Origin of the sequence: Mycobacteroides sp. H001 (assembly GCF_001440005.1) — a bacterium.
Lineage (GTDB): Bacteria > Actinomycetota > Actinomycetes > Mycobacteriales > Mycobacteriaceae > Mycobacterium > Mycobacterium gwanakae.
This window is the reverse complement of the sequence record NZ_LJYH01000023.1, coordinates 57,672-115,342: the sequence shown is the minus strand read 5'-3', so window position 1 is coordinate 115,342 and position 57,671 is coordinate 57,672. Positions and strand designations below refer to the sequence as shown.

The 57,671-nt window shown below is 65.1% G+C and carries 52 protein-coding genes, 1 pseudogene and 1 riboswitch (2 of these 54 cut by a window edge); of the genes and pseudogenes, 35 read left to right on the top strand and 18 right to left on the bottom strand.

The window, feature by feature from the left end:
* Both AOT83_RS06435 and AOT83_RS06430 read left to right on the top strand, forming a co-directional pair.
* Positions 1 to 321: the 3' portion of a DUF3151 domain-containing protein gene (locus AOT83_RS06435; protein ID WP_030096232.1), read on the top strand. 108 nt of this gene lie to the left of the window's left edge; 321 of the gene's 429 nt are visible here — the last part of the coding sequence; its start codon lies off the left edge, out of view; its stop codon occupies positions 319 to 321.
* A 140-nt stretch (positions 322 to 461) separates the two neighbouring features.
* Complete coding sequence (locus AOT83_RS06430) at positions 462 to 1,373, top strand: cation diffusion facilitator family transporter (protein WP_046254976.1); 912 nt, start codon at positions 462 to 464, stop codon at positions 1,371 to 1,373.
* 13 nt (positions 1,374 to 1,386) lie between these two features.
* On the opposite strand, the gene AOT83_RS06425 is transcribed toward AOT83_RS06430, so the two are convergent.
* Together AOT83_RS06425 and AOT83_RS06420 are read right to left on the bottom strand one after the other, a co-directional pair.
* Positions 1,387 to 2,151: a site-2 protease family protein gene (locus tag AOT83_RS06425; RefSeq protein ID WP_046254975.1), complete on the bottom strand. Its 765-nt coding sequence runs from the start codon at positions 2,149 to 2,151 to the stop codon at positions 1,387 to 1,389.
* A gap of 10 nt (positions 2,152 to 2,161) precedes the next feature.
* Positions 2,162 to 2,833, bottom strand: coding sequence for a diacylglycerol kinase family protein (locus tag AOT83_RS06420; protein ID WP_057964137.1), 672 nt, complete (start codon positions 2,831 to 2,833; stop codon positions 2,162 to 2,164).
* 159 nt (positions 2,834 to 2,992) lie between these two features.
* Here AOT83_RS06420 and AOT83_RS06415 point away from each other — a divergent pair, with 159 nt between their 5' ends.
* Positions 2,993 to 4,288 carry an adenylosuccinate synthase gene (locus AOT83_RS06415; protein ID WP_030096236.1) on the top strand — a complete coding sequence of 432 codons (1,296 nt, stop codon included), beginning with the start codon at positions 2,993 to 2,995 and terminating at the stop codon, positions 4,286 to 4,288.
* Positions 4,285 to 4,947, top strand: a complete 663-nt coding sequence (locus AOT83_RS06410; protein ID WP_078284516.1) for a PaaI family thioesterase — start codon at positions 4,285 to 4,287, stop codon at positions 4,945 to 4,947. The genes AOT83_RS06415 and AOT83_RS06410 overlap by 4 nt, the downstream gene beginning before the upstream one ends.
* Before the next feature lie 4 nt (positions 4,948 to 4,951).
* On the opposite strand, the gene AOT83_RS06405 is transcribed toward AOT83_RS06410, so the two are convergent.
* The gene (locus AOT83_RS06405) at positions 4,952 to 6,532 is read right to left on the bottom strand and encodes a Na+/H+ antiporter (RefSeq protein ID WP_030096238.1); all 1,581 of its coding nucleotides are present in this window, start codon (positions 6,530 to 6,532) and stop codon (positions 4,952 to 4,954) included.
* 60 nt (positions 6,533 to 6,592) lie between these two features.
* On the opposite strand from AOT83_RS06405, the gene AOT83_RS26685 reads away from it, so the two are divergent.
* From AOT83_RS26685 to AOT83_RS06375, 7 genes are all read left to right on the top strand, one after another.
* Positions 6,593 to 6,910, top strand: a complete 318-nt coding sequence (locus AOT83_RS26685) for a UBP-type zinc finger domain-containing protein (RefSeq protein WP_078344817.1) — start codon at positions 6,593 to 6,595, stop codon at positions 6,908 to 6,910.
* 71 nt (positions 6,911 to 6,981) lie between these two features.
* Entirely contained in the window at positions 6,982 to 8,346 is a 1,365-nt protein-coding gene (gene purT, locus AOT83_RS06400; protein WP_057964138.1) for a formate-dependent phosphoribosylglycinamide formyltransferase, read from the top strand.
* Positions 8,343 to 8,792 carry a nuclear transport factor 2 family protein gene (locus AOT83_RS06395; protein ID WP_030096240.1) on the top strand — a complete coding sequence of 150 codons (450 nt, stop codon included), beginning with the start codon at positions 8,343 to 8,345 and terminating at the stop codon, positions 8,790 to 8,792. The genes purT and AOT83_RS06395 overlap by 4 nt, the downstream gene beginning before the upstream one ends.
* An 11-nt stretch (positions 8,793 to 8,803) precedes the next feature.
* Positions 8,804 to 9,229 carry a rhodanese-like domain-containing protein gene (locus tag AOT83_RS06390; RefSeq protein ID WP_030096241.1) on the top strand — a complete coding sequence of 142 codons (426 nt, stop codon included), beginning with the start codon at positions 8,804 to 8,806 and terminating at the stop codon, positions 9,227 to 9,229.
* Entirely contained in the window at positions 9,226 to 10,458 is a 1,233-nt protein-coding gene (locus AOT83_RS06385; protein WP_030096242.1) for an O-succinylhomoserine sulfhydrylase, read from the top strand. Before AOT83_RS06390 ends, AOT83_RS06385 begins: the two co-directional genes overlap by 4 nt.
* A gap of 62 nt (positions 10,459 to 10,520) precedes the next feature.
* Entirely contained in the window at positions 10,521 to 10,994 is a 474-nt protein-coding gene (locus AOT83_RS06380) for a hypothetical protein (RefSeq protein ID WP_057964139.1), read from the top strand.
* A gap of 10 nt (positions 10,995 to 11,004) precedes the next feature.
* On the top strand, positions 11,005 to 13,998 hold the full coding sequence (locus AOT83_RS06375) for an RND family transporter (RefSeq protein WP_057964140.1): 2,994 nt from the start codon (positions 11,005 to 11,007) through the stop codon (positions 13,996 to 13,998).
* A 13-nt stretch (positions 13,999 to 14,011) separates the two neighbouring features.
* Here AOT83_RS06375 and AOT83_RS06370 read toward each other — a convergent pair whose 3' ends face one another.
* On the bottom strand, positions 14,012 to 15,517 hold the full coding sequence (locus AOT83_RS06370) for a carotenoid oxygenase family protein (RefSeq protein WP_057964141.1): 1,506 nt from the start codon (positions 15,515 to 15,517) through the stop codon (positions 14,012 to 14,014).
* A 97-nt stretch (positions 15,518 to 15,614) separates the two neighbouring features.
* On the opposite strand from AOT83_RS06370, the gene AOT83_RS06365 reads away from it, so the two are divergent.
* On the top strand, positions 15,615 to 16,235 hold the full coding sequence (locus AOT83_RS06365) for a TetR family transcriptional regulator (protein WP_030096246.1): 621 nt from the start codon (positions 15,615 to 15,617) through the stop codon (positions 16,233 to 16,235).
* On the opposite strand, the gene AOT83_RS06360 is transcribed toward AOT83_RS06365, so the two are convergent.
* Positions 16,232 to 16,627, bottom strand: a complete 396-nt coding sequence (locus AOT83_RS06360; protein ID WP_030096247.1) for a PPOX class F420-dependent oxidoreductase — start codon at positions 16,625 to 16,627, stop codon at positions 16,232 to 16,234. The genes AOT83_RS06365 and AOT83_RS06360 overlap by 4 nt on opposite strands.
* A gap of 123 nt (positions 16,628 to 16,750) precedes the next feature.
* On the opposite strand from AOT83_RS06360, the gene AOT83_RS06355 reads away from it, so the two are divergent.
* The 7 genes from AOT83_RS06355 to AOT83_RS06325 all read left to right on the top strand — a co-directional run bounded on the left by AOT83_RS06355 (position 16,751) and on the right by AOT83_RS06325 (position 23,415).
* On the top strand, positions 16,751 to 17,632 hold the full coding sequence (locus AOT83_RS06355) for an amino acid ABC transporter permease (protein ID WP_057964142.1): 882 nt from the start codon (positions 16,751 to 16,753) through the stop codon (positions 17,630 to 17,632).
* The gene (locus AOT83_RS06350; RefSeq protein ID WP_057964143.1) at positions 17,629 to 18,390 is read left to right on the top strand and encodes an amino acid ABC transporter ATP-binding protein; all 762 of its coding nucleotides are present in this window, start codon (positions 17,629 to 17,631) and stop codon (positions 18,388 to 18,390) included. The genes AOT83_RS06355 and AOT83_RS06350 overlap by 4 nt, the downstream gene beginning before the upstream one ends.
* Positions 18,387 to 19,319, top strand: coding sequence for an ABC transporter substrate-binding protein (locus AOT83_RS06345; RefSeq protein WP_030096250.1), 933 nt, complete (start codon positions 18,387 to 18,389; stop codon positions 19,317 to 19,319). The genes AOT83_RS06350 and AOT83_RS06345 overlap by 4 nt, the downstream gene beginning before the upstream one ends.
* Position 19,320: 1 nt before the next feature.
* A complete protein-coding gene (locus AOT83_RS06340) occupies positions 19,321 to 19,809 on the top strand; it encodes a GNAT family N-acetyltransferase (RefSeq protein WP_057964144.1) in 489 nt (162 codons plus the stop codon).
* 92 nt (positions 19,810 to 19,901) lie between these two features.
* Positions 19,902 to 20,942 carry an LLM class flavin-dependent oxidoreductase gene (locus AOT83_RS06335; RefSeq protein ID WP_057964194.1) on the top strand — a complete coding sequence of 347 codons (1,041 nt, stop codon included), beginning with the start codon at positions 19,902 to 19,904 and terminating at the stop codon, positions 20,940 to 20,942.
* Entirely contained in the window at positions 20,939 to 22,051 is a 1,113-nt protein-coding gene (locus AOT83_RS06330; RefSeq protein ID WP_057964145.1) for an LLM class flavin-dependent oxidoreductase, read from the top strand. Before AOT83_RS06335 ends, AOT83_RS06330 begins: the two co-directional genes overlap by 4 nt.
* On the top strand, positions 22,051 to 23,415 hold the full coding sequence (locus AOT83_RS06325) for an NtaA/DmoA family FMN-dependent monooxygenase (protein ID WP_030096254.1): 1,365 nt from the start codon (positions 22,051 to 22,053) through the stop codon (positions 23,413 to 23,415). The genes AOT83_RS06330 and AOT83_RS06325 overlap by 1 nt, the downstream gene beginning before the upstream one ends.
* Positions 23,416 to 23,439: 24 nt before the next feature.
* Here the strand turns inward: AOT83_RS06325 and AOT83_RS06320 are convergent, their stop codons facing one another.
* Positions 23,440 to 24,171, bottom strand: coding sequence for an MBL fold metallo-hydrolase (locus tag AOT83_RS06320; protein WP_030096255.1), 732 nt, complete (start codon positions 24,169 to 24,171; stop codon positions 23,440 to 23,442).
* Positions 24,172 to 24,256: 85 nt separating this feature from the next.
* Here AOT83_RS06320 and fgd point away from each other — a divergent pair, with 85 nt between their 5' ends.
* Genes fgd through AOT83_RS06295 form a run of 5 tightly spaced genes read left to right on the top strand, consistent with a single transcriptional unit; the run spans position 24,257 to position 31,864 of the window.
* The gene (fgd, locus tag AOT83_RS06315; protein WP_030096256.1) at positions 24,257 to 25,270 is read left to right on the top strand and encodes a glucose-6-phosphate dehydrogenase (coenzyme-F420); all 1,014 of its coding nucleotides are present in this window, start codon (positions 24,257 to 24,259) and stop codon (positions 25,268 to 25,270) included.
* 28 nt (positions 25,271 to 25,298) lie between these two features.
* Complete coding sequence (locus AOT83_RS06310; RefSeq protein WP_030096257.1) at positions 25,299 to 25,649, top strand: nitroreductase/quinone reductase family protein; 351 nt, start codon at positions 25,299 to 25,301, stop codon at positions 25,647 to 25,649.
* A gap of 31 nt (positions 25,650 to 25,680) precedes the next feature.
* Positions 25,681 to 28,674: a glycoside hydrolase family 38 C-terminal domain-containing protein gene (locus AOT83_RS06305; protein WP_057964146.1), complete on the top strand. Its 2,994-nt coding sequence runs from the start codon at positions 25,681 to 25,683 to the stop codon at positions 28,672 to 28,674.
* The gene (gene pta / locus AOT83_RS06300) at positions 28,671 to 30,749 is read left to right on the top strand and encodes a phosphate acetyltransferase (RefSeq protein ID WP_057964147.1); all 2,079 of its coding nucleotides are present in this window, start codon (positions 28,671 to 28,673) and stop codon (positions 30,747 to 30,749) included. The genes AOT83_RS06305 and pta overlap by 4 nt, the downstream gene beginning before the upstream one ends.
* Positions 30,746 to 31,864, top strand: coding sequence for an acetate kinase (locus AOT83_RS06295; protein WP_057964148.1), 1,119 nt, complete (start codon positions 30,746 to 30,748; stop codon positions 31,862 to 31,864). Before pta ends, AOT83_RS06295 begins: the two co-directional genes overlap by 4 nt.
* Here AOT83_RS06295 and AOT83_RS06290 read toward each other — a convergent pair.
* Genes AOT83_RS06290 through AOT83_RS06280 form a run of 3 tightly spaced genes read right to left on the bottom strand, consistent with a single transcriptional unit; the run spans position 31,853 to position 36,443 of the window.
* On the bottom strand, positions 31,853 to 34,135 hold the full coding sequence (locus tag AOT83_RS06290) for a serine/threonine-protein kinase PknG (RefSeq protein ID WP_057964195.1): 2,283 nt from the start codon (positions 34,133 to 34,135) through the stop codon (positions 31,853 to 31,855). The two genes, AOT83_RS06295 and AOT83_RS06290, sit on opposite strands and share 12 nt — an antisense overlap.
* Positions 34,135 to 35,118 carry a glutamate ABC transporter substrate-binding protein gene (locus AOT83_RS06285; RefSeq protein ID WP_030096262.1) on the bottom strand — a complete coding sequence of 328 codons (984 nt, stop codon included), beginning with the start codon at positions 35,116 to 35,118 and terminating at the stop codon, positions 34,135 to 34,137. The genes AOT83_RS06290 and AOT83_RS06285 overlap by 1 nt, the downstream gene beginning before the upstream one ends.
* Positions 35,115 to 36,443, bottom strand: a complete 1,329-nt coding sequence (locus AOT83_RS06280; protein ID WP_030096263.1) for a hypothetical protein — start codon at positions 36,441 to 36,443, stop codon at positions 35,115 to 35,117. The genes AOT83_RS06285 and AOT83_RS06280 overlap by 4 nt, the downstream gene beginning before the upstream one ends.
* Positions 36,444 to 36,519: 76 nt before the next feature.
* On the opposite strand from AOT83_RS06280, the gene AOT83_RS06275 reads away from it, so the two are divergent.
* Complete coding sequence (locus AOT83_RS06275) at positions 36,520 to 37,068, top strand: NUDIX domain-containing protein (RefSeq protein ID WP_030096264.1); 549 nt, start codon at positions 36,520 to 36,522, stop codon at positions 37,066 to 37,068.
* A gap of 9 nt (positions 37,069 to 37,077) precedes the next feature.
* Positions 37,078 to 37,449 carry a hypothetical protein gene (locus tag AOT83_RS06270; RefSeq protein WP_030096265.1) on the top strand — a complete coding sequence of 124 codons (372 nt, stop codon included), beginning with the start codon at positions 37,078 to 37,080 and terminating at the stop codon, positions 37,447 to 37,449.
* A gap of 43 nt (positions 37,450 to 37,492) precedes the next feature.
* Here the strand turns inward: AOT83_RS06270 and thiE are convergent, their stop codons facing one another.
* Entirely contained in the window at positions 37,493 to 38,179 is a 687-nt protein-coding gene (thiE, locus tag AOT83_RS06265) for a thiamine phosphate synthase (protein WP_057964149.1), read from the bottom strand.
* 24 nt (positions 38,180 to 38,203) lie between these two features.
* Positions 38,204 to 38,319, top strand: a riboswitch (TPP riboswitch).
* Here thiE and thiO point away from each other — a divergent pair.
* The 8 genes from thiO to AOT83_RS06225 all read left to right on the top strand — a co-directional run bounded on the left by thiO (position 38,318) and on the right by AOT83_RS06225 (position 45,661).
* Complete coding sequence (gene thiO / locus AOT83_RS06260) at positions 38,318 to 39,379, top strand: glycine oxidase ThiO (RefSeq protein ID WP_030096267.1); 1,062 nt, start codon at positions 38,318 to 38,320, stop codon at positions 39,377 to 39,379. It overlaps the preceding riboswitch by 2 nt.
* A complete protein-coding gene (gene thiS, locus AOT83_RS06255) occupies positions 39,376 to 39,573 on the top strand; it encodes a sulfur carrier protein ThiS (protein WP_057964150.1) in 198 nt (65 codons plus the stop codon). The genes thiO and thiS overlap by 4 nt, the downstream gene beginning before the upstream one ends.
* A 26-nt stretch (positions 39,574 to 39,599) precedes the next feature.
* Positions 39,600 to 40,361, top strand: coding sequence for a thiazole synthase (locus tag AOT83_RS06250; RefSeq protein WP_199344395.1), 762 nt, complete (start codon positions 39,600 to 39,602; stop codon positions 40,359 to 40,361).
* Positions 40,362 to 40,378: 17 nt separating this feature from the next.
* Complete coding sequence (locus AOT83_RS06245) at positions 40,379 to 41,332, top strand: ABC transporter ATP-binding protein (RefSeq protein WP_057964151.1); 954 nt, start codon at positions 40,379 to 40,381, stop codon at positions 41,330 to 41,332.
* Positions 41,332 to 42,084: an ABC transporter permease gene (locus tag AOT83_RS06240; protein ID WP_057964152.1), complete on the top strand. Its 753-nt coding sequence runs from the start codon at positions 41,332 to 41,334 to the stop codon at positions 42,082 to 42,084. Before AOT83_RS06245 ends, AOT83_RS06240 begins: the two co-directional genes overlap by 1 nt.
* Positions 42,085 to 42,102: 18 nt before the next feature.
* On the top strand, positions 42,103 to 43,602 hold the full coding sequence (locus AOT83_RS06235) for a M28 family metallopeptidase (protein ID WP_057964153.1): 1,500 nt from the start codon (positions 42,103 to 42,105) through the stop codon (positions 43,600 to 43,602).
* A gap of 128 nt (positions 43,603 to 43,730) precedes the next feature.
* Positions 43,731 to 45,227: a M28 family metallopeptidase gene (locus AOT83_RS06230; RefSeq protein WP_030096273.1), complete on the top strand. Its 1,497-nt coding sequence runs from the start codon at positions 43,731 to 43,733 to the stop codon at positions 45,225 to 45,227.
* A 38-nt stretch (positions 45,228 to 45,265) separates the two neighbouring features.
* Positions 45,266 to 45,661, top strand: a complete 396-nt coding sequence (locus tag AOT83_RS06225) for a hypothetical protein (RefSeq protein WP_030096274.1) — start codon at positions 45,266 to 45,268, stop codon at positions 45,659 to 45,661.
* Between the two features lie 7 nt (positions 45,662 to 45,668).
* Here the strand turns inward: AOT83_RS06225 and AOT83_RS06220 are convergent, their stop codons facing one another.
* Positions 45,669 to 46,385 (bottom strand): CoA pyrophosphatase, encoded by a 717-nt coding sequence (locus AOT83_RS06220; protein WP_030096275.1) that lies wholly within the window; start codon positions 46,383 to 46,385, stop codon positions 45,669 to 45,671.
* Positions 46,386 to 46,480: 95 nt separating this feature from the next.
* Here AOT83_RS06220 and AOT83_RS06215 point away from each other — a divergent pair, with 95 nt between their 5' ends.
* Positions 46,481 to 47,431: a TauD/TfdA family dioxygenase gene (locus AOT83_RS06215; RefSeq protein ID WP_030096276.1), complete on the top strand. Its 951-nt coding sequence runs from the start codon at positions 46,481 to 46,483 to the stop codon at positions 47,429 to 47,431.
* Positions 47,432 to 47,435: 4 nt separating this feature from the next.
* On the opposite strand, the gene AOT83_RS06210 is transcribed toward AOT83_RS06215, so the two are convergent.
* From AOT83_RS06210 to AOT83_RS06180, 7 genes and pseudogenes are all read right to left on the bottom strand, one after another.
* Complete coding sequence (locus AOT83_RS06210) at positions 47,436 to 49,436, bottom strand: amidase (RefSeq protein ID WP_057964154.1); 2,001 nt, start codon at positions 49,434 to 49,436, stop codon at positions 47,436 to 47,438.
* Between the two features lie 3 nt (positions 49,437 to 49,439).
* The gene (locus AOT83_RS06205) at positions 49,440 to 50,465 is read right to left on the bottom strand and encodes an agmatine deiminase family protein (protein WP_030096278.1); all 1,026 of its coding nucleotides are present in this window, start codon (positions 50,463 to 50,465) and stop codon (positions 49,440 to 49,442) included.
* Between the two features lie 50 nt (positions 50,466 to 50,515).
* Positions 50,516 to 51,970 carry an NAD-dependent succinate-semialdehyde dehydrogenase gene (locus AOT83_RS06200; RefSeq protein WP_030096279.1) on the bottom strand — a complete coding sequence of 485 codons (1,455 nt, stop codon included), beginning with the start codon at positions 51,968 to 51,970 and terminating at the stop codon, positions 50,516 to 50,518.
* A gap of 15 nt (positions 51,971 to 51,985) precedes the next feature.
* Positions 51,986 to 53,323, bottom strand: a pseudogene (gene gabT, locus AOT83_RS06195) (4-aminobutyrate--2-oxoglutarate transaminase); the annotation flags it as partial.
* 136 nt (positions 53,324 to 53,459) lie between these two features.
* Positions 53,460 to 55,037, bottom strand: a complete 1,578-nt coding sequence (locus AOT83_RS06190; protein WP_165592872.1) for an APC family permease — start codon at positions 55,035 to 55,037, stop codon at positions 53,460 to 53,462.
* The gene (locus AOT83_RS06185; RefSeq protein ID WP_030096282.1) at positions 55,027 to 55,926 is read right to left on the bottom strand and encodes a universal stress protein; all 900 of its coding nucleotides are present in this window, start codon (positions 55,924 to 55,926) and stop codon (positions 55,027 to 55,029) included. The genes AOT83_RS06190 and AOT83_RS06185 overlap by 11 nt, the downstream gene beginning before the upstream one ends.
* Positions 55,927 to 55,928: 2 nt before the next feature.
* Positions 55,929 to 57,671, bottom strand: partial view of a primary-amine oxidase gene (locus AOT83_RS06180; protein WP_057964155.1) — the 3' portion only. It continues 201 nt past the right edge of the window; the window shows 1,743 of its 1,944 coding nt (coding positions 202-1,944); the start codon falls outside the window, past its right edge; it ends in the stop codon at positions 55,929 to 55,931.

Sequence of the window (57,671 nt, the reverse complement as noted above, 5' to 3'; positions counted from 1 at the left end):
GCGTACCCCTCCGCATCGATCGCCTGGGCCGAACTGGCGGAGAACGCGCTGGACGGTGACGGCTCGGTCGGCAGCATCATCACCGCCTACGCATTCGCGCGTACCGGGTATCACCGGGGCCTGGACCAGTTGCGACGGAACGGATGGAAGGGCTTTGGGCCGGTGCCCTACTCGCATGAGCCCAACCGTGGCTTCCTGCGTGCGGTGGCCGCCTTGGCGCGCGCCGCCCAGCTGATCGGCGAGAGCCACGAATTCGCGCGGTGCTGCGATCTGCTCGACGACTGCGATCCGGCCGCTCGCCCCGCGCTACTTACTTCCTGACGTCCACACGCCGTCTCGTGGCGGCAATGTGCGATACGAATCCGCCGCCGCGCGGCGTGTCGGCGAAGCGCGCGGGCGGAATGACCCATTGGCCTATGCGAACTTTTGCATATAAGTTCGAGAGGTTGAGAGGAGTCACAGTGGGAGCCGGTCACGATCACGGGCATGTAGGCAATCCGGCCGACGCCCGGGTGGGTCGAATGTGGGTCTCGCTGGGCATCGTCGGCTCCTTCTTCGTACTCGAGCTTGTCGTCGCCTTGCTGATCAACTCGCTGGCCCTGCTGGCCGATGCGGGCCACATGCTCACCGATCTGGTCGGGCTCATCATGGGGCTCAGCGCCATCCTGCTGGCGCGCCGCGGCAGTACCTCGGCGGCACGGACTTATGGATGGCACCGGGCAGAGGTGCTCACCGCGATCGTCAACGCGGCGCTCCTTACCGGCATCGCGGCGTTCGTGATGTACGAAGCGGTGGAGCGTCTCACCGGTGGCGCACCCCCGGAAGTGCCGGGTCTGCCGATGATGGTGGTCGCGCTGGCCGGTCTGGCCGCCAATGTCGTGGTGATCTGGCTGCTGCGTTCACACGCGGAAAGCAGTCTCGCGGTGCGCGGCGCCTACATGGAGGTGCTGGCCGATGCCGTCGGCAGCGTCGGGGTACTCGTGGCGGCGATCATTACCCTGACCACCGGCTGGCGATACGCCGACATTGTGGTCGGTGTCCTGATTTCGCTGTGGATCCTGCCGCGCGCGTTCTCGCTGGCGCGGGCCGCGCTGCGCATCCTGACGGAGACCTCGCCCAAGCACATCGACGTCGACGAGTTGCGTGCCGCGTTGCTGGCGGTGGATGGCGTGAGCAGCGTGCACGACCTGCATGTGTGGACCCTGGTGCCCGGAAAGGACATGGCCACCGCGCACCTGACCAGCACGGCCGACGCAGCGCAGGTGCTGGCGGCAGCACGGTCCGTACTGGCCGAGCGTGGTCTTCCTCATGCCACCATCCAGGTGGAACCCCCTGAGGCGCAGGAGCATTGCGAGGAACACGCCAACTGGTAGCGGTCGGTTCGGGCTAGAGCAGCTTGCCCCAGAAGCGGAACAGCCAGCCGCCGATACGGGAGAGATCGGGGTCGACGCCCAATGACGCGACGATCCAGTAGACCGCATCGAAGAATGCCCTGTTGATCGGCGGCGACATCAACAGCACGAACAGGATCAGGAATCCGAACGTCTTGGCATTGGCAAGCGTGCGTTGCGTTTTCGGGCTTAAATGCGGCTCGAGTGCGCCGTAGCCGTCCAAACCCGGCACGGGCAATAGGTTGAGCACCACAGCCGTCACCTGGAGGAAACCGAGGTAGGCCATCGCCGCCCAGAACACCACATGGTCGCGATCGGCAAAAAGTGCTGTCGTCCCCAGAATCAGCACCGCGAGTGCGGCATTGGCGCTCGGCCCGGCCAGGCTCACCTGGGTGCGCTGCCGGTTGGTCATCCCGGCGGTGTGCACGTACACCGCGCCGCCGGGAAGCCCGATACCGCCGAGTGCGATGAACACCAGCGGCAGCACCATCGAGAGCACGGGATCGGTGTACTGCAGCGGGTTCAACGTCAGGTATCCGCGTGCCTGGGTGTCGCCGAAACGCCAAGCCGTGTACGCGTGTCCGAATTCGTGCAGGCACAGGGACACCACCCAGCCGGTGAACACGAATACGAACACCCCGCCGCGGGCCAGCGGCTCGGTGGAATTGCCGCCGAGCCACGCCAGCACTGCCCCGGCAACGGTGAGTGCGACGAGCGCGAGAAAGACCGGGCTGGGACGGACGGACTGGGAGGTCTTCACCGGTGCGAAGCTACCGGACGAGCAACCAGCCCTGCTGGTGTCGATAGAACGTGGACCGGGTGACGGGACGAGCGCCCGCGACACCGTCACGGACCACGACGGCACCTTCGGTTCCCAGCTGAGCCGCCCGTCCGGTCACCCAGCGGCGGGGCAGGAGGCGTGCTCGGCCCCGGACGCCGGCTCGCAGGCCCGGCAGCGCTTCGATGGGTTCGATGTCGACGGCGGCGATGCCCTCGAACAGCAGGGTGTCATCGACTGTGGCCTCGCCGGTGACCGCTTCGCCGTCGGTGCCCTGCCATGAGGCGCGCCCGGCCAGGGCGGTGCCGGTGTCGTCCCGGATGAGTGGCACCCGGTGTGCGCGGCCCGTGCGGGCCCGGCGGGCGGCGCCGATCCCGATCCGATAGGTCCGGCGTGCGCGTGAACGGCGATCCGGCACGAAACCCAACTCCACGTCCAGTCTTTCGGCGCGCATCAGCCGGGTAAGCACCTGCCCCAGATCACCGTCTCCGCCGACCACGATGAGCCGGAGCGTGCCGTCCGGAAGCGCATCCAGGAGTGTGCGCACCGCGTCGGATCCCTCGACCCGGTCCACGGGGAGGTCACGCAGAATGCGGGGCAGTCGGCGGGTGCCGAACAGCAAAACCCGCGCCGCCGCCGTTTCGGTGACGCTCGGGGTACTCACCAGCGACCTCCTTCGTCGGTCCGAATACGTGCGGTGCCCTCGCAGTCCAGCGCTCTTGCGATACAGTGGCTCACCGGCTGAACAACATTTTGCACGCGCAGCGTTGCGCCGCGATGGCCCGCGGTGGGGGCTGCCAACAGGGAAGCGCAGAGAACGCACATGCCGGCAATAGTCCTGATCGGCGCCCAGTGGGGCGACGAGGGGAAAGGCAAGGCAACCGACCTGCTCGGTGGCTCGGTTCAATGGGTAGTCCGCTACCAGGGCGGTAACAACGCCGGACACACCGTGGTGTTACCCAACGGAGAGAACTTCGCCTTGCACCTCATCCCGTCGGGGATCCTCACCCCGGGGGTGACGAACGTCATCGGCAACGGGGTCGTCGTCGATCCGGGCGTGCTCTTGACCGAGCTCGCGGGTCTGGAGCAGCGGGGTATCGACACCTCGGGTCTCATCTTGTCCGCTGACGCGCATCTGCTGATGCCGTACCACGTCGCGATCGACAAGGTGACCGAAAGGTACCTGGGATCCAAGAAGATTGGCACCACCGGCCGCGGTATCGGCCCCTGCTATCAGGACAAGGTGGCGCGTATCGGGATCCGGGTCGCCGATGTTCTCGACGAGGAATCTCTGCGCCAAAAGGTTCATGCCGCACTGGAATTCAAGAACCAGGTGCTGGTCAAGATCTACAACCGCAAGGCGCTCGACCCGGATCAGGTTGTCGACGGTGTGCTGGAGCAGGCCGAGGGATTCAAGCATCGCATCGCCGACGCCCGTCTTGAGCTCAACCAGGCGCTGGAACGCGGTGAGACGGTGCTACTGGAGGGATCGCAGGGCACGCTGCTCGACGTCGATCACGGCACCTATCCCTTTGTGACGTCCTCGAATCCGACGGCCGGCGGCGCTTCGGTGGGGTCCGGTATCGGGCCCACCCGGATCACCACCGTGCTCGGGATTCTCAAGGCGTACACCACCCGCGTTGGTTCAGGTCCGTTCCCCACCGAGCTGTTCGACGAACACGGCGCCTACCTGGCCAAGACGGGCGGCGAGGTGGGCGTTACCACCGGGCGCGCCCGGCGCTGCGGGTGGTTCGACGCCGTCATCGCCCGGTACGCCACCCGGGTCAACGGCATCACCGACTACTTCCTGACCAAGCTGGACGTGCTGTCGAGTCTGCAGACCGTCCCGATCTGTGTCGGGTACGAGGTGGATGGCAAGCGCACCAACGAAATGCCGATGACCCAGAGCGAGATCTACCGCGCCACACCGGTTTACGAAGAGCTTCCGGGTTGGTGGGAGGACATTTCCACGGCTCGCGAGTTCAGCGACCTGCCCGCCAAGGCGCAGGACTACGTGTTGCGTCTCGAGGAGCTCGCCGGTGCGCCGATGTCATGCATCGGCGTTGGGCCGGGCCGCGATCAGACGATTGTGCGGCGGGACATACTCTCGAAGTCATGACTGCCGACGGGGACAGACTCGCCGCACTGCATGAAGAGATGAATCGGGCCATCCGTGAAATCCGTGGCGGGGGTTTTCCCCAGTACTCGCCGTCCTCGGTGGGGCCCGGATTCGGGCGGTTCCTGACGGCCATGCGGCGGCTGCAGGATCTCGCGGTGTCGGCCGATATGGACGATCCGCGCTGGGACGAGGCGGCCGATCTCACCGAGAAGCTCGTCGAGCTGATGGACCCGTACCAGGCGCCCGAGGGTGTCGGACCTGCCAATCGGGTCGCCGACGAGCCCGCCAACGGGCACCTGTTGCTGCCGCCGTGGTTCATCGACAGGGCCGGACCGGACGGTATCGAGGCGCATGGTGACTTCCCGCGGTTCTACCTCGGCGGTAATGGCGCCGTACACGGCGGCATCTTGCCGCTCTTGTTCGATCATCTCTTCGGGATGACGGTGATCATGGCGGGCCGCACCATCAGCCGTACCGCCTTCCTGCACGTCAACTACCGCCAGGTGGTGCCGGTCGGTGTGCCCCTGACGGCCAGCAGCCGCATCGACGAGGTGGATCGCCGCAAGGCGTTCGTCTCGGCGGAGCTCTATGACGCACAGGGGACGGTGCTGGCCGATGCCAACGGGCTGATGGTGCAGCTGCTGCCCGGCCAGCCGTGATGGGCTACCTGTCGGCCTGATTCATGGTGGCCTCTTCGAGGTCGAGCCCCCGCAACACGGTGCGCAGCACCTCGTCGTCGATATTGCCCGCATCGCGTTCGGCGATGAACACTTCACGCTCCTTCTCGAGCATCTCCAGGCGCAGGTTCCGGAACGCGGCCATCGGGCTCTCACCGGCATCCTCATCGCTGCGTCCGAGGCGCTCCCAGGCCGCGTTGCGGCGCCGGGTGTTCCAGTGCCTCAGGATCTCCGCGGCCCGGCTGCGCACGTTGGTGTCCTCGATGCCGTCGTTGTCATCCAGGAGCTCCTCGAGACGATCGGCCGCCGCGCGGGCAGCCTTGTCCTGGGCGGCGGCCTCGGCTAGGGCGTCCTTGCGTTCATCGTCGCTCTGCACGCCCAGCACACGGATCACCCACGGCAACGTAAGGCCATGCAGCAGAAGGGTTCCCACCACCACCACAAAGGTGAGGAACACGATGTGCGGATGCCCGGGCAGCGGCTCGCCGGTGACGGTGGACAGCGGCACCGCGAAGGCCATCGCCAGCGACACCACACCCCGCATCCCGGCCCATGCCACCACAAAGACCCCACGTGCCGACGGGCGTTGGCCGGGCGGGCGCATGTAAGCGAATGCGAAGACGAACACGATGCGCACCACGATGACGGTGGCCAGCACCGCGATCGACGACAGCAAGATGGTCTGGAACGACAGGCCGCGTAGTCCTTCGATGACCTTTGGCAGCTGCAACCCGATGAGCAGGAACGCGAAGGACTCGAGCAGCAGCTGCACGGCCTTCCACACCGCGTCGTCCTGTAGCCGGGTGGCGTATCCGGCATGGACCGAGCGGTGTCCCAGCATCAGGCCGGCGACCACCACCGCGATCACGCCGGAGCCGTGTATCTCCTCGGCGAGCAGGTAGGCGAAGAACGGCACCACCAGGCCGATGGCGCTCTCTGACAGTGGATCGTCGAGCTTGCAGCGGATGATGTTGACCAATTTTCCGATGACAACCCCGACGAGCACCCCACCGACGGCCGCGAGCGCAAAGATCTTGAGCCCGTCGGCCACGGTGGCGCCGAGCCCGATCGCCGCGGCGATCGCGACCCGATAGGCGGTGAGTGCGGTGGCGTCGTTGAGCAGACTCTCGCCGCCCAGCAGCGTCATGATGTTGCGCGGCAGGCCCAGGCGGCGGCCGATGGCGGTGGCCGATACCGCATCGGGCGGTGCCACGATGGCGCCGAGCACCATCGCGCCGGCCAGCGGCAGCTCGGGAACCGCATAGAACGCCACGAAGCCCACCGCGACCGTGGTGACCAGCGGAAGCACCACGGCCAGGCTGCTGACCGCCCGCACGTTCTTTCGCAGGTTCACGTAGGAGCTCTCCAGCGCCGTGGTGTAGAGCAGCGGCGGCAGAATCACGAACAGCACCAGGTCCGGGTCCATCTCGATGGACGGCAGGCCGGGGATGGCGGTGGCCGCCAAACCCGCCACGACCAGTACCAACGGGGTGGGAAGCCCGAATCGCCGGGAAATCGCTGCCAGGACGAGGGCGGCCGTGAGTACTGCCAGCAGTGAAACGTTCACCTTCGTATTCTGTGCGGAGAGTGGTCCTGGCACCTAAGCGGGCACGTTGAGAGGGCATGTATGAAGCGGCTGTTCCGGCGCGGATCTGCCGCGCCCGCGTCGACACCGGGGCAGGGCCCCTGTCCGGAGCTGGTGGCGGCCACCGGGCCCGATCCCGACCCCCGGACCCCCGGGCATTGCGAGGACTGCGCCGCGCTGGGCGAGCAGGTCTGGGCCCATTTGCGGATGTGCCTGGAATGCGGCCGGGTGAGCTGCTGTGATTCCAGTCCCCACCAGCACGCCACCGCACATTTTCACGCCTCGGGGCACCCGGTGATGCGTTCCCATGAGCCCGGTGAGGATTGGCGCTGGTGTTATATCCACAGCACTCTGGGTTGAGGATGTGTGGCAATCTGGCACGCTAGGCACGGTCCAACAGGGCAACAGACCGACCGGAAGGCGTAAAAGACATCGTGGTGACGCAGGAGGGTTCGCCCCCCAGCGAGCAAGGGGCGACGGCGTCAACTGACACCGTGGAGCCCGGGCCCGCCGAGACGGCGCCGGTGACCGAGGACGCCATTCGTGCCACCAACGGCGCCAAGGTGCCCAAAGCCGCCAAGGCGGTGAAGCCCGCCGTCGAGACGGCGGCGTCTGCCGGGGACGCACCGGAGCCTGGCGCCCCGAACCGCACCACGGTGATGCTGCTGGGTTCGGGTGAACTCGCCAGGGAGCTGGCCATCTCCTTCCAGCGCCTGGGTGCCGAGGTCGTCGTGGTGGACACCGGCACGCCCGGGCCCGCCCAGGACGCGGCGGACCGTTCGGTGCTCGCATCGATCGGTGAGTCGGAGACCTTGTTCGAGCTCATCGAGAAGGAACGGCCCCGTTTCGTGGTGCCGCTGGTGGAGACGGCCTCGGTCGACGCACTCGAGAAACTCGCCGACGGCAAGGTCACCCAGGTCATTCCGACCGCCAAGGCCGTGCGACTGGCGGGCGATCGCGAGGCGATGCGGCGGATGGCGGCCGAGGAACTCGGCTTGCCCACGCCCGCCTACTGGTTCGCGAACTCGGTCGAGGAACTGCACAAGGTTCTCGAGACCGCGGGTTTCCCGGTGGTGGTGCGCCCGGTCTCGGCCGCCTACGGGCAGGGCGAATCGGTGGTGCTGCGGGAGAGCGACGCGGAACCGGCGTGGGATCAAGCCGTCGCGGCGAACATCGGTGGCATCCAGCGAGTGCTGGTGGAGACCGTGGTGGAGATCGACTACGAGATCACGCTGCTGACGGTGCGCACGGCCGGAGTCGGCGGTGCGACCAGACTGTATTTCTGCGAGCCCATCGCACACCGCCAGAGTGGCACCGACGCGATGCAGATGTGGCAGCCGCAGCCGCTGAGTCAGGCGGCGCTCGAGCTGGCGCGGTCGATTGCCGCTCGCGCGGTCAATGCCCTTGGTGGGCACGGTGTTTACGGTGTCGAGCTGTTCGTCCGCGGCGACGAGGTCTACTTCTGCGACGTGAGTGCGCGGCCCTATGACTCCGGGCTGGTGACGGTGCGATCGCAGCGGTTGTCCGAGTTCGATATGCACGCGCGCGCGGTGCTGGGGGTTCCGATCGACACCATTTTGGTGTCGCCGGCGGCCGCCGAGCTGGTCTACGGCGACGGTCAGGGTCCGACGCCGCGGCAGCTCGATGAGGCGTTGCAGATACCTGAGAGCGATATTCGGGTGTTCGGGCATTCGGAGATCCATCGGCGCCGCCGTGTTGGGTTGGCACTCGCCACCGCACCCAATACCGCGCTGGCGATGAGCCGAGCGCATCAGGTCGCCAGGCATCTGCGGTGACGCCCGAGGAGCAGGTGGAATCCGAGGATCGGGGGAGTATCGGCCCCTTCATCGCCGGGGCGGTGATCTTTGGAATCGTGGTGATCGGTATTGCGGTGTCGACGTTCTTCCGGTCGGGTGACGGTCTCACCGAAGAGGGCAGGGTGGGGCAGTCGGTCATCGCGCAGAACGATGCGCTGCAGCGACATGCCTATGCCGACTATGTGGCCAGCAGCTGCCGAGCCATCATCGGCCCGGAACAGAATGTGATTGCCGCGCAGGACAAATCCGAGGCGGCGCGCGGAAACCGGTATGTGGACGACGTCAAGGACGTCAAGATCACCGGGGATGCCGCCACCGCCGCGGTGACCTATCACTACATGAAATCCGAGGACACCAAGCTCACCGCGGACGTCTCCTTCGTCAAGGAAGACGGCTCGTGGAGGGTCTGCAGCCAGTACCAATAGACTGGCTCTTCGTGGGCTACGCAGGAGATATCACCCCGGAGGCGGCGTGGGCGCTGCTGAAGGAAAACCCAGAGGCCGTTCTTGTCGATGTGCGCACGTCGGCGGAGTGGAAGTGGGTCGGGATTCCCGATCTCACCGAGCTCGGCCGCGATGTCGTGTACATCGAGTGGGTGCGCTCTAACGGCGAACGCAATGAGCAGTTCCTGGAGGAGCTGGCGGCCGCGGGCGTGACCGGGCCGTCCCAGGGGGACGACCGCCCGGTGATCTTCCTGTGCCGGTCCGGCAATCGGTCGATCGGTTCGGCGGAACTGGCCACCGAGGCGGGAATCGCCCCGTCCTACAACGTGCTTGACGGGTTCGAGGGCAACCTGGATGAGAACGGGCACCGTGGCGGCGTCGGATGGCGTGCCATCGGTCTGCCGTGGCGGCAGTCATGAACCAGACTCCTGACGGCATTCCCTCGGTGCGCATACCCAAGGCGCTGCCCGACGGCGTGAGCCAGGCGACCATCGGCGTGCGCGGTGGGCTGCTGCGCTCCGAGTTCGAGGAGACCGCCGAGGCGATGTACCTGACCTCCGGGTACGTCTACGAGAGCGCGGCCGCCGCGGAACGCGCCTTCACTGGCGAGGTCGATCGGTATGTGTACTCCCGCTACGGCAACCCCACGATCTCCATGTTCGAGGAGCGGTTACGGCTCATCGAGGGTGCCGAGGCGGCATTCGCGACGGCGACAGGCATGTCGGCCGTCTTCACTGCGCTGGGCGCGTTGCTCGGTGCCGGTGACAGGCTGGTCGCGGCTCGGAGCCTGTTCGGGTCCTGTTTCGTGGTCTGTAACGAGATTCTGCCGCGCTGGGGTGTGGAGACCGTGTTCGTGGACGGTGAAGACCTCTCCCAGTGGGAGGAAGCGCTGTCCGTTCCCACACAGGCAGTCTTCTTCGAAACCCCTTCCAACCCAATGCAATCACTCGTCGACATCGAAGCGGTGTGTCAGCTGGCACATGCTGCCGGTGCAAAGGTGGTGCTGGACAACGTTTTTGCTACCCCGCTTTTGCAGCAGGGTATTCCGCTGGGCGCCGACGTGGTGGTCTATTCCGGCACCAAGCACATCGACGGGCAGGGCCGGGTGCTCGGCGGCGCCATCCTGGGCGAGACCGAATACATCGAGGGACCCGTCAAGACGCTGATGCGGCACACCGGGCCGGCGCTGAGCCCCTTCAATGCCTGGACGCTGGTGAAAGGCCTTGAAACACTGGACCTTCGGGTGCGGCATGCCAACGAATCCGCCTCCAAGATTGCGCAGTTCCTGGAACAGCATCCCGCGGTGCGCTGGGTGCGGTACCCGTTCCTGCCGAGTCATCCTCAGTACGAACTGGCCAAGCGGCAGATGCGCGGCGGCGGCACCGTCGTCACCTTCGAGCTGGACGCCGACGGCGACGCGGGCAAGCAGCGAGCCTTCGAGGTGCTCGACGGGACCTCGCTCATCGACATCTCGAACAACCTGGGTGACTCCAAGTCGCTGATTACCCATCCCGCCACCACCACCCATCGGGCGATGGGTCCGGAGGGACGTGCGGCGATCGGGCTCTCCGATGGCGTGGTGCGTTTATCGGTCGGGCTGGAGTCCACCGAGGACCTCATCGCGGATCTGGAACGGGCGCTCGGCTAATTCGGGCTAGCTTTAGTTAGCAGGGGCTAGCACTTAGGGCGAAGCCTTTGTAGTATCCCGTCATGACGCAACGAAGCGTTCATTTCGCGGTATTGGTGTTTGCCGCCGTGATGATGTCGCAGGCCCTGAGCGCTTGCTCGATGTCCGATTTCGTGGGTGGCGCCGTAGAGCGCACCACATATCCGCCGGTCACGCCCATTCCGCCGCCCCCGCCTGGTGTAAACGTTCTGCCCCCAGACTTTCCGCGGGATATCCCGGTCATCAAAGGCACATATCGCCAGGATGCCGAGGGCAGTTCTCGGACCCTGTCGGTCAGCGGCGTGGACGCCTCAGCGGTCGCCGCGGCGGGCAAGCTCCTGACAGATGCGGGATTCGAACATCAAACCGTGGTGGGCCAGGACGCCTACCTCAATAGCCGATACACCGTGCTGGTGGTCGGCGACGACCTCGGTGGAACCTTTACCCTGCGCTACACCGTCATGCCGATGACCGGCGTGCCGGGCATGCCCAGTGTCACCTTTCCGCCGTTGATCTGAGGAGCCCAGGATGTCGCACCAATACAGTCCGGCGTTCGAACGGGCCGGGCGTTTCGTGGCCAAGCACGCAAAGCTGGTGATACTGGCGTGGATAGCAGTCGCTGTTCTGGTCAATGCCGCCTGGCCGCAGCTGGAGCGGGTCGCCAACGAACACTCGGTCAGTCCACTACCGACGGGCGAAGTGAGCCCGGCGTTGGCATCGATGAAGGAGATGGGAAAGGCGTTCGGCCGTCCCGGAATCGATAACGCCGTCATCATCGTTATGCACAGCGACAAGGGATTTGACGCCGAGTCGCAGGCTCGGTACTCGGCACTGATCGACCGGCTGGGCGCGAACAAGGAGTACGTCACCTTCGTGCAGGATCAGCTGGGCGATCCGCGGATGCGCAGTAACCCGGTGGCGCGCAAGCAGGTTCTCAGCGAGGACGGCACCACGTGGTACGCGATGGCGGGTTTGGCCGGGGACCTTGGTACTCCTTTGGCGCAGAGGGCATATCGATCGGTTGACGATTTGGTGAAACAGACCTTCGCCGGATCGGCCACCACGGCGAACATCACCGGCGCGGCGGGCACCATCACCGATATGGGCAACGCCGCGCTGGGCGATCTGCCCAAGATCGGCGCGGTGACGGTGGTCGTCATCGGCCTCATCTTGTTGTTGGTCTTCCGTTCGTGGTTCACCGCGATGCTGCCGCTGCTGGTGATGGGAATGAGTCTGCTCATCGCGCGTGGAGTCATCGCCGGACTTGCCGATCGGGGCCTGGTCCCGGTGTCCTCGGTGTCTGCCGGGCTGATGATGGCCGTGCTGATGGGGGCCAGCGTCAACTACACGGTGTTCCTGGTGAGCCGGTACCACGAGCGAATTCGCGCGGGGGAGGCGCCGCCGGATGCGCTGGCGCATGCCTGTGGCTCGATGACCAGGGTCATCCTGGCGACGGCTGCCACGGTGGCGATCGCCAATATCGCCCAGTTGACCGCCAAGCTGGCCTTCCTCGCGGCGGCCGGTCCGGCGGTGTCCATGGGGGTGATCGTTGCGTTCTTCGTGGTCACCACGCTGCTACCGGCGACGCTGAGCCTGGCCGCCAAGCGCGGGTTGGGCCTGCCCGGGCCCGATCGGGCAGGCGTGTACTGGCACCGGATGGGGGTGAACATCGTGCGGCACCCCTGGCCCGTCTTCGGTGCGGCGATCGTGATCCTCTTGGCGGCGGCGTCCTTCGTGCCCTTCATGCGGCCCAGTTTCGATATGTCGCGGGTGCTGCCGGATTCGGCCCAGTCGAACCAGGGTATGCACATCCTCAATGCCCACTTTCCCGCCAACTCGGTGATGCCGCAATATCTCCTGGTACAGGCGCCATCGGATCTGCGCAATCCGCGTGCGTTGGCCGATCTTGACCAGATGGCCGAGCGCATCTCCCAACTCCCGGGAGTTGGGAAGGTCGTCGGCATCACCCGTCCGGATGGCAACAAGCTCACTCAGGCGACGTTGGCATGGCAGATCGGATATATGGGAACGCAGATCGACAAGACAGGCGGGCAGGTCAACGCCGACCTGCGGCCGCAGCTCGAACGGATGTCAAAGCTCGCCGATGTCATGTCGGCCATGACCAACGAACTGGGCGACGGGGATCTGGTCCGGATGCAGCAGATGATGCCGCAGATGTTGTCGATGGCCAAAGAGGTTGAAGGGCAGTTGGACCGGTATCAGTCGCTGATATCGCAGATGGGCACGGTGGCGGGGATGGTGGATCAGCTCGCCAAGATGGGCCCCTCGGTCGAGGCGACCTTCTCGGCGCTCGATGCCGGGGCGTCGTTGACGCAGACGCTGGCCGAATCACCTTTCTGCCCGGTGCAGCCCGATTGTGTGAAGCTGCGCGATCAGCTCGTTGAGCTACGCGACAAGGGGCCACTCTCCTCTGCGGAAAACCTGCGTGAGTCGGTGCGGGCGGTCACCGGCGGAAAGACGATCACCCAGTTACTGGGCGATATGAACAATCAGTTCAAGCAGATTCGCGGACTACTCGCGAAATTGCCTGAGATGGAACGCAAGTTCGAACGTATCTCCGGCTACTTCCAGCAGCTTCAGGGACTGGGCGTGGACATGAATTCCGTCAAGACGATGGGCGTGCGAATCCGCGACCTGAACACCCAACTTGAGGACACCGTGCGGTCCATGGGCGAGGCGGCCGTAACCCTGCAGACCATTGGCAAGGATTCCAATTCCCCTGCCGCATCCGGGTTCTCCGTCCCGGGGGCGATGTTGCAGAATCCTGGATTCAAGGAGCTGAGTTCGGCGTTTCTGCAGGATGGCGGACGCACCGCCATGTATCTGGTTCAGTCACCGCTGAATCCCTATGGGCCCGAGGCGATGCAGCTGAGCCGCGATATGGAGCGTGTCGGCAGCGAGGCAACTCCCAACACGGCCCTGGCCGGTGCCACGGTGTCAGTAGGCGGTTTTCCCGCCATCAACGCCGACCTGAAGAAGGCCTACGACAGCGATCTTCGCGAGATCATCGTCGTCACTCTCCTCATCATCTTCCTGGTGATGTGCCTGTTGCTACGGGCGGTGGTCGCACCGTTGTACCTGTTGGGCACGGTGCTCCTCACCTATATCGCGTCGCTGGGCATCGGCGTGCTGGTGTTCCAGGTTCTCCTTGGGCAACAGCTGGATTGGGCGGTCCCGGCCATGACCTTCGTGCTGATTGTGGCCGTCGGTGCCGACTACAACATGTTGTTCATCTCACGCCTGCGGGAGGAGAGTGCCCGGGGCATGCGGCTTGGCATCATCCGGACCGTGCGTCAGACCGGTTCGGTGATCACCTCGGCCGGACTGGTGTTCGCCGCCAGCCTCTTGGGGATGATGGTTGGCTCGGTCAATCAGATGGTGCAGATGGGGTTCATCATCGGCGTAGGCATCCTGCTGGACACCTTTATTGTCAGGACGCTGATGGTGCCCACCTTGGCTCAGGCCTTCGGCAAGCTGAGCTGGTGGCCCTCCAAGGCGTAACAGTATCGGCGTGTTAGGCCACCAGGTTCGGATGCGGTAGCGGTGCGAACGGGTTGGCCACCCGCCGGCTGAAGGTGCCGTGGAACCCTATCGGCAGGTGGTGTGTCAGGTGGGCCACCGCCAGTGGGCCCTGCTCGACATCACGAGCGTCGAGAATGACCAACTGTGAACGGTTTTCGACCAGGTTGTGATTGACCGCGAGTAGCCAGCCGTCATCTTGTGCCGAGTCTTTGTGGCGTGGCACAAAGAGGGGTTCACACACCGAGGCCTTCCCGAAATCGCAGTGTGTCATGGTGCCGGTGCGATGGTCGAATTTGAAGATGCCGTTGTAGTGCCCCCGGCGTTCCAGCGTGCCTGCGGTGTAGGTGATCTGATGATTGCGGGTGGATTGCCGCCAGTCATATTGCGGGAATTCAATTTTCGCTGACTGTGACACCACTTCCTCGGTGATCTTGCCGCTGGGCGAGATGCGGAATCTGACCAGGTGGCTGTCCGGCCATTCGCGGACCACCAAGTGGTGGTGGGGATTTGGGTGATCCTTCGGCCCCATCGCGGCATGCAGCGATTGCCGCAGAAATTCGAGGCTCTCATATCTGACGAACTCGACCACCGCATCAGCGCCGTCCTGGAAGGCGTTGGTGACATGGATGTGGGTCTGTGGGGCGTGTTCGATGACAATCGGTTTGGATCCGTCGCGGGGCACCAGGATGAACTTGGTACTGCCATTGGTCAGCTGGTATTCGAGGCTCTCGTCGAAACGCTTGCCACGCAGTAGCTGGCCGATGTTGGGGCGGATCGGGTCGAGTACGAAGACCAGATACTTCTCGGTGAGTGCGAAATCGTGGTTCCAGCCCATATCCCACAGGGTCACCGAATTGATCTGTGAGAGTTGACCGCTGGGGCTCACTCGGTAGCAGCGCAGTCGTGGCGTGGGAAAGACATCCAGGCCGAAGTTGAACATCTCGCCGGTGACGGGGTCCCATTTCGGGTGTGCCGAGAAGGCGCCGACGTACCCGAGCTTGCCCTTGAAGTCGTTGGTGCCCAGCGTCTCCAGAGTGTCGGGGTCCAGCCGATGTGGTGGCCCGCCCTCCCAGAGCGCCAGCATCTCCCCGGCCAGTGACACGATGTTGGTATTGGCGGTGTTCGCGGGCAATTGGAGGTTGGCCAGTAGTTTTCCGGGCACCTGGGTGGTGATCCCGGGCCTGCGCATCGGGCCGCTCTGCAACCCGTCCCGGAACTGTTGGGTGCGCACATACCGGTTGGTGAAGCGGACTGAGGAACCGTCCAGGATGAATCGGGACACCATGCCGTCGGCGTCGAACATCGTCCGCAGCACGGTGGTGCCCACCTCGAACTTGCCGGGACCGATGCGAAACAGCGTGCCGGTCAGCGCGGGTGGCAAGGCGCCGTCGATATCGGTGACCTGGTAGTCGTATTCGCGCAGCTGGGACTCGAAGGGGCGGGAGATGAGCTCCTCAAAGTCCGTGTCGGAGGCGGAATGCTCGGGTGCAAGTGTCATGAAATCTCCTAGACCGCGTTGTCGGGCAGTTTCTGATGACGGGTGTCATCAACATTAGCGAGTAGGTTGCCTATGTCAAGACGAAGGGCGTTTCAGCGTGACGAACGGTCAGACTCACCGCACGTACGGTGGTAAGACGCGAGAGCAGCGCCAAGACGAGCGGCGCGTGGCGCTGGTGCGGGCGGGCCGCGAGCTATGGGCCGATGGTGGGCTGCCCGCGGTCACCGTGCGGGGTGTCTGTGCGCGGACGAGGCTGACCGATCGGTACTTCTACGAGCAGTTCTCGGCGATCGGCGATCTGGTTCTGCAGATCGTGGACGACGTGTTCACCGAACTATTCGCGGCCATGACAGCGGCGGGTCGAGTGGCCGGCGACCAGCCGCATGTGCAACTGACAGCCGGGCTTACCGCTTACCTCGAGCACTCCATCGCGGACCCGGCGGTGCTGCGCATTCTGACCTCCGACCTCGCGGGATTTCCCGGGCTGGCCGCCAAACGCCGAAGTCTTCAGAACCGCGTCGCGCGCGGGATACTCCTGACCATCGCACCCGAGGTTGCTCAGCCGGAGCCGGCGCTGTTGGAGGCGGCCGTGTTCGGCGTCGGCGGTGTGACCCTCCTCATGGAGGACTGGCTTGCCGATGAAAATAGGTGCAGTGCAGCAGAACTGGGGGCCAGGGCCACCGATATGTGCATGCGCCTGCTGGGGCCGTTGGCCTAGCCGTGGCTTAGGAACTTGGTGGGCCGCAGGTAGAGGATGACGCGGTCTGCCTCATCGCCAGTGCTCTTCCCGGCCCATGGTGCCTGGTAGAGGTGCGCCAACTCCTGGATGAACGACCCGGTTGGGTCATCGTCGATCTGATCGATGGTGCCCCGCACTTCCAGATATCGGTACGGGTTGGTGGGGTCCAGGATCGAGAAGGCGACCCGCGGTTCGGTCTGAATATTGCGGAACTTGGCCCGTTTGTTGGTGTGGGTGAACCGCACCCGCTCGCCGTCCCAGCTGAACCACATGGGACTGGACTGCGCGGAACCGTCGCCACCGACCGTGGCCAGGTGACCGTAGAGGCGTTGTTCCAGGAGATCTTCGAAGCCTGCGGGGATTTCTGGCATGGCTTATTTGAACACTCTGACGGCGCGGATTCTTCCCCGGCCGGACATGACGGATAGCGGCCGTTCGATTCGCCGGGAGCCAAAGACTGTTGTGCACTGGTCGGTGTTCCTAGGTTCGACCGCATGACATCGGCACCCGCTGCGCCGCCGCGCGCTCGGGCATCTGAGGAGTCTGGCCAGCCGGTACTGCGGGTACGGCGCCGGCCGCGTCCGGGCAACTGGATCCTCTCGGCCGTGGCGTTGCTGTTCGTGGCCATGTTCGTGCACGGTCTGGTGCGCAACCCGGGGTGGGACTGGCCGACATTTGCGCGGTACTTCACCGCCAAATCGGTACTGGCCGCGTTATGGCTGACGATCAGGTTGACGATTTACGGCACCGTGCTCGGGTTCGTGCTGGGTGTGGCGCTGGCCGCGGCACGCCTGTCCAAGAATCCGGTCTTGCAGGCCATCTCGTGGACGTACGTGTGGATCTTTCGGTCCATACCACTGATCGTGCAGCTGCTGTTCTGGTTCAACATCGCGTACCTGTACGACAGCATCAGTTTCGGGATTCCTTTCGGGCCGAGCCTGATCACCGTCGATACCAACGAGCTGCTGAGCGGGCTGACCGCCGCGGTGATCGGATTGACCTTGCACCAGGGGGCCTACTTCGCCGAGATCATCCGTGGCGGCATCCTGTCCGTCGACGAAGGCCAATTGGAAGCTGCTGCAGCCCTGGGCATTCCCCGGCGCCGCCAGTTCTTCCGGATCGTGCTGCCCCAGGCCATGCGGTCGGTCATGCCCAACGCTGCCAATGAGGTGATCAGCCTGGTGAAGGGCACGTCCATTGTGTCGACCATGGCCATCGCCGATCTCTTCTATCAGGTGCAGGTCATCTTTGGGCGCAACGGGCGGGTGGTGCCGCTGCTCATGGTGGCCACAGTCTGGTACATCGTGATCACGTCGGTACTGACCGTCGTGCAGTACTACATCGAACGGCATTACGCCCGGGGCGCACATCGATGAGCACCATCGAGGTGCGCGGTGTGCACAAGTCCTACGGCCAGGTGGCGGCGCTGCGTGATGTGAATCTGACTGTGCAACAAGGGGAGGTGACGGTCATCATCGGGCCGTCGGGCTCCGGAAAGTCGACGCTGCTGCGCACCCTGAACCACCTGGAGAAGGTGGATGGCGGGACAATCCGCATCGACGGCGAGCTCATCGGGTACCGGCAGCGCGGTTCGGTGCTCTACGAGCTCTCGGAACGAGCCATTCTGCGGCAGCGTTCGCAGGTCGGCTTTGTGTTCCAGAACTTCAATCTGTTCCCTCATTTGACGGTGCTGGAGAATGTGATCGAGGCGCCACTGGCGGTGCGGCGGGCGCCGCGCGCCGAGCTGGTGGCCGAGGCGACCCGGCTGCTGGAACGGGTCGGCGTCGCCGACAAGGTGGCCGAGTATCCGCGCCGGCTATCCGGTGGTCAACAACAGCGGGTGGCCATCGCGCGAGCTTTGGCGTTGCGACCCAAGGTTATTCTGTTCGACGAGCCCACCTCGGCACTGGATCCGGAGCTGGTTACCGAGGTGCTCGACGTGATCCGCCAGCTCGCCAGTGATGGCGCCACCCTGGTGATCGTGACGCACGAGATCGGCCTTGCCCGGGAGATCGCCGACACCGTGGTCTTCATGGATCGAGGCGCGATCGTCGAGCAGGGGCCGCCCGAACAGCTGCTGGACAACCCGTCGCATCCGCGCACCGTCGGCTTCCTGTCCAAGGTGTTGGCGTGAGACGTCTTATCGCGTTGTGCTGTGCCGCGTTGGTTGTCCTCACCGGTTGCGGCGCGGGCGCGGAGCCGGAGGTGTCGTCGGCCTTCAATCTGAGTCCGGACCAAGACCGGGTACGCGTGGCCACGGTGGATACGATCGCGGCCGAGGTGCCCGAGGCCATCCGCAGGCGCGGCACGCTGATTGTCACCGGGGACGCTAATTCCGCACCGCCACTGCGCTTTTACGCTGATGACGACAAAACGATGATCGGGATCGAAACGGATTTCGCCTACCTGGTGGCAGACATTCTGGGATTGCGTGTAGATCTGCGTTCGGCGGATTGGGCGCAGAACTTCGTCAAGGTGGATTCGGGCGAGGTCGATGCGTTCATCTCGAATGTGACGGTGACCGAGGAACGCAAGGACAAGTTCGACTTCGCGACATACCGTTTGGACAACGTCGCCTTCGAGGTGCGTCGATCGTTGGACTGGAAGGTCAAGGGGGCCAGGGATATCGCCGGCAAAACCATAGGAGTCGGGTCGGGCACCAACCAGGAGGCGCTGCTGGTGCAATGGAACGAACAGAACGTCGCGGCTGGTCTTCCTGCCGCCGATCTGAAGTACTTCCAGCAGACCACCGGCTACTATCTGGCATTGGCATCGGGTCGCATCGACGCGTATGTGGGCCCCAATCCGACAGCGGTGTTTCACTCCCAGGCGACCGGACAGACCAAGCTGGTCGGCACATTCTCCGGCGCGGGGGAGGCGCTGCAGGGGGAGATCGCGGTCCTGATCAAGAAGGACAATGGCCTGGTTCGGGCCGTCGCGGACGCCATCAATCACGCCATAGCCGACGGCACGTATCGTAAGGTGTTGCAGCGCTGGGGATTGGAGAACGAGGCTGTCGCCAAGTCGGAGATCAACCCCCGCGGACTACCCAGGCAAGGATGACATGACGGCGTGTGAGGATCTGCTGCAGTTTGTGACGGTGGAGCAGCAGGATCCGCTGGCCGCGCCGCTACTGGCAGAGCTGGCGGTGGAGTACAGCACCCGATACGGCGGGACCCTGGATGAGCACCACGAGTTCCTGGTCAACTACCCGGCCGCGCACTTCGCGGCTCCCGGCGGTGGTCTGCTGATCGGGGTACAGGGCGGTGCTGCCGTGACCGGTGGCGCCTTTCAGCGATATGACGCCGACACCGCTGAACTCAAACGCATCTGGACGTCCAGCGCCCACCGCCGCCAGGGTCTGGCGGGGCACACCCTGGCTGCACTGGAACAGGAGATTCGCAGCCGCGGGTATCGGCGCATCTACCTCACCACCGGTCCACGCCAGCCCGAGGCCAAGGCGCTGTATCTGTCTGCGGGGTATCGGCCGCTTTATGACCAGACGCTGTCCGCGGACGAGGTCGGTATCCATCCGTTCGAGAAGGACCTGTAGGCGGCCCTGGCTGGGCACAGAGAACCGAACGGCTTTTCCTTCAAGGTGAGATAAACGCCTTCGTCACGCGGTTCGTGGACGTTGAACATGCCGTGACCACACTGCTCGGATTGGCTCTGGACGGGTACGGATGGCATCCGAGCGCGGATCAGCACACCGGCAGCCCGTTGACCGGAAAGTACTGGACCGAGCAGGTCCAGCACGCCGAACACGGGCTGCTGGATTTCGTGACGTTCGAGGACTCATTCGCCCGCACGCCCGGCGGACGCCTGGACGCGATACTGACTGCCGCGCGCGTAGCCCCGGCGACCACAGGTATCGGGCTCATCCCCACCGCTCCGGCCACCCACAATGAGCCCTTCCACCTCTCCAAGTCGATAGCCACCCTCGACATCGTGTCCGGTGGCCGCGCCGGCTGGCAGGTGACCATCGCCGATACCGAGGATGAGGCCGACGTTTTCGGCCGCACGAAGGTGCTCGCGCTGCACGACTTGCTGGAGGAGGCCGCCGACTCCGTGGAGGTGGTACGGCGGTTGTGGGACAGCTGGGAGGACGACGCCGAGGTCCGAGATCTGACGACGGGGCGGTTCATCGACAGGGACAAGCTGCATTACACCGACTTCGAGGGCCGTTTCTTCTCGGTGAAGGGTCCGTCCATCACGCCCAGATCCCCGCAGGGGCAGTCGGTGGTCGCGGCACTCGCCCGCAGCCGTCCCGGACAGGCATTCGCCGCGAAGAACGCCGACCTCGTCTTCGTCACCCCGCATGACGGCGCCGCTGCCGCCGAGATACCCGCCCGCCTGCACAAGACGGCAGGTCACCGCACCATCAAGGTGCTCGCAGATTTAGTGGTCTCCTTCGGCCGGGAGGACGAGTTCCACTCGGATGCAGCCATATTCACCGGTCAGGCACCGGAATTGGCCGATCTCATCGCCCAATGGCACGAATGGGGTATCGACGGTGTGCGCCTGCGGCCCGCGATCAACGCGCTCGACATTCCCGTCATAGTTGACGAACTCGTGCCCCTTCTTCAGGCCCACCACGGGTTCCGCACCGAGTATGAAAACGGAACCCTGCGCGCACGGCTCGGCCTGCCTACCGCCACCAACCGCTACGCAAGGAAGTCGGCATGAACGTCCCACTCTCGGTTCTCGACCTGTCCCCGGTCAGCGAAGGATCGGATGCCGCGACGGCGCTGCGTAATTCGATCGACCTGGCCCAGCATGCCGAGCAATGGGGCTACCGGCGCTACTGGCTCGCCGAGCACCACTTCGTCGCGGTCGCGAGCACCGTTCCCGCACTGGTCATCGCGCATATCGCTGCCGCCACCCGTCGGATCCGGGTAGGTGCCGGTGCCGTCCAGGTTGCCTCGACCACGGCCGCCGCGGTGGTGGAGAGTTTCGGCATCCTCGATGCGCTCTACCCGGGGCGTATCGACCTGGGACTCGGGCGCACGGGCCATCGCATCAGGGACCGGCTTGCCGGAAATGAGCAGAAGCCCGAACCTGCCCCGGCCCATGAGGTGGATGGGTTGTTCATCCCGCAGGCGCCGAAGGAGTTCGGTATCAAGGACAATCCGAAGCTGCGGGCCACCGTCGCTACCCTGCAGCAGCCGGGCGCACAGATCGCCGATTTCGATCAGCAGGTGTCCGATATCCAGGCGTTTCTTGACGGTACGTATGTCAGTCCGGAAGGTGTTGCGCTACATATCCGTCCGGGCGAGGGTGCCGATCTGCCGCTGTGGCTGTTCGGTTCCAGCAAGGGTGAATCGGCTCAGGTGGCGGCGCGGCGCGGTCTGCCCTTCGTGGCGAACTACCACGTGACGCCCTGGTCCACCCTGGAGGCTATCGAGGCGTACCGCGAGGCGTTCCAGCCCTCCGCGGCGCTGGCCGAGCCCTACATCATCGTCTCGGCGGACGCCGTGGCCGCCGACGACGAGCAGACCGCGCGTCATCTCACCAGCACCTTTGGTCGTTGGGTGCACTCGATCCGATCGGGGCATGGCGCCATTGCGTATCCCGACCCCGATGGTGCACAACCACTTACCGATGAGGAGCGCCGTCAGTCGGAAGATCGGGTCGTTACCCAGTTCGTCGGAGACGCGGGCCAGGTCGCCGAGCGGCTCGACACCCTGGTCAGGGTCACCGGTGCCGACGAACTGGTGGTCACTTCCATCACTCACCGGCACGAAGACCGGCGCAGGTCCTATGAACTCATTGCCAAGGAATGGGGGCTGATCTGATGAGCGCCCCGTCGGATCCGATTCAGGTTCGGGAAGGCAAGGACCGCAAGCCCATTCACCTGGCTGCGCATTTTCCGGGCGTCAACAACACCACGGTGTGGTCCGATCCCGCCTCGGGGAGTCAGATCGATTTTTCCTCCTTCGTGCATCTGGCCCGCACTGCTGAGCGTGGACTTTTCGACTTCTTCTTCCTTGCCGAGGGGCTGCGACTGCGTGAGCACCGCGGCCGAATCCATGACCTCGACGTTGTGGGCCGACCCGATACATTCACAGTGCTGGCCGCCCTCGGCGCCGTCACCGAACGGCTTGGTCTGGTGGGCACCATCAACACCACCTTCAACGAACCCTTCAATGTGGCAAGGCAATTCGCTTCTCTGGACCATCTCTCTGACGGACGGGCCGGCTGGAACATGGTCACCTCGTCCGACGCCTTCACCGGTGAGAACTTCCGGCGCGGCGGCTTCCTGGACCACGCCGACCGGTACCACCGGGCCGAGGAGTTCATCACCGTGGCACGCAAGTTCTGGGACAGCTGGGACGAATCAGGTGAGCCGCGACTGGTCAACCATCGGGGCGCGCAGTTCACCGTCCGTGGTGTGCCCACCGCGCCGGCATCTCCGCAGCGGCATCCGGTGCTGCTGCAGGCCGGGGATTCGGCCGACGGGCGTGACTTCGGCGCCAAGCATGCCGACGCGCTGTTCACCATCCACTCCTCGATTCCCGCGGGGCAGAAGTACTACGCCGACGTCAAGGCCCGTGCGGTCGCCCACGGCCGAAACCCGGATCAGCTCAAGGTTTTTCCTGGAGTCACCTACGTCCTGGGCGACACCGAGCAAGAGGCCATCGAGAAGGCCGCCTACATCAGGGACCAGCAGGTGGGCCCGCAGACGGCCCTTGCCTATCTGGAACAGGTCTGGGGCCGTGACCTGTCCGGATACGACCCGGATGGTCCCTTGCCGGATGTCGAGCCCACCGGAGACGACTCGATCACCCGGGGGAAGGCGCGCCACGGCGACCCGCGGGAGATTGCCGCGAAGTACCGGGAGATCGCGGAGGCCAAGAACCTGTCGATCCGCGAGCTGATCAAGGAGGTCACCTCGCGCCAGCAGTTCATCGGTACCCCCGCTCAGGTCGCGGCGGAGGTCGACCGCTACATCCAGGCCGATGCCTGCGATGGATTCATCCTGGTCCCGCACCTGACCCCGGCCGGCCTCGATGATTTCGTGGACACCGTGGTGCCGCTGTTACAGGAACGCGGTGCCTTCCGCAGCGAGTACGAACACGAGACGCTGCGCGAACACCTGGGACTGGACCCCATCTCTGGTGCGAGTGTCGGCTTTCCGCGCGAAACCGCGAGTGCGTAGCGCGCGAGAATCCAGCATTCGGCGCTAGGTGCGCAGGGCGATCTCGACCGCGTCGCGCAGTGACCCCGTCCACGCCGGGCCATGCCCCGGAGCCAGCACATCGGCGTCCACCTCGGCCAGAGCCTGCGCACTGCGACGTGCCTGTTCCATGTCCTTGGTGAACGGAGTGGGCAGCAGCTGTGGTCCCGAACGGCTCGCGATCGGGTGCCCGGTGATGATGGCATCTCCGACCACCAGCACGTGACCGGCGACCAGGAACGAGCAGTGACCTCCGGAATGACCGGGGGTCGGGATGGGAACGGGTGCACCCGGTAGATCCGCGAGCTCGGGACCGAGCGGAGCCGCCGTCGGAATGCCGTCACGGACCCCGGCGCCCAGCCGCATCGCGTGGATGACCCACGGCAGCCATCCGGGCCGCCACAGGTTCAGCACCACCTTGAAGGGCTCGGCCTGATCCACGTAGTCGCGCCGCACATTGCCCAACTCTGCGTTGTGGGCATACACCGGGACACCGTGTTCGGCGGCCCACCAGATCGCCGTCCCCATGTGGTCGATGTGCCCGTGCGTGAGCACCACGGCGCGCACGTCCTGTGGCTTGTGTCCCAGCGCCGCAATGGATTTCAAGACGTCATCGCGATCGCCCGGGTAGCCGGAGTCGAACAGTGCGACTCCCGAATCATCCGATGCGATCACCCAGTTGACCGCCTCTCCGTTGACCACATGTACGGCGTCGCTGACCTGGGTGATCTCGACCATGAAATAGAGAGTAATGAGTCCTTGGTTAGGGTGGTTGGAGAACTTGCGATGAGCGGTAAGCACCCTTGAGGCGAGGAGCGCGCGGATGGCACGGGAACTGAAGCTGGGATACAAGGCATCGGCGGAGCAGTTCGCGCCGCGTGAGCTCGTCGAGTTGGCGGTCGCCACCGAGTCGCACGGTTTCGACAGTGCGACCGTGAGTGATCATTTCCAGCCGTGGCGATACAACGGTGGTCACGCGCCGTTCTCGCTGGCCTGGATGACGGCCGTCGGCGAGCGTACCCAGCGCCTGCAGCTCGGCACCTCGGTGCTGACCCCCACCTTCCGGTACAACCCGGCGGTCACCGCACAGGCCTTCGCCACCATGGGGTGTCTGTACCCGGGCCGCATCTTCCTGGGTGTCGGCACTGGTGAGGCGCTCAACGAGATCGCCACCGGGTTCATCGGTGAATGGCCGGAATTCAAGGAGCGCTTCGCACGGCTGCGCGAGTCGGTCCGGCTCATGCGCGAACTGTGGACCGGTGAGCGCGTTGATTTTGAGGGTGATTACTACCGCACCCAGGGTGCTGCCATCTACGACGTGCCCGAGGGCGGCATCCCCGTCTACATCGCCGCCGGTGGCGCCGTCGTTGCCAAGTACGCGGGGCGTGCCGGCGACGGATTCATCTGCACCTCGGGCAAGGGCGAGGAGCTGTACAAGGACAAGCTCATCCCCGCCGTCAAGGAGGGTGCCGCACTGGCCGAGCGCAACTTCGACGACATCGACCGGATGATCGAGATCAAGATCTCCTACGACCCCGATCCGGAGAAGGCGCTGGAGAACACCCGCTTCTGGGCGCCGCTGTCGCTGACTCCCGAGCAGAAGCACAGCATCCACGACCCCATCGAGATGGAGCGCGCCGCCGACGAGTTGCCCATCGAACAGGTGGCCAAGCGCTGGATCGTCGCCTCCGACCCGGACGAAGCGGTCGCCAAGGTCGCCGATTATGTGGGCTGGGGCCTGAACCACCTGGTGTTCCACGCACCCGGACACGACCAGAAGCGGTTCCTGGAGCTGTTCAAGAACGATCTTGAACCTCGTCTCCGTAAGCTGGGATGAGCGCTTACGCGAAGACCGTTAGGTACAGATGAGTTCCCTAGTTCGTCGCTTTATCGATGCGGTCAACACCGTGCCGGTGATGGCATTGAACGTGCCCGGACTGCGCAGCTTGGCGGGCCGCTACTTCACCGTCGTCACCTACACCGGCCGTCGATCGGGGCAGATCTTCAGCACGCCGGTGAACTACTGGCGTTCGGGAGATGACATCGTGATCTGGGTCGGCATCCCCGAAAGCAAGAAATGGTGGCGCAATTTCCTCGGAGAGGGCAGGCCGCTGCAGCTCCGGCTCAACGGAGTTGATGTGCCCGGTTACGGAATCGCACGCAAAGACGACAGCGGCCGCGTGACGGTCACTGTTCGTCTTGGCGAGAGCTCCTAGAGCGAAGTCGGCGAGCCGATAGGGTCAGGTCATGCATGACGACCGGCGAATTATCGAGGACCGCATTCGGCGTTTCGTCGATAAGCGGCTGAACTGCGCCATCTACGTCGATTCGGCGCCGCTGACACTGACGGCGTGGACCGCACCGGGGGAGCCGGTCCCGTTCGCCGAGGCGGCGTCCCAGGAATTCACCGAGATCACTCCCGGGACGCCCTGGGGACCACCCTGGTCGACGATGTGGCTGCACGTGACTGGAACCGTTCCGGAGCGGTGGCGCGGCCGGTCCGAGGGTGCCCCGGAGATTAGGGTCGAACTCGGCTTCACCGGCGGGCCGGGCTTCAACGCCGAGGGGTTGGTGTACCGGCCCGACGGCACCGTGGTGAAGGGCATCGCGCCGCGCAACGCGTTCGTGCCCATCGACGATCCGGACGCCCCGGTGGACTTCTACATCGAGGCTGCCGCCAACCCGGACATCGGCAAGCATTTCTGGTCGCCAATGCCATTGGGAGACAAGGCCACTTCCGGTGATGAGGCGCTGTACCGGCTGGGTGGTATCGACCTTGCGCTGCGCGACCTGAACCTGTGGGGGCTGCAGCAGGACATCGCAACCCTGGACGGGCTGATGCATACGCTCCCCGAGGACCTGCCGCGCCGCCACGAGATTCTGCGCGCGCTGGAACGCATGGTGGACACGGTGGATCCCGAGGATCTCGCGGGTACCGCGGCCGACGGACGTGCCGAACTCGCCGAGGTGCTGGCGCGCCCAGCGTATGCCAGTGCCCATCGGATCACCGCCGTCGGGCACGCTCATATCGACTCGGCGTGGCTGTGGCCGGTGCGTGAGACGGTCCGTAAGTGTGCACGGACCTTCTCGAACATGGTCGACCTGATGGACCGGCATCCAGACTTCCGATTCGCCTGCTCCTCGGCGCAGCAGTACGCGTGGATCAAGGACAAGTACCCCACCCTGTTCGCTCGCATCAAGGAGAAAGTTGCTGCGGGACAGTTCATTCCGGTGGGCGGAATGTGGGTTGAGGCCGATACGAACATGCCCGGCGCGGAGGCGATGGCCCGCCAGTTCGTGGCGGGCAAGCAGTTCTTCCTCGACGAGTTTGGGATCGACACCCCGGAGGTGTGGCTGCCCGACTCGTTCGGCTACTCCGCGGCGATGCCCCAGATCGTCACCGCTGCCGGTTCGGAATACTTTTTGACACAGAAGATTTCGTGGAACTCAGTCAACCGGATGCCGCATCACACCTTCATCTGGGAAGGGATCGACGGCACCGGGGTGTTCACGCATTTCCCGCCCGTCGACACCTACAACTCCGATCTGGGCGGCGGCGACCTCGCGCATGCGCAGCGCAACTACCGCGACTCCGGGGCGGGCACCATGTCGCTGGTGCCCTTCGGCTACGGAGACGGGGGCGGCGGCCCCACCCGCGAAATGCTTGCCTACGCCACGCGCAAGCGGTCGCTGGAAGGCTCACCCACGGTGGCCCTGGGTACCCCGGCGGAGTTTTTTGCCGCCGCCCAAGCCGAGTACGCCAACCCGCCGCGCTGGTCCGGTGAGCTCTACCTGGAGCTGCACCGCGGCACGTACACCTCGCAGGCGAACACCAAGCAGGGCAACCGACGCAGCGAGCACTTGCTGCGCGAGGCAGAGCTATGGGCGGCGACGGCAGCGGTGCACGCCGGACACGAGTACCCGTACGACGAGCTGGACGAGATCTGGAAGCTGGTGCTGCTGCAGCAGTTCCACGACATCCTGCCCGGCAGCTCCATCGCCTGGGTGCACCGGGACGCCGAACGGAACTACGCGGCGATCGCGACGAGGCTGGAAGCCATCATCGAATCCGCGACGCGGAGCCTGGCGGGCCAGGGTGACCACAGACTGGCCTTCAATGCTGCGCCGCACGATCGCGACGGGGTACCCGCGCTGGGCGCCGCTGTCGCCGATCAGCCCACCTCCGTCACTCCCGTGACGAGTGACGGAGGGTTCCTGCTGGACAACGGGATTCTGGCGGCCACCTTCGATGCCGACGGTCTGTTGGTCTCCCTCGTCGATGCTGCCAGCGGCCGGGAGGCCATGGCGGCGCCGGGGAATCTGCTGCAGTTGCATCGCGATACGCCGAACCAGTGGGACGCCTGGGATATCGACGGCTTCTACCGGAACACCGTCACCAATCTGACGCCGGCGAGCTCGGTTGCCGCCGCGGACGGTGCGCTGGTGATCAAGCGCGAATTCGGCAATTCACACCTTGTGCAACGCATCACGCTGCAGGATGGCGCGCCCGCACTGGACATCGAGATCGATATCGACTGGCACGAGTCCGAGAAGCTGCTCAAATTGGCGTTCCCGTTCGACGTGCAGGCCGACCGATCGGCGTCGGAAACCCAGTTCGGCCATGTGTATCGGCCCACGCACGCCAACACCTCGTGGGACGAAGCCAAGTTCGAGATCTGCGCGCACCGCTGGGTGCATGTGGGCGAATCCGGATACGGCGTGGCGGTGGCCAACGATTCGACCTACGGACATGACATCAGCAGACGTGGCACCACCACCGTGGTGCGGATGTCCCTTTTACGTGCCCCGCTTTTCCCGGATCCCGATTGCGATCAGGGACATCACCGATTGAGGTTCTCGGTGCGGCCCGGTGCGACGATCGGCGACGCCGTCGAGCAGGGGTACCGGCGCAACCTCGACACGCGAGTTGTCGACGGCGCCGCGGCGAGCATCGAACCTCTTGTCAGCCTGGATAACCCGGCCGTCATCGTGGAGTCGGTGAAGCTGGCCAACGACCGCAGCGGTGATCTGATCGTCCGGCTCTACGAGTCGCGCGGTGGACGGGCCGATGTGAGCATCCATGCGAATTTCAGCCACGACGGGGTGGCCGTGACCGATCTGCTGGAACGGCCGATCGAGTATCCGGATGCGATCAAACTCTGGGTCAACGATATTCAACTGACATTGCGTCCGTTCAAGATTCTGACGCTGCGATTCACTCGTGTAGGAAGGCGTGCATGACCGAGCCCAAGGCATCCAGTATCTACATTGCCTCACCCGAAGGTGATACCGGAAAGTCCACCGTCGCACTGGGTGTGATGCATCGGCTGGCCGCCTCGGTGGCACGCGTGGGCGTGTTCCGCCCCATCGCGCGGTCCGGGGAAAGTGTGGACTACATCCTGGAACTGCTACTGGAGCAGAGCACCGCCGACATCGCCTATGAGGACTGTCTGGGCGTCTCGTACCACGATCTCCATCAGGATCCAGATGCGGCGATCGCCCAGATCGTCGACAGGTACCACGCGGTCGCGGAGCGCTGTGATGCCGTAGTGATTGTCGGCAGCGACTACACCGACGTCGCGAGTCCCAGCGAGCTGAGTACCAACGCCCGCATCGCGGTCAATCTCGGCGCACCGGTTCTGTTGACCATCAAGGGATTCGGTCGAACTCCGGACGAGGTGGCGGCCCTTGCCGAGGTCTGTCTCGGCGAGCTCAAGGTGCAGCGTGCGCACACCGCCGCCATTGTGGCCAACCGGTGTAATCCCGATCAGCTGGACGAGGTGCGCCAGGCGTTATCGCGTTTCGACAAGCCCGCCTGGGTGCTGCCCGAGGTACCGCTGCTGGTCTCGCCGTCGGTAGAAGAGCTCATGAAAGCGGTGAAGGGCTCGTTGGTCAGCGGCGACGAGGCGCTACTGTCCCGCGAGGCTACCAGCTTCATGGTGGCGGGCATGACCGCCGAGCACTGTTTGGAGCGCCTGCAAGAGGGGCAGGCCGTCATCTTCCCCGCCGACCGATCCGATGTGCTGCTGGCGGTGGCGAGCGCGCATGTGGCGGAAGGATTTCCATCGCTGTCCGCGATCATCCTCAACGGTGGACTGAAGCTGCACCCGCGGATCGCCGACCTGGTGGACGGGATCGGGCTGCGGTTGCCGATCATCGAGACGGATTCGGGCACATTCGAGACCGCGAGCGCCGCAGCGCATGCCCGCGGCCGGGTCACGGTGGCTTCGGCCCGCAAGATCGACACCGCGCTGGCGCTGATGGATCGATATGTTGATGGCGCGGATCTCATCGCGCAGCTGGCCATTCCGATTCCCTCGGTCACCACGCCGCAGATGTTCGAGTATCAGCTGCTGGATCGGGCGCGGGACAACCGTAAGCGCATCGTGCTCCCGGAGGGCGACGACGACAGGATCCTCAAGGCGGCCGGGCGGCTGCTGCAGCGCCAGGTCGCAGATCTGACAATCCTGGGTGAAGAGGCGGAAATTCGTTCCCGCGCAGCCGAGCTGGGTGTGGACATCTCGAATGCCCTGGTGGTCAGCCCCAAGACCAGTGAGCTCGCCGAGCAGTTCGCGGGCCAGTACTTCGAGCTGCGCAAGCACAAGGGCATGACTCCTGATCGTGCGCGCGAGATCATGCGCAACGTCTCGTACTTCGGCACCATGCTGGTGTACAACGACATCGTCGACGGCATGGTGTCGGGCGCGGCGCACACCACCGCGCACACCGTGCGTCCCGCCTTCGAGATCATCAAGACCAACCCGGATGTCTCCACGGTGTCCAGCATCTTCCTGATGTGCCTGGCCGACCGGGTATTGGCCTATGGCGACTGCGCCATCGTGCCCGACCCCACCTCCGAGCAGCTGGCCGATATCGCCATCTCCTCGGCGCGCACGGCTGCCCAGTTCGGCATCGACCCGCGGGTTGCGATGCTGTCCTACTCGACGGGAAACTCGGGTAGCGGTGCCGAGGTCGAAAAGGTTCGTATTGCAACCGAATTGGTTCGTACCAGGCAGCCCGAGCTGCTGGTCGAGGGTCCCATCCAGTACGACGCGGCAGTGGAGCCCTCGGTGGCGGCCACCAAGATGCCCGACTCCCCGGTCGCCGGACGCGCGACGGTGCTGATTTTCCCTGACCTCAACACCGGGAACAACACCTACAAGGCGGTGCAACGCAGCGCCGGGGCCATCGCCATCGGGCCTGTGCTGCAGGGCTTGCGCAAACCCATCAATGATCTCTCCCGCGGCGCTCTGGTGGAGGACATCGTCAACACGGTCGCGATCACCGCGATCCAGGCTCAGGACCTGACCCGATGAGCGCGGTACTGGTCCTCAACTGCGGCTCGTCTTCGGTGAAATACCAGCTCATCGAACCGGATTCGGGCCGGGTGGACGCGCACGGGCTGGTTGAGCGCATCGGTGAAGAGCCGGTCCGCAATCACGAAGAGGCACTGCGGCTGGTTTTCGACTCCATCAACACCGACGACGTGGTGGTGGTGGGCCATCGTGTGGTGCACGGCGGACAGAAGTTCCACGAGCCGACGGTGCTCGACGACGCCGTGGTCGCGCAGATCGCGGAGCTGTCGTCACTGGCGCCGCTGCACAATCCGGCCGGTGTGCAGGGCATCGAGGTGGCCCGCCGCCTGCTACCCGATGTGCCGCAGGTGGCGGTGTTCGACACCGCGTTCTTCTACAGCCTGCCGCCAGCGGCGGCCACCTATGCGCTCGATCGTGAGGTCGCCGAGCGATACGGCGTGCGGCGCTATGGATTCCACGGCACCTCGCATCAATACGTGTCACAGCAGGCCGCCAGCTACCTGGGACGCGCGTACGCCGACATCAACCAGATCGTGCTGCACCTGGGTAACGGCGCATCGGCGTCGGCGATCCTGCATGGCCGCGCCGTGGAGACCTCGATGGGCCTCACTCCGCTGGAGGGCCTCGTGATGGGCACCCGTACCGGCGATATCGACGCCGGCATCGTGTTCCATTTGGCGCGCCATGGCATGAGCATCGATGAGATCGACACGGTGTTCAACCGCCGTTCCGGCATGCTCGGACTCTGCGGGGCCAACGATTTTCGTGAAATTCATCGGCTGATCGAGGCGGGAGACGCATCGGCGCAGCTTGCGTACAACGTTTATGTGCACCGGCTGCGCAAGTACATTGGCGCCTACATCGCGACATTGGGTGGCGCCGATGTCATCTCCTTCACCGCCGGGGCGGGCGAGAACGACGCAGTGCTGCGTGCCGATGCCATGGCCGGACTCGAAGTGCTCGGCATAGAGCTCGATCCGGAACGAAACCTGTTGAGATCCAGCGAAATTCGCCGCATCTCCACCGATGATTCACGGGTGACGGTGCTGGTGGTGCCCACTAACGAGGAACTGGCCATCGCCAGGGCGGCGGTGGGGGCGGCTCTAAAGCAGTGAGGTCGGCCGGGTGGCGTTGGCCAGATCAACCAGTGCATAACGGTGGGCGCGCTCGGTGGCCCGGCGGGCCAGCGCCCGCAGGCTCCGCTCAACACCTTGGCGCAGGCCGCGTTTGGTGAACGGGACACCCAGGATGTGGTGTCCGGTCGAATGATTGGTCTTGATCCAGTCCAGTGCGGTCCCGAGCACCAGCGCACGGATCTGCAGCACGCGCGGTTCCGTCTCGGGTAGTGCTTCCACCCTGCGGGCCGCCTCGCGGATGTCGTCCTCGGTGACCTCGGTGAGCGTACGACCCGAAAGTAGGGTGACGGCACTGGTGAGGCGCGCGGTGGTGAAATGGCGCGACGTGGGGGGCACGTTGTCGAGCATGCGCACCGCCTCGGCTCGCTCCCCGCGGGAGGCCAGGGTGCGAGCCAACCCGTATCCCGCGGAGATGACGCTGTTGTCGGTGGACCAGACGGTGCGGTAGAAGTCGAGGTTCTTCTCGTCATTGCCCAGTTCGGCGGTGGCGGCAAGTGCCATCTTGGGGGCGATCTCACCGGGCAAGAAGTCCAGAACGGCGGTGAAATGCTTTGTGGCTTGGTCGTAGTCACCGTTGAGAAGGGCCGCCATGCCGCGGTACCAGGTCAGTCGCCACGGGGTGCCTACCCTGTCTTCGAGCTGATCCAGCTTGCTGTTGGCCTTGGCGACATCGCCCAGATCGAGGAGCGCGCGTGCCTCCATGAGGGGCAGCTCCATCGATTCGGTCAGGTCCACGCCGTCGGCGTCGATGCGGCCCAGGCGGGCGGCCTTCAAGGATTCGAGGGTCTGTATCGGCTGGCTCAGCACGGTCGCCTGCAGGATGGCGGCACCCACGTCGGTGGGGTCGAGAAGCGGAACCTGAAGAGCCGTCACGATATCCGGCGCCGTCAGGCTCGGCGGGTGAGCCAGTCCATCGACGTAGACGTCGGTGTGGGCTACCAGCAGGTCGACCCCGAAGGTGGACCGGGACGGGCTGAACAGAGTGGACATACCCGGGCGTGGTGTGCCTGAGTCCAGCGCCACCACCTCGCGTAGTACTCCCACCAGCTGAGTGGCCATCTCCTCGGCGCTGCCGAATCGAGCGGTGGGATCGGGATCGATGGCCCGGCGCAAAAGTCGGTGATACGAGTCGTACTTGGCGAGCACCGGATCTTCGTTGGGCAGCCCGTCCTTGTATCGGCCCTTGCGGGTGGGCATGCGCAGGGTCAGCGCCGCGAGGGTGCGCCCCACCGTGTAGATATCCGACGCGACAGTGGGCCCGGTCCTGGAGATTTCGGGTGCCTGGTAGCCGGGAGTTCCGTACAGGTTGCCGTAGGCGTTGACCGCGGCCACCGCGCCCAGGTCGATGAGTTTGAGCTGCTCCTCGGTGACCATGATGTTCTCGGGCTTGAGGTCGTTGTAGGTGAGCCCAACCGAGTGCAGAAAGCCCAGTGCGGGAAGAATTTCCAGCATGTAGGCAATGGCCTGTGCGACGGGTAGGGTCTTGCCCTTGGGCTGTTTGAGCGAGGTACCGCCGACGTACTCCATCACGATGTATCCGACCGGATTCCCGTGCTGGTCGGGGTGTTCGACGAAGTTGAAGATCTTCACGATCGAGGGGTGCGCCACCTCGGCGAGGAATCGCCGCTCGGCCATTGCGATGTTCTGTGCTTCGGCGTCGCCGGAATGCACCAGACCCTTGAGCACTACCGGACGGTCGTTGACGTTGCGGTCCACCGCGAGGTAGATCCATCCCAGACCGCCATGGGCGATGCAACCCTTGATGGCGTACTGCCCGGCAATCACATCGCTGGGATTCAGCTGCGGCAGAAAGGAAAAGGTGGACCCACAGGCCGGGCAGGTGCCCTCACTGCAGGCGGGGCCATCCTCCGTGGAGCGGCCCACCGGTTTACCGCAGTTCCAGCAGAATCGTTTGGACTCTTCGACGACCGGATTGGTCATCAAGGCGGCCAGTGGATCGATTTCCGGAACACGCGGGATCTCGACCAGGCCGCCGCCGAGCCGGCGGGTGGGGGAGAGCCGGACTCGTGTGGTGGTGGCGCGGACCTCTGGCTGTGTGGTGGGTTGGGTGGTGGGCTGGGTGAAATCGGGGGCACGGAACACGGCCTGGGTAGCCATGGGGCGCATCGTGGACGCGGAGTCCGCATCCAGGTCCGCCAGGGATGCGGGCCGCGTGCCCGGACCTTCGTCTTCGTCCGCGTCGTCGACCAGATCCTCTGGGTCTTCCAGGCTGCCGGGATCTTTACTCATCAGTCCCGGTACTTTGCGCTCGGAGGTGCGGGGGCGGGCCCCAGCACGCTCAGCCATTTGCGGTACAAGGCATTCCAGGTGCCGTCGCGCCGGATGCGTTCCAGGGTGCGATTGACGTACCGGACCAGATCGGTGTTCTCCAGCTTCATGCCGATTCCGTACGGCTCATCGCTCATGTTGGGCCCGATGATGTGCAGGTACGGATCCTGGGACATCAGGCCGGCGAGTATCGAGTCGTCGGTGCTCACCGCGTCGACCTGGCGTTGTTGCAGTGCCACAAGGCAATCCGCCCATGTCACCACCGACATGATGACCGGCGGCGGGGTGATCTGCGAGAGCCGGTTCAAGGAAGTGGTGCCGCGCGCGGCGCACACCCGTCTGCCGGAGAGGTCCTGTGCGTTGGTGATGCCCGAATCCCTGCTGGTCAGAATCCGTTGGTAGGTCATCAGATAGACGGTCGAGAAATTGACCTCCTTGCGCCGTGCGCAGGTGATGGTCATGGTCTTCACCACGATGTCGACGGTCGAGTTCTTCAATGCCGCGATGCGATCTGCCGAGGACAGAATCCGGTACTCCACCCGCTCGGGGGTGCCGAAGATGTCGCGAGAGATCTCCCCGGCGATATCGACATCGAATCCGGTCAGTTCCCCGGTGATCGGGTCGCGGAAGCTGAACAAGTTGCTTCCGATGTCCAACCCGACGATGAGCCGGCCGCGCCTGCGGATCGCCGCGACCGCGTCATCGTTGGCGGCCCGGTCGTTGGTGGGCCGCAGACTCGCGGTGGGGTCGCATGAGGTGTCGACCTTGGTCAGCGGCGCGAGGTTGGGTTCCTGCTCGGTCATCTCGGCGGGGGTCGGCCTCGGCACGGTGAGTTGTGGCAGCGGAGTGGAGTTCTCGGGCGTCGAGCATCCGGCCAGCACGGTGGCGATGACCGCCAACGCGGCGAGTCTGCGTGCCGTGCCCTGCGTCGCTGTTCTCATCATCGGTACTCGCTCAGCCTCGGCCACAGACCGACTCCCACGCATATTGCGCCGCCCACCGAGAGGATCAACGCGCCCGCGGAGGACAAGGTCAACGCGCGTTCGGCATTGAGAACACCCGAGCGGAGTTGGCGGCGGCTGTCCTGAACGCCGTTGCGCAGCGCCGCATCGAGGCTGTCGAAGGCCGGTGTCGAGTCCGATTCGCTGCTGCCCAGTGCCACCTGGGTGGCGGCCTGGTAGTTGCCGACGCCGATGTAGGCGTTGATCCGGTCATCGGCCTGCCGCCACCTGGTGAGCAGCTGCTGCGCCCGCTCCAGGTCCGCGCGGGCAATGGCATCCGGGTTGCTCAGATACTCGCCGATCTTGCGGTCCATCTCGTCGATGCGGTCGTAATAGGACTTCTTGCGCACACTCTCATCGCCGCGGCGGATCAGTGCCAGCGTCTCGTCGGCGCGGGCCTGCTGAGCCGAGATGACCAGTTGAGTGATGGTTTTCAGCGAGTGGGCGCCGCCGTTGCGCGCGTCGGTGCCCAGCGAGGCAGAGACGGCCAGTGCGATACCCACCCAAACCACCATAAGCAGTAGGGCCGCGCCGCCCGCCAGCATGCCGGGATTGATGAGGCGCCGCGTCTGCTTGGACAACCAGCGATGGCCCAGGACCCCACCGATCATGGTGGCCAGCACGATGAGGATCACCGGGAAGGGCACCCGGGTGGATGCGCTGGTTTCCTGATCGACGCGGTTAGACGTTTCCTCGTAGAGGAGCTGCGCGTCCGGAAGGATCGTGTGCTGCATCAGTGCGGAGGCCTCGCTCAGGTACGAGGCGCCGACAGGATTACTGGCCCGATTGTTGGTGCGCGCGGTCTCGACGAGTCCGGTGTAGACCGACAGTTCGGCGTTGATGCGGCTCAGTAGCTCCTGCATCGGCCGGTCGGTGAGACCGCTGGACGCGGCGACGAGTGCGGTCGAGGCATCGGTGATGGCCTGCTCGTACCGTTCACGGACGCCCTGCGGTTCGGTGCCCGCGATGAACGCGGTGGTCGCCGCGGCATCGGCGACCGACAGGGTGCTGTACAGCTGCCCGGCGGAGTACGCCAGCGGCTCGGTGTGGTTGAGCACCGTGCTCAGGGCGAGTTGCCGGTTCTGCACGCTCGCCGAAGTGGCCACCGCGGACAGCACGCCGGCGGTGGCCAGGACGATACCGAGCATCAGAATCTTGCCGGGAGTGGACTTGAGGAACCACCACCACGGATGAGCCGGCACGACGGGTGTTGTCGCGCCGACGGGCTCGGTCGACGGGTGTGCTAACCGCGTCGTCCCGACAGTCACCTCTTACCTTCCTCTCCCGGCCTTAATGGGAAGTCTAAGAGCATATTTAGTCTTTGGTGGCTCTACTGTGGACTCTGTGCGTGGCGACGGTGACGGATGGGTTGTCGCTGACACGGGTGCGCGATTCTGGGGGCGGTTCGGTGCAGCGGGTTTGCTGTTGCGCGCACCGCTGGCGAGCGGCCAGCCCGCGGTGCTGCTCCAGCACCGGGCCTGGTGGAGTCATCAGGGTGGCACCTGGGCGTTGCCAGGCGGGGCGCGGGACAGCCATGAGTCGGCCGAGCAGGCGGCGGTCCGGGAGGCAGCCGAGGAAGCGGGAATCGAGCCGGGCGCCATGACCATCCGCTCCTCGGTGGTGACCAAACGCATTGACGGCCAGGCGCACTGGACGTACACGACGGTTGTTGCCGATGCCCCCGAGTTGTTGCCCACCGAGGCCAATCACGAGAGCACCGAGCTGCGATGGGTGCCCGAGGAAAAGATCGAGGGAATGCGGTTGCATCCCGGGTTCAAGTCGGCGTGGCCGCTGCTGCGGGTGGTCGCGACGCTGCAGGGGACATCGAATGGTTTCTCCGGACCCGGCACCGTCGAGCTCGAGCCCGGGCGCTTCGCCTGGCAACTGCCGTAGCGTTCGGTTATGCGTACCGGATTTCTCCTGATGCTGGCCGTGATCACGAGCGTGCTGATGGGTGCCTGCAGCTCAGAGAAAGCCGAGAGCGGGCCGGGCGAGCGCAACGAGGTGGTGGCGACCGCGCTTGCTCGCGTCGAGGCTGACCTGGGTAAACCCGTCAAACTGGACGTGAAGACGTTCAAGAGTGCTGACGACTGGGCGCTGGTCGACGGTCAACTGCAGGACACCGGCGGCTCCGCCCCCAGCCGGTATGAGGGCCTGCTCAGAAAGACCGGCCCGAAGTGGACCATTCTCGAGAGCGTGATCGGGTCCACCGATGCGCAGTGGGTGGGCTGGAAGGCGAAGTATCCGGAGGCTCCGGCGCAGATCTGGCCCTGAGGCGTACGCCGAGCGCATACCGGGTGCGGCAGATCTGCGTGGTCTACGTGCGTGCGGTATGCGCCGGGTGAACTAGCTCGCGAAGGGACGCTGCCGCCGCACCGGGATCGACCGACGCGGTGATCGCCCGCACCACGACAATCCGCGACGCTCCGGCCGCGACCACCTCAGGCACCCGCGCCTCGTCGATACCGCCGATCGCGAACCAGGGCTTGGCAGTTCCGAGCGCTGCGGCCGTGCTGACAAGTTCGAGACCGGCGGCGGTACGGCCCGGTTTGGTGGGGGTCGGCCAGCACGGCCCGCAGCAGAAGTAGTCGACCTCGGTATCCAGGGCCGCCTGGCGGGCCTGAGCAGCGTCATGTGTGGACCGGCCGATCAGCACGTCCGGACCGACGATCTCCCTGGCGACCGCAAGAGGCAGGTCATCCTGGCCGAGATGCAGGATGTCGGCCCCGGCCGCGCGGGCGATATCGGCACGGTCGTTGACCGCGAACAATGCGCCGTGACGTGCGGCGGCCGCACCGAGAACAGCCAGGCACTCCAGTTCTTCGGTGGGCTCAAGCCGCCCGAACTGCTGCTCGCCGACTGATCCCTTGTCGCGCAGCTGCACGATGTCGACCCCGCAGGCAAGGGCGGCATCCACGAATTCGGCGAGATCGCCGCGCTCGCGGCGCGCGTCGGTACAGAGATAGAGGTGGGCAGACCCAAGCCGGGCCGAACGCGGGTGCATAGTCGAAGACGCTAGCGTTGTAGGTGTAAGTAACGCGGGAGCCCCAGGATGAGCGGGCTGAGAGTGGGCCAACGAATCCGGCCCTGACCGTCCGACCTGATCCGGGTCATGCCGGCGAAGGGAGTGACTCCGATTGTGATGTCGTCTCAACCAGGCTCTGTCGCCGTCATCGGCGGCGGGGTCATCGGGCTTTCCGTCGCACGTGAAGCTGCCCGCCGCGGCTGGCAGGTCACCGTCCACGACGACGGCCGAAAGGGCCCGTCCTGGGTGGCGGGCGGCATGCTTGCGCCCTACAGCGAGGCCTGGCCCGGTGAGGATGACCTGCTGGATCTGGGTATCGAATCCCTCGGGATCTGGCGCGACGGCTTCATCGACGAGGACGTGGCAGGCGCGGTGATCACCGCGCGGGGGTCACTTACCGTGGCCGTCGACACGGCCGACGTCGGTGAGCTGAGGACCATGGCGGACTGGCTGGCCGGGCGCGGTCATACCGTTGCCGCGACCACCAATGCCCGCGACATCGAGCCGCTGCTGGCGCAGAACATCCGCCGCGGATTCACCGCGCCCGAAGAACTCGCCGTCGACAATCGCGCGGTGTTGGATGTGTTGGCCACCGAATGCGAGGCGCTCGGTGTGCGTAAGGGCCCTGCGGTTACCCACACCGAAGACGCATCCGCCGATCAGATCGTGATCGCGAACGGGGTGCAGGCGGCAACACTCGCGAATCTGCCGATTCGTCCGGTGAAGGGCGAGGTACTGAGGCTGCGACGGCGACCCGGCGCGATGCCCCCGCCCGCGAACGTGATCCGGGCGCGGGTACACGGACGCCATGTCTACCTGGTGCCCCGGCACGACGGTGTCGTCGTGGGCGCCACGCAGTACGAGCATGGCCACGACACCGCGCCTGCCGTGGCGGGCGTGCGGGATCTGCTCGACGACGCGTGCGCGGTGCTGCCCTGTCTGGGGGAGTACGAATTCGCCGAATGCGCGGCGGGTCTGCGCCCGATGACCGATGACAATCTGCCCATGGTGGGCAGGATCGACGATCGGACTCTCGTGGCCGCCGGTCATGGCCGTTCGGGGTTTCTCCTCGCGCCGTGGACGGCGAAGACGATCGGGGTGGTGCTTGACGGAGGCCAGCCGCCGGATGCCGTCGATCCCCGCCGGTTTGAGAAGGCACATAGTCAGGAGGCCCGATGAACATTCAGGTAAATGGTGATGCGCGCGAGGTCACCGAGGGTGCCAACATCTGGCAGCTGCTCGACCAACTGGGCTTTCCCGAGTGCGGTATCGCGGTAGCTATCAACCACACCGTCGTGCCCAAATCCGATTGGGACACCACGGTTTCCGACGGCGCCCTGGTCGAAGTCGTCACCGCGGTGCAAGGGGGGTAGGTGCTGTGGTTAGTGCAGACGAACCGCTGTGTATCGCGGGCCGCTCATTCGGTTCGCGGCTCATCATGGGCACCGGTGGCGCCGCGAATCTCTCGATTCTGGAAAGGGCACTGCTGGCCTCCGGTACCGAGCTGACTACCGTCGCGATCCGGCGGGTGGATGCTTCCGGGGGCACTGGAGTGCTGGATCTGCTCAAGCGACTCGACATCATGCCGTTGCCCAACACCGCGGGATGTCGCGGCTCCGCCGAGGCCGTGCTGACCGCGCAACTGGCCCGTGAGGCGCTGGAGACCAACTGGATCAAGTTGGAGGTGATCGCCGACGAACGCACGCTTCTTCCCGATGCCGTGGAGTTGGTGCGTGCGGCCGAGCAACTCGTGGACGACGGGTTCGTGGTACTGCCTTACACGACCGACGATCCGGTGCTGGCTCGCAGATTGGAAGACGTGGGATGCGTCGCGGTGATGCCACTCGGAGCGCCCATCGGCACCGGGTTGGGCATCACCAACACACATAACATCGAGATGATTGTGGCGGCCGCCGGAGTGCCGGTGATCCTGGACGCGGGAATCGGCACCGCCAGCGATGCCGCACTCGCGATGGAACTCGGCTGCGATGCCGTGCTGCTCGCGACGGCCGTGACCCGCGCCGCCGATCCCGAGCGCATGGCCGCGGCCATGGCAGCAGCCGTAACCGCCGGGCACCTCGCGCGTCACGCCGGCCGCATACCCCGTCGATTTTGGGCCCAGGCCTCCAGCCCGGCACCGGACGGACCCGCAGTGCAATAGCTGGCATAGTGGGCCGCATGATCGAACTGCGGTCGCTGACCAAGGTCTATGGGCAGACCCCGGCGGTCGATGACCTCTCGGTAACCATCGAGCCGGGCGTCGTGACCGGGTTCCTTGGACCCAATGGGGCAGGTAAGTCGACGACGTTGCGCATGATCGTCGGGCTGGCTCGCCCGACGTCCGGGACCGCGACTATCGGTGGCAAGCAGTATCACGAGATCGACCATCCGCTGCGCGAGGTTGGGGCGCTGCTGGATCCCAAGCAGTTTCACCCCAATCGGACGGCGCGTAACCACTTGAGGTGGATCGCCGCTGCCAATGACATTCCTTCCCGGCGGGTGGACGAAGTGCTGGAGATGGTCGGGCTGACCGACGTGGCCGGTCGTCATGCCGGCACCTTCTCCCTGGGCATGTCGCAGCGCCTGGGCATTGCCGTGGCACTGCTCGGCGATCCCCAGGTATTGCTGTTCGATGAGCCGGTCAACGGCCTGGACCCCGAGGGCATCCATTGGATTCGGACTCTGATGCAGAGTCTGGCCGCACAGGGCCGCACGGTGCTGGTCTCCAGTCACCTGCTTTCTGAAATGGCCAACACGGCAGACCAATTGGTGGTCATCGGCCGCGGCCGGCTTATCGCGGCGACATCTATGCATGAGTTCGTCAGTCGGGCCGGTGCCGATGTGGTGCGGGTGCGCAGTCCTCAGCTCGAGACCTTGCGCACGGCGGCGGAGGAAAGTGGCTTCTCGGTGCACGTTTCTGAACACGGTGGAGAGGCAAGCGTGCTGGAAATCAGCGGTGCTCTTATCGAACAGGTTGGCGAGCTTGCCGCACGTCGTGGCGTCACGTTGTACGAACTTTCCCCGCAACGGGTTTCGTTGGAGGACGCGTACCTGTCGCTGACCGATGATGCCGTGCAGTACCGCAGCCAGGTGTCTGCGGACGCAGTTGCGGACGCGGAGGGTGTTCGCTGATGGGCGTTATCGCGGCCGAGCGGATCAAGGTATCCACCTCGCGTTCTGCGGTGTGGTGCAGCCTGCTTGCCCTGGCCTTGGGTTTGGGATTGGCGGGCCTGCAGGGCGGATCGGCCTCTGTGTACGCGCCGATCACCCCTGGTGACGCCGCGGGCGGTGCGACTGTCGTGGGGGTGCCGCTGCTGATGGTGCTCGCCGCGATGACGGTGACCAATGAGAATCGAACCGCAATGGTGCGAACCACCTTTCAGGCCTCGCCCAACAGGTTGTCGGTAATTGGCGCCAAGGCCCTGGTCGCGGGGGTCTGGGTGGCAGCGGTCACCGCGGTCACCACGCTGACCTCGATCGTGCTGGTGCGCGCCATGGCCGGACCGGTGGCGGGCGCGAACTTGACGCTCGACAGTGCTGGCGTGTGGAACACGATTGGTTCGGTGAGCGTGTACGCGTTCTTGTGTGCGGTACTCGCGGTGGCGATAGGGGTGTTGCTGAAGCACACCGCGGGTGCTGTTGCGGTGCTGCTGTTGTGGCCGACGGTGCTCGAGTTGATGCTGGGCTGGCTCACTGATGCCGGAAAGGCGTTGCAGCCCTTCCTTCCTTTCGCGAACGGAATCAGGTTTACCGGTGTGCCGTGGTACACCTCCGACGGTGTGCGCTTCGTTTGGGGCACCACCGGCTCTCTCATCTACTTTGCTACCGTGGTTGTCATCACGCTCGCTGCGGCCCTGGCCGTCGTGCAGCGACGCGACGTCTAAGTCGGACAAGGGAGAACCATGGGGACCAAGCGGGTTGTGTGTGCGGTTGCGGTGTCCGCGGTATGCGCACTGGCGACAGCGACGGCGTGCGATCGGGATGGCGGCGACGCACCCCGCTCGGTGCCGCAGGCAGGCTCCGCGGAGGCGGTTGGTTTCGCGCACTCGCTTCACGAGAAGGTGACCGTCGACAACGTCGTGAAGCACCTCGCGGAGCTTCAGGGGATCGCCGACAAGAACAACAACACTCGGGCGGTGGGCACTCCCGGCTTCGATCAGAGTGTCGACTATGTGGTAAAGACACTGAAAGACAAGGGATTCGACGTACAGACGCCCGAGTTCGACTTCAAGTACTTCCAGGCTAAATCGTTGGATCTGACGGTCGGCTCCAAGAAGATCGACGCCGCAGTGCTGTCGTACTCACCGGGCGGTCAGGTTCAGGGACGGCTGGTCGCGGCCCGTGCGGAAGAATCGCCGGGCTGCACCGCCGAGGATTACGACGGTCTGGATGTCAAGGGCGCCGTGGTCCTGGTCGACCGTGGAGCGTGCCCGTTCGCCGAGAAGGAGAGGGCTGCCGCCGAGCGCGGCGCGGTCGGCCTGATCGTCGCCGACAATGTCGATGAGAGCAAGGCGGGCGGCACCCTCGGTGAAGACGCCACTCCGAAGATTCCGGTGGTCGGCGTCACCAAGTCGGCCGGAGCGGATCTGCGCGCACATCCCGACCAGGTTGTCCTCAAGGTCGATGCCGAGACCAAGGACATCAAGGCGCGCAATGTGATCGCACAGACCAAGACGGGTGCCACCACGGATGTCGTGATGGCCGGTGCCCACCTCGACAGCGTTCCCGAAGGGCCGGGGATCAATGACAACGGCACCGGTACCGCGGCGGTTCTGGAGACCGCGCTGCAGCTGGGGCCGAACCCGGACGTGAAGAACGCGGTGAGATTTGCGTTCTGGGGCGCGGAGGAGGAAGGGCTGATCGGCTCCACCGACTACGTCAAATCCCTGGACGTGGATGCGCTGAAAAACATTGCCTTGTATCTGAATTACGACATGCTCGGTTCGCCGAACGCCGCGTACCTCACCTATGACGGCGACCTGTCCGAAGAAGCCGATCCGAACGAGATTCCGGTGCGTATCCCGGAGGGTTCGGCCGGTATCGAGCGGACCGAGGTCGCCTACCTTGCCGATCAGGGCAAGAAGGCCCACGACACCGAATACGACGGCCGATCGGACTACGACGCATTCAGCAGGGCGGGCATCCCGACCGGCGGCATCTTCTCCGGGGCCGAGGAGAAGATGACCGACGAGGAGGCGCGGGACTGGGGCGGCAAGGCGGGCCAGCCCTTCGATCCGAACTACCACCAGGCGGGCGACAACCTGGCGAACGTGAACAAGGACGCGCTCAAGATCAACGCCGGCGGAGTCGCGTACACCATTGGCTTGTACGCGCAGAGCATTGACGGACGCAACGGTGTGCCCATTCGCGAGGACCGTACCCGGCACAAGCTGAAGGACTAACGGCGGTAACAGGTTCGTTGCAACGTCCCGAAAGGCCTTGGGAACCAACGTTGGTGCGGTAGCGTGTGCGATTGCTCGATTCGCACAACTCCACCGGGGTTCCAAGAGGTTTCATTGAGGTTTGTTTGATGGCGTTGTTTCGGGGACTGGCGCGTGGTTGCGCCCTGCTTGCGATTGCGGCGGTGGCGAGCTGCTGCGCCAACCCGACTCCACCGGGGGCCGGTGCACCGGCGGCACCGAATCCCAATCTCGCAGCCGACCTTGCGCGTTCGGTGACGGTGGACGCGATGATGGCGCACCTGCAACAGCTGCAGCAGGCGGCCGACGCCCACGGCGGGAACCGTGCTGAAGGTACGCCCGGCTACGACGCCAGCGCCGACTACGTGACAAAGGCCTTGAAAGATCGTGGTTTCGAGGTACAGGCCCCGGAGCTGTCCAGGCTGAAGGTACTCACCGAGGGCAAGCCGCTCGTCGACATCGGCGGTCGCCCCTACGCGGTGGATCAGGCTTCCTACTTCGCCCAGACCCCCAAGGGCGGGCTCAAGGCCAACATCATCCGGCCCTCGGGTAAGGCCACTGGTTGTGCCGCGGCCGATTACGGCACCCTCAAGCTCGACGGTCAGATCGCGGTGGTCGACGGCGCCGGATGTTCGGTGGTCGACAAGCACAATGTCGCCAAGGAAAAGGGTGCGGCGGCAGTGCTGGTCGTGATGCAGGCCGGTGCCGGTGAGGGCCTTTTCACACCCAATTACTATGAGCAGCTGTCCATTCCGGTTGGAATCGTCGATTCGGGCGTCGACACCCTGCTGCGCCGCAATTCGTCGCCGATAACCCTGGTGCTGGACATGAACATCGCGAAGGTGCGCTCACGCAGCATCATCGCCCAGACCGCAACGGGTGACCCCGCGAATGTGGTGCTCGCCGGAGCGCACCTGGACAGTGTGGCCAAGGGCCCGGGCATCAACGACAACGGAACCGGTGTGGCCGCGGTCTTGGAGAGTGCGCTGCAGCTCGGACCCAAGCCGGTGATCAACAACGCCGTCAGGTTCGCCTTCTGGGCCGCCGAAGAGGACGGACTGGCCGGGTCGATCGAATACGCCAAGGGCCGCAACGCCGACGAGCTCAATGACATCGCGCTGTACCTGAACTTCGACATGCTCGGTTCGCCCAATGCCGGGTACTTCGTGCTCGACGGTGACCAGTCCGCCGCTAAACCCGACCCGAACCGGCCGCCGCTGGACATTCCGGAAGGGTCCGCGGGTATCGAACGAACCTTCGCTGGATACCTCAACCTGGCGGGCAAGCGACCGGCGGCCGAGGAATTCAACGGTAGATCCGATTACGGGCCCTTCCTGGCCGCCAATATCCCGGTGGGTGGAATCAGCTCGGGTGCGCTGGACAGAATGAGCGGTCCGGAAGCCAAGATGTGGCAGGGACGCGCGGGTCAACCATTTGACCCCAACTACCACGGCCCCAAGGACAACCTCGCGAATGTCGGCAGGGAGGCGCTGGGGATCAACGGTCCGGCGGTGGCCTTTGCCGTCGGCACGTATGCGCTGTCCACCACCGGGCCGAACGGCGTACCGGAGCGCAAAGTTCGGCGACACTCTCCGCAGGATCGCTGAGGCAGCTAGCATCCCAGCGCATGCGAAGAATTCTTGTGCTGCTGGTAGCTCTGGCATCCAGTGCCATGATCGGGCTACCGTCTTCTCCGGTCGTTCATGCCGATCCCGGGGTGAAAATGACCTACCGCGTGACAGCGCAGGACCCGGGGAGTAATCGTCAGGTGGTCATCTCCTACCGCACGGGTAAGGGGGAGAAGGCGGAGAAGTACACCTGGCTCGATCCCTTCGTGCCCTGGACGCACGACATATCGATGACGGCTCGCGAAGCGCAGGTGAGCATATTCAGTGACCAGGGCGGCAATTACCTCGGTGAGATCCTGCGCGACGGCAATGTGATCGCATCGAACTCGGTGTACCTGGACCCGGGCTGGGTGGCGGAACAGAGCGCGCCCTACGGGACGCCGACGGTGCTGGCGCGCGCCAACGTGTCCTAAGCGCCGGCTATCGCCAGGCGAAGACCGGCTGCTCCAGCTCATCGACGCGGTCACCGCGGCCTTCCAGACAGAGCCATCTCACCTGTAATAAGACGGCCCCGGTCGGGGCGTGGATGAGGTCGTTGCCCAGTGGGATCTGCACCACCGGGCGTGGGCTCTCCGGAATGTTGATGTAGCGCGGTGAATCCTCGCGTTGGAGCTGGTGCAATCCCACGCGATAGGCCGCCACCACCTCGTCGGGTGAGGGGCGCATCTCCAGACGGCCGCCGCCCCACACCACGACCGGGGTGATCACGTATCCCGATCGCGTCGGGTAGTCGTCGAGCAGTCCAAGCACCGTCGTATCGGGCAGCGCCACCCCCAGCTCCTCGTCCAGCTCACGCAGCGCGGCTTGCACCGCGTCCTCGCCCGGATCCAGTCGTCCACCGGGCAGTGCCCATTGCGCGGCATGGGAGTTGAGTCGAGAGGTTCTGCGGCATAACAGGAATGCCGCTCCACCGGAGACATCGACCATCCTGCCGTCTAGCCCCTGCTCGGGGATCTCGCGACCGCCAATCCAGTCGTCCACCGGTGCCGGGTCGATGCGGTCTTCCCCTAGATCCGAATCGACCAGCACGACGGCCACCGCGGCGCGGCGTTTCTCCGGATCATCGACGGTCCGGCGGTCATGGCCCGCCAGGAATCGGCGAATCCGGTCCCGCAGTTCCTCGTCGTACGCGATCACCGTTCGACCATATCTGCCGTCGTCGACGGCGGTCCTTTCGAATCGACTTGGCTCTATCCCTGGGCATACGGCGCCGGGATTGTTGAGATTCGGGGGTGAGTGACAACGAAACACGACGTATCTATCGTGACGCCGGGATCACCGTCGAAAAGCTCGGCGAACACATCGGCGCCCGGGTCGACGGTGTGCAGCTCGGCGCCGATGTTCCGGCCGAACGTGCCGAGGCAATCCGCGTCGCGCTGGCCGTCAACAAGGTGCTGGTGTTCACCGGACAACACCACCTGGACGACGCCGGACAGTACGCATTCGCCAGTCTGCTCGGGGAGCCGACGCTGCCGCACCCCACGGTGACCTCTCACGGCAGTGAGCTGCTGAACCTCGAAGGCGCCGCCAACGGCTGGCACACCGACGTCACGTTCGTCGACCGCATTCCGAAGGCGTCGGTCCTGCGGCCGGTGACCTTGCCCTCCTATGGGGGCGCCACCACCTGGGCGTCGACGGTTGCGGCGTACGAACAGCTGCCCGCGCCGTTGCGTGCGCTTGCCGACGACCTGTGGGCCACCCACACCAACCTGTATGACTACGTGGGCGCGGGCGCATCGGGCGGGGTGAGCGCCGAGCGCCGAGCCGCGTATTACAGCGAGTTCACCAGCTCTCTGTATGAAACGTTGCATCCGGTGGTGCGGGTGCACCCGGAGACCGGTGAGCGCAGCCTGCTGCTCGGGCAATTCGTCAAGAGTTTCCCGGAGTTTCACGGCGCCGAGTTCGCGACACTGTTCCAGCTGCTGCAGTCACGCATCACCAAGCTGGAGAACACCTTCCGATGGAACTGGCGGCTGGGTGACGTAGCCATCTGGGACAACCGGGCCACCCAGCATTACGGAATCGCCGACTTCGGCGACCAGCAGCGCGAACTGCATCGCGTCACGTTGGCCGGCGATGTGCCGGTGGACATCTATGGTCAGGCAAGTCAGATCCTCACTGGCGATGCCAGTCATTACTCGGGGATCGAGAGTCCGCGACGGTTGGAGCTGTTCGCCGCCTGATGTGTCAGGCGATGCCGCAAGCGGTCGTCCACGCTCCCGCGGTTCGGCCGTCGTGGGTGCGGACCAACGCCACGATCAAGGAGCCGTAGGCCTCGCGCCAGACCGAATGGCGCGGCCGAGATGCCGCCGCACGCAGAGTCGTTGCGGCGGTGAACGTATCGCCGCCTCGGGTGAGGGTGAGTTCATCGCCGTCGACGTACAGCCTGGCGTCGGCGACGCGATGCATGCCTTCGACGGCGACGGTGATGGCGACGGCGCAGTCACCGTCGCCGAGGTCGGATTCTTCGACGGTGATGACGCACCGCGGCGCCATCCCGCCGGGCGCGGCTTCGGCTGGCAATGCGATAGGCGGCAGGGCCGGTGTCCGCGGCGGAGCGGTGCGCCGGTGCCGAGTGGCTTCGACGGCGCAGGCCAGACGCAGCAACCGGACATCGTCGTGGCCGCGACCGAGGATCGTGAGCCCGACAGGCATCCCGATATCGTCCAGGGTGCCCATCGGTACGGTGACCGAAGGGATTCCGAGGTGCCGCGGCACGAGGTTGCCGTTGGCGACCCACGTGCCGTTGCGCCAGGCCGTATCGGCCGACGCCGGATTGACGTCGGCGTCCGAGCGGCCGATGTCGGCGACTGCGGGATGGATGACGGCGTCGAGTCCGAGCGCGTCCATCCACGCCTCAAGGTCGATGCGGCGCGTCGCCTCCAGCCCCGCGATGCCGTCGGCGATCAGGGGGATCTGTTCCAGCTCGGCGATGCCGGCGGCGGCACGGGCCGGATACTGGCCGAGATCGACCTCCAGGTCGAGTTGATGACGGTCATACTGATCGGGCAATGCGCCAGGCGGCGGCGGAAAGATCAGCGCACCGTCGACGTCGCGCACATGCGACAACTCGGGATCCCCGTTGACCTGTAGGAATTCTTCCCAGCCCCAGATGGAAAGGTCCCACAGTTCGCGCTCGTCGTACCCGGACGGAATGAGCCCACGGTCCAGCATCGTCGCCGCGCCTTCGTAATTGGTGACGACGGGGAAGTCCACTTCGAGGACCTCGGCGCCTGCCGCACGCAGGTCGTCCGCGATGCGTCGCCACAGGTCGACAACGCTGGGACGGGTCTGCACCGGGCGGTCTCCGGTGGTGTCGCCGATATACATCCGTGGCACTCCCAGCCGGGTGCCGCGCAGGGTGTCCGCGGTGGAATCGCTCAGTGCGCTGTAGCTTTTGGGCCGCAATGTCGATGCGGGCGGGATCTCGACCCGCTTCTGGCGACGCCAGAAATCGCCGCGCTGGTCCGGGTCGTCGGCGACGATGACGTCCAGGAGCGCCAGCAGATCGGCGACGCTGCGGGTATGCGGAACGACGACGTCCATCGTGGGTACGAGCGGCCAGTTACCGCGAACCGAGATCACACCGCGCGAAGGGCAGTAGGCCACCAGCGCGTTACATGAGGCCGGTGCCCGGCCCGAGCTCCACGTCTCCTCGCCGAGCCCGAACGCGCCAAAGCTGGCGGCCGTCGCGGTACCCGATCCGTTGGAAGACCCCGAGCCGAACGCCGATGTCAGATAGTCACTGTTGTACGGACTTTCAGCGCGGCCGTAAACACCGCGCTGCATGCCGCCGTTCGCCATCGGCGGCATGTTGGTGAGCCCGAGCAGCACCGCTCCCGCGGTACGAAGTTGTGCGATGGTGAACGCATCGCGCTGGGCGATGAGCCGGGCGAAGGCGGGAGATCCGGCCGCCACCGGCAGCCCCATCGCAGCGTATGAATCCTTGGCGGTGTACGGGATGCCGTCGAGCGGGCCGAGCGTGGCACCGGCCGCGCGACGCGCGTCGGACTCGGCGGCGGCGGCGAATGCCCGCGGATCCAGGACGGGCACGGCGTTGAGGGTGATCCCACCGCGGTCGTAGGCGGCGATCCGGCGCAGATACTCCGCGACCAGCGCGACCGACGTCGTTTCCCCGGCGGCGAGTGCGGCCTGCAGATCGGCGATGCTCGCCTCAACGACATCCATTGCCTAAACCTTTGGCTGTTGCTGGGTGATGCAGTGAATACCGCCACCACCGGCGAGGATCGGACGCGCATCGACCAGCACCACGTTTCGGCCGGGATAGGCATCGGCGATGATCTCTGCGGCGTGCGAGTCGGCCTCCGGCTCGTCGTAACCACACAGGATCACGCCGTCTCCGGTGACAAGGTGATTGATGTAGCTCCAGTCGACAAACCCGTCCGCGTCGCGCAGTGTCGCCGGTGCCGGCAGATCGACGACGTCGAACGCGCGCCCGCGGGCATCGACCGCATCGGCGAGTGCGGCACGCAGTTGTGCGGACACTTCGTAATCGGGGTGGTCAGGATTGGTTTGTGCATGCAGTAAGACGGTGCCGGGCGCGGGCAGCGCCGCGACCATGTCGACGTGCCCCTTGGTGCCCAGCGGCTCGTAGTCGCGCGTGAGTCCCCGTGGTAGCCACACGGCATGCGCAACGCCCAGGGTGCGGGCCAGCTCGTCTTCGACGCGGCTGCGGTCGGCGTGCGGATTGCGCAGCGGATCAAGCAACACGGTCTCGGTCAGCAGCACTGTGCCAGCACCGTCGACATGGATGGCGCCACCCTCGTTGACCAGCAACGACGATACGAGGGTCGCACCGGCGGCCGCGGCGATCGTGCGGCCGATCTCACGATCGTTCGACCAGGCCTGCGGCGTTGACGACCCCCAGCCGTTGAATATCCAGTCGACGGCACCCAGCTCGCCCGTGACATCGTCGACGACGAACGTAGGTCCGATATCGCGCATCCAAAAGTCGTCGAGCGGGGCGACCAACAGCTCGATTTCTGACGACAACATTCGGCGGGCGCGTTCGTGCTGGCTGGGGTCTACCACCATCGTCACCGGAGTGAAGGCGAGTACGGCATGCGCTACCGCCGTCCAGGCCTGATAGCTGGCCTCCAGCGCGGCGCTATCGTCGCCGAAGGTGAGGCCGGGCTTCGGGAACGCCATCCAGATCCGCTCGTGCGGTTCGGTTTCCGCAGGCATCCGCCATGCCATGTGTGCCTCTCGGGTTGCGCCGGTGTGGGAAATCCGGCTAGGTCGCGGTATTAGGGCAGCGCTATGTATTTCGTTTCGAGGTATTCCTCGATGCCCTCGCTGCCGGCTTCGCGGCCGATGCCCGATTCTTTGATCCCACCAAACGGTGCGGCCACATCGGAGATCACACCACGGTTGACGCCGATCATCCCCGACTCGACAGACTCCGAAACGCGCAGTGCGCGATCCAGATTGGTGGTGTACACGTACGCGGCGAGTCCGTATTCGGTGTCGTTGGCGGCGGCGACTCCCGCGTCCTCGCCGTCGAACCCGGTAATCGCGGCCACCGGGCCGAAGACCTCTTCGCGGAGAATTCTTGCGTTCGAGGGCACATCCGTGAGCACGGTCGGCGGATAGAAGTAGCCTTCCCCGTCGGCGATCGCGCCACCGGTGGTGATGACGGCGCCCTTGCTGACGGCGTCCTGCACCAACTCATCGACCGAGGCGCGCTGCTTGGCGGTGATGAGCGGGCCCACCTGGACGCCGCTTTGGTCACCGGGGCCAATGGTGAGGGCACCCATGCGAGCGGTCAGTTTCTCGGCGAATTCGGTGCGCACCGCGTTGTCCACATGAAAGCGGTTGGCCGCGGTGCATGCCTCGCCGATGTTGCGCATCTTGGCCGCCATCGCGCCGTCGACTGCGGCGTCCACGTCGGCATCGTCGAACACCACGAACGGGGCGTTGCCGCCGAGCTCCATCGACGAACGTAAAACCCTTGTGGCGCACTGTGACAGCAGTACTTTTCCGACGGCGGTAGAGCCGGTGAAGGTCAACTTGCGCAGTCTGGAGTCCTCGATCAGCGGGCCGGTCAGGCCGGAGGCGCTGGTGGTGGGAAGGATCGACAGCACACCTGCGGGCAGGCCGGCGTCGGCGAACACCTGGCCGAGCAGGAGCATGGTCAGCGGCGTCTCGGCGGCGGGCTTGACGATCATGGTGCATCCGGCGGCGAACGCCGGGCCTATCTTGCGGGTGCCCATGGCCAGCGGGAAGTTCCAGGGGGTGATCGCCAGCGCCGGACCGATGGGCTGCTTGGCCACCAGGATCCGGCCGTTGCCTGTCGGCGACGAGGTGTACCGGCCGTTGATGCGCACCGCCTCCTCGGAGAACCAGCGCAGGAACTCGCCGCCGTAGGCCACCTCGCCCTGGCTCTCTGCCAGCGGCTTGCCCATTTCCAGGGTCATGGCCAGTGCGAAGTCATCACGCCGCTCCATGACCAATTCCCAGGCGCGCCGCAGAATTTCGGCCCGTTCACGGGGCGCGGTCGCGGCCCAGGAGGGTTGCGCAGCCACGGCCTCATCGAGTGCGGTGGCACCGTCGGCCGCCGAGGCGTCGGCCACGGTGGTCAGCACCGCGCCGTTGGCCGGGTTGTGCACGGGGAACCGGGCGCCCGAGGACGATGGCACCTGCTTCCCGCCGATCCACAGATCGGTGGGAATGGCATCGATCAGGGCTGAGTGATCAGTCACTAGCGGCTCGCCTTCGCGGATGATGTCGGCGAGGACGGTAATGCCCTCGTCAAGTAGATCGTCCCCGATGACCAACGGGGGCAGCAAGCGGATGACGTTTCCGAAGGTTCCGCAGGTCAGGATCAGAACCCCTCGGGAGAGCGCCTCGGCGGCAATGGCTTTGGTGAGGGCGGCATCAGGTTCTCCGGGGTTGCCGGTACCGGGTTTGACGATTTCGATGGCCAGCATGGCCCCGCGGCCGCGTACCTCGCCGATGACATCGACCTCCTCGGCAAGCGCGCTCAGCCGCGACACCACCGAGGTTTCGATGGCTCGGGCCCGGGCCGGCAGGTCGAGTTCACGCATGACGCCCAGTGCGGCGATGGCTGCCGCGCAGGTCACCGGGTTGCCGCCGTAGGTTCCGCCCAGGCCGCCGGTGTACACCGCATCCATGAGGTCGGCGCGGCCGGTAACGGCGGACAGCGGCATGCCTCCGGCGATGCCCTTGGCCATGGTGACGATGTCGGGAACGATGCCGTCGTGCTCGGAGGCGAACCAGGCGCCGGTGCGGGCGAATCCGGTCTGCACCTCGTCGGCGATGAAGACCACACCGTTGTCCCGCGCCCACGCGGTCAGCGTGGACAGGAATCCGGGTGCGGGCACGATGAATCCGCCCTCACCCTGGACGGGTTCGATGATGATCGCGGCCAGCGATTGCGCACCGATCTGGGTTTCGATGCGGGAGATTGCCCGCCGTGCCGCTTCCTCGCCGGACAGACCCGGCTCGTCCCGCAGCGGATAGGAGGCCGGCATCCGGTAGACCTCGGGCGCGAAGGGCCCGAACTGCGACTTGTAGGGCACCGACTTGGCGGTCAGCGCCATCGTGAGGTTGGTGCGGCCGTGGTAGGCGTTGTCGAAGGCAACGACCGCCGGACGGCCGGTGGCCAGCCGCGCCACCTTGATCGCGTTCTCGACGGCTTCGGCGCCGGAGTTGAACAGTGCGGTGCGCTTGTCGTGATTGCCCGGAGTCAGGGCGTTGAGTAGCTCGGCGACCTGCACGTATCCCTCGTAGGGCGTCACCATGAAACAGGTGTGGGTGAAACGAGCGGCCTGGTCGGCGATGGCAGCGGCGACGGCAGGGTGGGAAGCGCCCACGGTGGTGACCGCGATACCCGCTCCGAGGTCGATGAAGGAGTTGCCGTCGGCGTCGACGATCACGCCACCGTCGGCATCAACGGCGTAGACCGGCGCGGTCGAGCCGACCCCGGCGGATACCGCCGCGCGACGGCGCTCGGCCAGGGCACTGGAACGCGGCCCGGGCAGGGGCGTCACGATGTTGCGCTTCTGTGCGAGGCGGTAGGCGATGTCGGTCATGGCACTTCCTGTCGTCGATCCGGCGATCTCAGTGTGTCGCCGTGGAGTGCATCTGGGAATGGACGATTTGTCCACCGATGGTGCTTGGATACGCCGTTCTGGCGTGAGTGGCCACCTGCGTCGATGACATGGCTGCCTACTCGACGAGCGGAGCGGTGTCGCGAGTCAGGGTGCGGCCCTGGAAGAAGTCCGGACTCTTGACGCGCATGATCAGCATGAGCACCGCCCCGAACGCCAGAATGCCGAAGCCCAGATAGAACACCAGGCCGATGCCGCCGATCGAGGCGCCGCTGCCCGTCTTCTCCGGATCCATGCTCTCGCGCACGGAAATGACGAACACCGCTGCCAGCATGAGCCCGCCCAGGAGCGGGAAGAGGAACTTGTACACCACGTTGTGGGCATTCTGGAAAAGCTCCGTGCGGAAGTACCACACACAGGCGAAGGCGGTGATGCCGTAGTACCAGCAGATCATGATGCCAAGGGCCGCAATGGTATCCAGCAGGGTGCGGTCCGATAGCAGGCTGACGACGGTGTAGAACACGGCCGTCACCGCGCCGGCCACGATGGTGCTGAAGGTGGGTGTCAGGAACCGGGGGCTGACATCGGCGAACTTTTTCGGAAAGGCGCCGTAGGTGCCCATGGCCAGCATGGTGCGGGCGGCGGGCAGCGAGGTGGTCTGCAGGCTCGCCACCGCGGAGGCGAATATCGCGAGCAGCAACAGTGGGCCGAACCAGCTGCCCAGCACCGGGTTGGCAAGGGCGCCAAAGACGTTGTCTTTGTTCTCCTCATTCGCAAGGCCCAGATCCGTGTCGCCCACGCCCGCGAACATCATCACCGCGACGGCAACCAGGAGGTAGGTGAGCAGGATCGACAGCACGCATAACAGTCCGGCGCGGCCGGGCACCTTGGTCGGATCCTTACATTCTTCGCCGAGGGTCAGGCAGGTGTCCCAACCCCAGAACGCGAAGATCGATCCAACGAGCCCAATGACGAAGGCGCTCAGAGTTAGTCCGGTCAGCGGATTGAACCAGTCCAGGTCGAAATCGAGATGTCCGGCCATGCTGGGTGCTTTGGCGATGGCGACGACGGCGAAGATCACCAGCACGATCATCTGGAACCCGACGAGAACATATTGAACCTTCTCGCTGGTGGTGATTCCGCGGCTGGAGATGTAGGTGGCGATCGCCAGTAGCGCCACGGTCGAGATGATGTTGACGGCCTTGTTGTTGGCGAGTTCGCCGATTGTCTGATTGTGGGAGACGGCGCCGAGGAATTGGTACCCGTACTGCACCCCGATAGACGCCAGGTTGGACAACACGATGATGGTGGCGATCACCATTCCCCAGCCACACATCCAGCCGATGTAGGGGCCAAATGCCTTGGTGGACCAGGTGAACGAGGCTCCGCAGTCGGGTGCGCGCGAATTCAGTTCCCGGTAGGCGTATGCGGTCAGGAACATCGGGATGAAACCGGCGATGAGGATCGCCGGCATCTTCAGGCCGACAGCGGCGACGATCAGGCCGATACTGGCCGTCAGTGTGTATCCGGGCGCGACTGTGGAGATGCCGAGGACGGCGCCGGTGAAGGTTCCGATACGCCCGGCGGCGAGCCCTTTGGAGATGAGTCCCTCGGTCTGCTCGGCCTGTTCCAGCTCGGTACGGGCAACACTTTCAGTGCCAGATGGTCTTCCCGCAAGCGGATCATCAATCACGATTGGCCTCTTCCTTGGGGATCACGACCATGGGCACCTGCAGCACCCGAAGCATCTTCGCGGCCGTCGATCCAAGGAAGAGTCGCCGTGGCTGCGCAAGACGGCTGGAACCCACCATGATGATGTCGCCTTCGTGCCAGTCGAGCTTGTTCACCGCGGCTTCGATAGTGGGTCCTTCGGCGACGATTGAGGTAACCGGGAAATCCGGGGGGAGAATCAGTTTGGCGGTCTCGAGGGATTGTCGGGCATGGATGGCAGCACGTTCACGTGCCGACTGGTCATCGTCCCCGCCGGGAATCGGGTCGAATGACACCAGGGACACCAGCCGCAGCGGTGCTTTCGCACGCTGGCAGGCCTGCAGCGCGGTGTCCAGCAGCACGTGTGCGCCGGGCCGGGTTCCCATGGCGCACGTGACTTCCCGAACGCGCAGGTTCTTCTGGTAGCGCGCACCACGCGGCGAGATCACCAAAGGTATGGGGGAGGAGTGCACGAGTTCGTTGACCACCGATCCCAGGGAGAGACTGCCGACCAGCCCGCCGCCAGAGCCACCGACCACGATGGCTTCGGCGCCCAGGGCCTCGCTTTGGGCGATGAGACCCTCGGCGATCGACTCGTGAAAGCTGATATGTGTCTCGACGGTGAGATCGTCGGGAATGGTGGCCTCGGCGTGCTTGAGCCAGTGAGTGGCGTTCTCGGACAAGATGTCCTGGCGCTCTTGCTGTGGAAGGGGTGCCAGGATGGGTCGGTCCAGTGGCAGCACCATGCACAGATCGAGATGCGCCCCCAGGGAGCGGGCGATCTGTGCGCCGACGGCGAGCGCGTCATCGCCGCCCGGAGTGGCCAGGTATGCAACGGCGATCCGTTTGGCACCTCTCGTGGCGGCATCGTTCACGGCTAGGCCTCCTCGTGTCCTGACGTGTGACAGCTCTTCGGCGGGGTGGGTGCAACATCGAGCGAGGGGTTACGGTCGAAGAATCCGACCGGCTTGAGCCAGAAGTTCACGGTGTCGACGGGCATGATCGGCCAGTCCTCAGGACGGGTGATGTGATGGATACCGAATACGTACCACAGCACCACATCAGTGTTTTCGATGGAGCGGTTGCTCTCAGTCCAGGCGGGCAGGCCGTGGTCTTCCTTGCTCTGGGTGACGAATTCTCCTGCGGGCCAGCGCTCGTCGGGTGAGTTTGGCGTCACCCAGAGGGTGTGCTCGATGGCCCGGCAACGTGCCAGCACCGGGGAAGACGGGTCGAACATCGCCGGGATTGCCGCACCGGGCACCAATTTGTACGCCGGTGCGGTGCCGATACCGTTGCGAGTGTTGTCGTTGACGACCTTCCAGGCACGCTGAGTCTGCCAGCAGAAGTCCTGTTTGCCTTCCGATTCGGTGCGCAACGGGGTGTTGCGCTGCCGCAGGGACAGCCCGTATGGATTGGCAGGGCCGACGGGCTCGATCTCGGTTTCGCTGGCGTAGACGGTGTTTTCGGTGCCGTCGATATCCAGGTCGAGTCTCGCGACAAGGAAGTGCTGGTGGTACGGCGCGTACGTCCGGTTGTCGACCAAGGTTCCATGCGGATGCGCCGCGCCCTCGGCGAAGTTGCTCACCACCATGATTCCCGTTGCACGGACCTCACATTCGATGTTTCCGTCCTGATAGAACCGCCAGTACGTGAGGTATTCATAGTTGGCGACGGTGACGTGGAAGGACACCGTGAGCCGACGCATGCGGCGCACCTCGGCGCCATGGTCGTGATCGACGTGCTTCCACAGGACTGCGTTATCCTCTTCGTGAATACAGATCGCGTTCTTGATCGTGTACGGCTCGCCCTTGCTGTTGTGCAGCACCGCATCGAGGTAGCGAATCTCGCCGAGGCAATCGCACCCAAGTTCCAGCGAGGTGGTCATGAAGCCGATGCCCCACTCACCGATATCGAAAGCTGTTCTTCGGTAGTGATCCTCGCAGTGGTCCCGATACGGCACCATCATCTCGGAGAAGGACATACGGTTGGCGACCGACCGCACCGTTCCGTTGTCGTTGTAGGTCACCGCATGCAGTGTCATGCCCTCGCGGTAGTTGAAGCCGACCCGCAAGGACCAGTTCTGCCACTGGAGTTTATTTCCCTCGATGGTGAAGGAGGTGCCCTCGGGCTGAGTGATGTGCAGTGGCTGCAGCGACTCCCGGGTGCTCTGCTGACGCAGTCGTTCCGGTATGTGCCGGGGTACGTATTCGCCCATCATCTCGGGCCGCGGTACGGAGAAGGTGTCCTCGATCTCCAGCAGCTCCATGCTGTTCATGTCGATGATGCAGTGGAATCCGTTGACGGGGCCGGCATAGGGATTGGCGCCCGCACTCGAACGCACCCAGGTATCCGACCATCCTAGGCGTCTGCCCTTGTACTTTTCGGGCATGACGGCATCGCCGTAGGTCCAGGTGTCCATGAACACCAGGTCCATGTCGGTGATGCCGCGTTGTGCCAGTGCGGCGATGACCTCGGGGTGGCGGCGAAGAGCAGCGTCCGCCTCTTCCCATTCGTCGACCGTGAAGTTCGGTTGCACCCCGGGAATGTGATCCCAGGACAGCACTTCGCCAGAGGTCAGCGAGACGACCGCCTTGTAGGTGGCGTTGCGTGAGGTATCCAG

Bases quoted from the DNA above. Each gene is read 5' to 3' on its own strand.
- AOT83_RS06415 (WP_030096236.1), top strand. From the start codon at position 2,993: ATGCCGGCAATAGTCCTGATCGGCGCCCAGTGGGGCGACGAGGGGAAA.
- AOT83_RS06410 (WP_078284516.1), top strand. From the start codon at position 4,285: ATGACTGCCGACGGGGACAGACTCGCCGCACTGCATGAAGAGATGAAT.
- AOT83_RS26685 (WP_078344817.1), top strand. From the start codon at position 6,593: ATGAAGCGGCTGTTCCGGCGCGGATCTGCCGCGCCCGCGTCGACACCG.
- AOT83_RS06385 (WP_030096242.1), top strand. From the start codon at position 9,226: ATGAACCAGACTCCTGACGGCATTCCCTCGGTGCGCATACCCAAGGCG.
- AOT83_RS06380 (WP_057964139.1), top strand. From the start codon at position 10,521: ATGACGCAACGAAGCGTTCATTTCGCGGTATTGGTGTTTGCCGCCGTG.
- AOT83_RS06375 (WP_057964140.1), top strand. From the start codon at position 11,005: ATGTCGCACCAATACAGTCCGGCGTTCGAACGGGCCGGGCGTTTCGTG.
- AOT83_RS06370 (WP_057964141.1), bottom strand. From the start codon at position 15,517: ATGACACTTGCACCCGAGCATTCCGCCTCCGACACGGACTTTGAGGAG.
- AOT83_RS06360 (WP_030096247.1), bottom strand. From the start codon at position 16,627: ATGCCAGAAATCCCCGCAGGCTTCGAAGATCTCCTGGAACAACGCCTC.
- AOT83_RS06355 (WP_057964142.1), top strand. From the start codon at position 16,751: ATGACATCGGCACCCGCTGCGCCGCCGCGCGCTCGGGCATCTGAGGAG.
- AOT83_RS06350 (WP_057964143.1), top strand. From the start codon at position 17,629: ATGAGCACCATCGAGGTGCGCGGTGTGCACAAGTCCTACGGCCAGGTG.
- AOT83_RS06340 (WP_057964144.1), top strand. From the start codon at position 19,321: ATGACGGCGTGTGAGGATCTGCTGCAGTTTGTGACGGTGGAGCAGCAG.
- AOT83_RS06330 (WP_057964145.1), top strand. From the start codon at position 20,939: ATGAACGTCCCACTCTCGGTTCTCGACCTGTCCCCGGTCAGCGAAGGA.
- AOT83_RS06325 (WP_030096254.1), top strand. From the start codon at position 22,051: ATGAGCGCCCCGTCGGATCCGATTCAGGTTCGGGAAGGCAAGGACCGC.
- AOT83_RS06320 (WP_030096255.1), bottom strand. From the start codon at position 24,171: ATGGTCGAGATCACCCAGGTCAGCGACGCCGTACATGTGGTCAACGGA.
- fgd (WP_030096256.1), top strand. From the start codon at position 24,257: ATGGCACGGGAACTGAAGCTGGGATACAAGGCATCGGCGGAGCAGTTC.
- AOT83_RS06310 (WP_030096257.1), top strand. From the start codon at position 25,299: ATGAGTTCCCTAGTTCGTCGCTTTATCGATGCGGTCAACACCGTGCCG.
- AOT83_RS06305 (WP_057964146.1), top strand. From the start codon at position 25,681: ATGCATGACGACCGGCGAATTATCGAGGACCGCATTCGGCGTTTCGTC.
- pta (WP_057964147.1), top strand. From the start codon at position 28,671: ATGACCGAGCCCAAGGCATCCAGTATCTACATTGCCTCACCCGAAGGT.
- AOT83_RS06295 (WP_057964148.1), top strand. From the start codon at position 30,746: ATGAGCGCGGTACTGGTCCTCAACTGCGGCTCGTCTTCGGTGAAATAC.
- AOT83_RS06290 (WP_057964195.1), bottom strand. From the start codon at position 34,135: ATGAGTAAAGATCCCGGCAGCCTGGAAGACCCAGAGGATCTGGTCGAC.
- AOT83_RS06285 (WP_030096262.1), bottom strand. From the start codon at position 35,118: ATGATGAGAACAGCGACGCAGGGCACGGCACGCAGACTCGCCGCGTTG.
- AOT83_RS06270 (WP_030096265.1), top strand. From the start codon at position 37,078: ATGCGTACCGGATTTCTCCTGATGCTGGCCGTGATCACGAGCGTGCTG.
- thiE (WP_057964149.1), bottom strand. From the start codon at position 38,179: ATGCACCCGCGTTCGGCCCGGCTTGGGTCTGCCCACCTCTATCTCTGT.
- thiO (WP_030096267.1), top strand. From the start codon at position 38,318: ATGTCGTCTCAACCAGGCTCTGTCGCCGTCATCGGCGGCGGGGTCATC.
- thiS (WP_057964150.1), top strand. From the start codon at position 39,376: ATGAACATTCAGGTAAATGGTGATGCGCGCGAGGTCACCGAGGGTGCC.
- AOT83_RS06245 (WP_057964151.1), top strand. From the start codon at position 40,379: ATGATCGAACTGCGGTCGCTGACCAAGGTCTATGGGCAGACCCCGGCG.
- AOT83_RS06240 (WP_057964152.1), top strand. From the start codon at position 41,332: ATGGGCGTTATCGCGGCCGAGCGGATCAAGGTATCCACCTCGCGTTCT.
- AOT83_RS06235 (WP_057964153.1), top strand. From the start codon at position 42,103: ATGGGGACCAAGCGGGTTGTGTGTGCGGTTGCGGTGTCCGCGGTATGC.
- AOT83_RS06230 (WP_030096273.1), top strand. From the start codon at position 43,731: ATGGCGTTGTTTCGGGGACTGGCGCGTGGTTGCGCCCTGCTTGCGATT.
- AOT83_RS06210 (WP_057964154.1), bottom strand. From the start codon at position 49,436: ATGGATGTCGTTGAGGCGAGCATCGCCGATCTGCAGGCCGCACTCGCC.
- AOT83_RS06205 (WP_030096278.1), bottom strand. From the start codon at position 50,465: ATGGCATGGCGGATGCCTGCGGAAACCGAACCGCACGAGCGGATCTGG.